Source organism: Paenarthrobacter sp. NPDC018779 (assembly GCF_044391085.1).
Taxonomy (GTDB): domain Bacteria; phylum Actinomycetota; class Actinomycetes; order Actinomycetales; family Micrococcaceae; genus Arthrobacter.
On record NZ_JBIRZS010000027.1, the window covers coordinates 1 to 48,909 of the forward strand.

Here is a 48,909-nt window from a genome sequence, read left to right on the forward strand (position 1 = left end):
ACGAACTCAACGACAGACCCCGCCAACGATTCGACTTCTGCACCCCAAATGAGATGATCAGAACCTTCCTGTTGCGATAACCGCTAGAAACCGCCGCGTCAAAACAACCACTACTGCCAGTTACTTGGGTGGGGTTAGCCGATCAAGCGGGCGTCGCCCGTGTTGATTGCGGAGGCCGGGAAGCCGTTTTTGACCACGATCTTTTCCAGGCCGCCGTCCTTGCGCAGTCCGTCCACGTACTCGTTGAGCGCCTTGAGCAATCCGGCGTTGTCCTTCGTCACGGGGAAGCAGGTCTGCGGGGGCTCAAGCGAAGCCTTGATCGCAGAATCCGGGTCCAGGACCTCCACTTTCAGGCCATTGCTGTTGTTGTGGGCCTCACCGAAGCCGTCTATGCCGACATCGAGCCGACCCGACTTCAGGTCCTGGAACAGGTCCACGGGAGCCTTGTACAGCTGGAGGTCGCCGCCCAGGTAGCTCTTGGCGTCGTCCACCCAGACGTTCCCGTTGACGGTGCCAACCTTCTTGCCCTTCAGATCGGACACTTTATTCAGGCCGTCCTTGGAGATCAGCACCATCTGGTCGGTGTAGATCGGATCCGTCAAGGACAGGATTTCGGCGCGGGCCTTGGAGCGCCACCAACCACCCGTGGCGACGTCGGCACGGCCACCCTGAACGGTGGGGATCACGGCTGCCGCGGCGGCGGACACAGCGTTGATGGTGAGGCACTGCTTCTCGGCAAAGCCCATGAGGATGTCGCCGTCGACGCCCCCAAGTTCATTGCCCTTGAAGGTGACGTAGGGCGGTGCTTCATAGACGGCAACCGTCAGCGAGCCCTTCTTCATGGTGTCGAACTGGGCTGCCGGTTTGCAGTCCGCGGACGTCTTGGATCCGGCGGCTTCGGTGTTGCCGCCGCAGCCCGTGAGCCCGGAGGCCAGCGCCAGGGCAGCCACGGCCGATGCGATGACTCGTAGTTTCATGATGGGTTCCTCTTGGTGGGGGTGCCGGCGTGTCAGCGGTGACGCGCCAGGCGATGCTCGACGAAGTTGCTGAGGGAACTCGCAGGAATGGTGATCAATGCGTACATCAAGCCCGCGAGGGTAAGGATGCTCAGGTAGCGGAAGGTGATGGAGCCGATGGAGTAGGCCTGGCTCATCAGTTCCGGCATGGCAATGGTGTAGGCCAGGGAGGTCGCCTGGAACACCATGATCGCGAACCCCATGAGCGGAGGGATGGCGATTCTGACTCCTTGCGGAATCACAACAAATCGGAGGATGTCGCGGCGCGCCATGCCCAAGGCGTGGGCGGCTTCCACTTCTCCAGAGGGCACGGCCTGCAAACCGCCACGGAGTATTTCGCTCGTGTAGGCGGCGGTGGTGAAGGCCAAAGCCAAGGATGCCGCCACGAAGGAGGTCAGCGTCATGCCAGCGCTGGGAAGTCCGAAGTAGAACAGTTGCAGGACCACCAGGGCCGGGGTTCCACGTCCGACTTCGATCACGCCGATCGAAACAGCCCTCAAGGCACGGTTCCTGGAACCTGCCCCCAATGCCAACAGCAGGCCGGCCGGCAACCCCATCAGAAGCGTCACGAGGGTCAACTGCAGGCTGACGCCAAGCCCGCCCAGCAGGTCCGGGAAGTAGTCCACCCAGTCGTTGAAGAACGTCATCGCGCAACCCTCTTTCGGAGCTTGCTGTCCAGCAAACGCGTTGCCCAGGCACAGGGAATGGTCATGGCTACATAGAGCCCCGCAGCCCACAGGAACGGCACAATCGCATCACCAGTGACAGTGGATTCGTGACCGGCCCAATAGATGGTGTCCTGCACGCCGATGACGGAAGCCACGGATGAGTCCTTCAACAGGCCGATGGCAAACGTGGCCGCTGCCGGAATCGAGACACGGAGCACCTGCGGGCCGATGATGCTGGCCAAGGTCGCAGCCCGTGAAAGTCCCAAAGCATCGCTGGCTTCCCACTGGCCGTCGTGGATGGCGGTCAGGCCACCCCGATAGATCTCGGCCATGTACGCGGAAGAGACCAGCCCAAAACCGATGACCGCGGCCGCAAACGAGCTGAGTTCGATCACACCGCTTCCCACGCCGAAGTAGATGATGAACAACCACGCCAGCGGAGGAATGCCCCGCAGCAGCTCTATAAAGGACCGTGCAATGAAGCGGACCAGCACAAACCGCGACCGCCGGGCCAACACCAGTGGAATGCCGCCAATCGAGCCGAACAAGAGCGATGAAAGCGTCAGCAGAAGGGTCATGGAGACGCCTTGTGCCACCACGCTGAGGTGTTCCATGTCAGCGCTCCAATACGGCACGCAGGAACCGGCGCGTGCGGTCCATGCTGGGAGAGGTGAAGACGTCGGCAGGGTCGCCTTGCTCAAGGATGGCGCCTTCCGCCATCACCACCACCCGGTCGGAGACATCCCGCGCAAACTGCATCTCATGGGTGACCACAACCATGGTCATGCCTTCGGAGGCCAGTTCCTTCATGACGGCGAGCACCTCCAGGCCGACTTCGGGGTCAAGCGCGGACGTGGGCTCATCGAACAGCATCACTTGTGGGTCCAACGCCAGGGCCCGGGCTATCGCGATGCGCTGCTGTTGTCCGCCGGAGCACCGGCTGGGGTATTGGCTGGCCTTGTCCGCGAGGCCCACACGTTCCAGGAGCTTCCTGGAACGGGCATCTGCCTCTGCACGGGTCCGCCCGAGCACGCGCTCCTGCGGGAGCGAGATGTTCCGCAGGACCGTCATGTGCGGGAAGAGGTTGAACGACTGGAACACCATCCCCACGTTCCGGCGCAAACGGACCAGATCCTTGTGGCTGATCTCGGTTCCTGCGTCCACTTGGTTGCCCTCAACCGTGATCCGTCCACTGTCCGGGACTTCCAACAGGTTGATGCAGCGGAGCAAAGTGCTCTTGCCGGCCCCACTGGGGCCGATAATCGCAACGACTTCCCCCTCGCGGACGGACAAGGACACATCGTTGATTACCGTGTGGTTCCCGAACCGCTTGACCACCGATTCCAGCGATATGGCGGTCCGATCCTGTGCGGGATCTTCTTGCATGGCTAACTCGTTCCTGGCTTGTGTCATTGGACTGACGCGGCTTGTGCGCCGGCGGCCGAAGACCCGTCAGCGGCGTCAGCACCGGCGTCGAACCCTGCACCGAGCGCGTTGAGCGCGAAGGACGCGACGTCCAGGATCGGCACGCTGGTGTACTTGCGGATCTCACGGCGGAATTCGGGAAGAAGTGTGCATTCGAGCACCAACACGCCAATGTTCTCGAAGCGGCCACCCGGGCCAAACTCGCGCTTCACCACGGATGCCACGCCTTCTTTCAGCATTGGCTGGTCCCAGCCGTTGCCGAGGGCGTGATCGTTGGTCAGCATGGTGGCCCACCCGGGCTCGCCTTCCATGCCCGCAATGACCATCCGGGAGGACAGCACATGATCGCCGAGGAGCTTGGTGGCGAGCGACTCCGAAACCGTGAGGACACCAATGTCCTTGTTGGTCAGCACCGAGGCGATGGGCAGGAGGTCCAATCCGCTGGTGATGACGTTGGCAGTTTGGCGCATGTCCTTGCGGGCGTAGAAGAAGAAGCCGCAGTCGGTGATGACCAAGGGGCAGTGGGCCAGCTTTTCACTGGCCGCCCAGAAGGCTTCGACCGCTTCAGGTTCGCCGTTGACCAGAGGTTCAACACGGGCGCCGCGGGCCACGGCATAGGCCACGGGAAGGCCCTGCCAGCTGGCGGGGTTCTCGAAGAAGCCCACGGGATTGTCGCTGATACCGGGCGCATCCGGGGTGAGGCACTCCACGTAGTCGACGGGGTAGGAGTCGAGGTCGCAGAGGATGACGCCAAGCAGGGGCTTGACCTCAGTCATTGCCGGCCACCCCGGCGAGCGGAACGTCGAGCGCTGCCTGCGGTCCGCCGTCGAAAGCTTCCACGCGGGTGGAGGCACTCCCGACAATGGCGACGGCGTTCACCTCAACCCGGATGCCGGGGAGGTTGAGCTCCTCGCCGATCAGGATGCCTGTGGCGGTGGGGCCGGGGGCCGGGAAGTAGCTGAAGCGGATGTCGTAGGTGCGCTGCCATTCTTCATAGCTGAGTTCGCCGGCGTAGAAGGTGTTGAACTGGACCACGTCGCCCATGGTGCCGCCCAGTTCTTCGATGACCCGCTTGAGCGATTCCATGACGGACTTGCACTGCGCCACGATGTCGCCGGGGTTGCGGACGTTGCCTTGTTCGTCGAGGTCTTCCTGGCCACCGACGTAGATCATGTCCCCCACTCGGATGCCGTGGCTGTGGTTGATCTTGAAGTGGCCAGGCACCTGCCAGTGGCCGGGAAGCTCTGCGAAACGTCGTTCGAGGGTGGTCATTTCTTCGTTCTCCTTTGTGGTGATCGTCACTGATCACTTCAAGCATGGAACGGGAAACGAGGGTTTAACCCTGCAACAGAACGAGGTTTGCTGGGGCTGCCGCAAGACTTTCTTTGGCTGCGTTTGGGTCAGCGGTTAAGGCACGACGGCGGCGCGCGCCTTAGGCGGCAGCAGTGGCCCCGAGTATTCGACCACCGAAAGCCGATTCGCAAGATCTGCCAAAAGGTGACTAAAAATAGTAACCTTTTGGCATGACAAAGGTGAGTCAGCTCCGGGAAATTGGGATGGACCACGGAGGGTTCGTGGACACAGATGCGGCCGTCGCAGTTGGCATGGACCCGAAAGCCCTATCCCGCATGGCTCATCGCGGACGCCTGACGCACGAGCTCCACGGGATCTACAGGTTTCCCGAGATCCCGGTGGACGAGACCACCGAGTACCGACTGGCTTTGCTTTGGGCCGGACCGGATTCTGCATTGGACTCAGAGAGCGTATTGCTGCTCCTCGATCTCTGCGACGTTAACCCGCGTGAAATCCATGTGGCCGTGCCCCCCGGTACACGGATTCGCCGCAAAGGCAAGGACCACTACTGCCTCCACAAGGGAAAGTTCGACGTCGAGTTCCACAAGGGACTTCCGATGCTTCCCGTTCACCGGGCCGTCGCCCGGGCGCTCGATGAGGGCATGCGCCGCGAGTTGGCCTCACAGGCTATCCGGACGGCGACCAGGAGGGAACTCATAGAGGAGTCCGAAGCGCAGGACCTTATTCATCGATACCAGCTTGGAGAGGAGGCCAGGTGAAATACGGAGATCTGCCAGCCAGGGCCAAGCCCGCAAAGACCGCCTCATCCCTTTTGGCTGCAATTCGCAACACTGAGACGGGCGAGCCGGACCAAGTAACCACCTGGACCATTGCCGCAAGCGTCCTCATGGCAGCCCTTCAACGGCCAAAAGGAAGTGATGGCAAGCCCTTCCTTAGGCTGAAAGGCGGAGCCTACCTGGAATGGTCCCTGCACCCGGCCGCCCGCGCCACGCAGGACGTCGACACATTCTTCACGGCGGAGGCCGACCGTTTTGACTCCTTCTTGCGGGAAACAGTAACCGGGCCACTCGGTGATTTCACATTCGTCCTCAAGGCCCGAACCGGAGACATCGAAGTTGCCCTCGCTGCAACGAATCCCCGGCGACATGAGATCCAGATTTTCTTCGCGAGGAAATTGTTCCGCAAGGTGGTCCTTGAGGTGTCCTTCCTGGAAGGTGCCATGGACACGTCCAATGACAGCGTGCCCGCCCCTCGCCTTGAGCCCTTCGGTATACCCACACCCGCAGTGACACTCGCCTCCATCTCACCGGAGTACCAAGTTGCCCAAAAGCTGCACGCCTGCACTGGTCCCGGCCACGAGGAAAGGGAGCGCGACGTACTGGACATCCTGCTGCTGAAACGGAATGTCTTTGACCCAGGACTGGGAACCGACCCCCTGCTGCAAGCGTGCGAAGACATCTTCCGCACCCGAGCCCGGATCGGGAGCATGAATGGGGTCCAGGCGAAGGTTTGGCCTGCCGCAATTGTCATCCATGAAAATTGGGGTCCGGAGTTCGCGACGCTGGCCGGAAGGCTGGGCATGGACATCGATCTTGCGGCCGCCGTTGAGGAACTCAACGACTGGGCGGCCGGGTTCCAGCCCTGACACAAGGTCATATCCGAGAACGACATTAGCGGCGCGCGGCTCAGGCGGCAGCGGCGCCCAACAGCCCGTGGACTTCGTCCAAGACAGCCTTGATGATGGGCCGGCGGGCATCGCTGCTCCGCGTTACCGTGAGCACCCGACGCCGGATGCGCGGCTTGTCGAACGCATGGATCCCGACGGGTGCCACGGTGTCGTCCACGGACAGCGGAGGCAGCAACGAGATTCCCCTGCCACGGGAAATTGCCTCGACCAGCAGAAGAAGATCATCCACCACCCAGCGGCTGTTCGGCTCGAATCCCTCATTCCGGCACGCGAAGCGTACGGCCTGCCCGCACGCCCCGGCTTCTGGAGTCAGCACCCAGTCCGCATTTTTGAGATCGGTCAGCTTCAGCCGCGGGGGCACCACATAGTCCGGCGGCGTGACCAGGACCAGGGGCTCATTCATGACCTCACGCGTAACCAGGTAGTCGGGGAAAGCAACAGGGACGTTGTCGTAAAGATCCACGATCGCGATATCCAGGGCGCCGTTCAGCAATTGCTCAATACTGTCCACGGGCTCCACGACGTTGACGGTAAGTTCGACGTCGGGAGCGGTCACCTCAAGCTTGTCGGCGACGGGAAGCAACACATTCCGGGCAAGGGAGGGAATGGAGCCGATCCGCACCCTGCCGGCGAGTTCCCCGCTGAGCTGATCCATTTCGGCCCGGGTGGCCTCGAGGAGCCGTACCACCGCCCGGGCGTGTTCCACCAGGATTTCACCCGCACCGGTCAGGCCCACCCCGCGCGACGAACGGTCCAGGAGCTGAACTCCGGTTTCCTTCTCCAGGATGCTGATCTGCTGCGAAACGGCCGAGGACGTGATGCCCAGGATCCGTGCCGCTCCAGCCAGCGATCCCTGCCTTGCAACCTCGTTGAGAAGGCGCAGCCTTGACACGTCCGGGAGTGGTTTTTCGGTCATGGAACATTCTTGCACGATTAGCTGTTCTTAACGCGGATCGGAATGTATCTTAAGTTAAACAACGAGCCAGCGGGAGGACGACGACGTCCGATCACTGGCCTCCTACACTTCCCCCTTCTTGAAAGGACGCCACGTGGATACCGTGGAAAAGCACCCGTCCAACCTCACTCTCACCGGCATCCTCGGAGCACCCGAATCAGTTGCCCGTAGCATCACCAGCACCATCGAGGACCTGGCCACCGATCTCCGGGAACTCAGCCACGGCATCCATGGCATTGCCGAGGTAGGTTTCGAAGAACGCCTCTCTGTTGCATTCGCCGCTGAGTTCCTGAGGTACCGGGGTTTTCCAGTACAGGTTGGCCGCTACGGCCTGCGTACCTCACTGCGCGCAGAGGCGGGTTCGGGCTCACCAAAGGTTGCAGTGCTCGCCGAATACGACGCCCTCCCCGGAGTGGGCCACGGTTGCGGCCATAACGTCATCTGCGCGGCGGCGGTTGGCGCATTCCTGGGCGTGGCGGCTCAAATTGAGGAACTCGGTGGATCAGTGGTCCTTATCGGCACCCCCGCAGAGGAAAACGGCAATGGCAAGGAACTGCTTGCCCGGGCCGGCGCCTTCGACGACATCGACGCCGTGGTCATGCTGCACCCCTTCACGGGTGAATCCGAAGCGGCGTCGTTTGCCTCGCTGGCCGTCCGCGACGTTGATGTCACCTTCCACGGGGTAGCCGCCCACGCATCATCGGCGCCGCACATGGGTCGCAACGCCCTGGACGCCGTAGTGGCCGCCCATCAGGGCATTGCAGCGCTTCGCCAGCACATCCCGGCGACGGACCGACTGCACTGCCTGATCGTCGAGGGCGGGTCTGCGGTGAACGTCGTCCCCCACCTGGCGAGCGCCGTCGTCGAAATCCGCTCATTGGACCCCGACGGCTTGGTGGACCTTTCGCAAAGAGTGCAGAACGTCCTGGAGGGCGCAGCGCTCATGACGGGCACGCGGCTCGAAACCACTTGGGATCCGTTCCCGGCGTATCTTCCCGTGCGCAGCAACCACGCCCTGAGCGCGCGGTACCACGGGCACATGTCCGCGCGCGGGCGAGCCATCACCCTGGAGACCGAGCTTGTGGGCGGTGGCTGGTCCACGGACTTGGGAAACCTCAGCCTGCGGCTCCCCTCCATCCACCCAACCATCAGCATCTCCCGCGAAACAACGCCGATGCACACGGTGGAGTTCGGGCAGCACGCCATCAGCCCCGCCGGAGACCAAGCCGTAGTGGACGGTGCCATCGGCCTCGCCTTGACCGTTGCCGACTACTTGGCGGACGAGCGGCTCCGCGAGCAGACGCAGCTGGACTTCGAAGCCGCCGGCGGAGCAGTGGACGTGGAGCAACTCCTCACCCCACCAACGGAGAAATAGCAACGCCATGTTAAATCCAGTCCATCTCCGCACGCTGTCCGTAGTCCTCCGCACAGGATCCTTCGCTGACGCCGCCCGCGAAATCGGCTACACCGGCTCGGCCGTTTCACAGCAGGTGGCCGCGCTCGAGCGTGCCGTTCAGGCTCCGCTCGTGGAACGCGATGCCCAGAGCATCCGCCCCACTGAGGCAGCAAAGTTCCTGGCCGCCAGGGCGAGCGATATCATCAACGCCCTTAACACCCTCGAAGACGAGATGAAGGGCTTCAGCAAAGGCAACTACGGGCTGATGCGGCTGGGCAGCTTCAGCACGGCGAGCCAACGACTTCTGCCCGCCGGACTGGCGTCCTACCTGCGCAGGCATCCCACCTCCACGGTGGAACTGGAGGAAGGCTGCCCCACGGACTTGGCGGCCATGGTGAGGGATTCAGTGCTGGATGTTGCTGTGGCTTTCCACTACGACCTGGTTCCGCAGCAATGGCCTTCCAACGTGGTCGCGGTCCCGCTACTGGCCGAGGAACTCCTGTTGCTGCTCCCCGAAAAGCACAGGCTTGCAGGAGCCGAGCAGATCACCCTGCAGGACCTTGCCCGGGAAAACTGGGTATCCACCAAGGAAGACTCTTCCGGCGACGCGTGCCTCAGGCATTTGTGCGCCAGCGGAGGTTTCAAGCCGCGAATCACGGTGCGGAGCAACAACTACGACGCCCTCCGCGGCATGGTCCGGTCCGGGGTGGGCATCGCCCTGGTGCCGGCGTTGGACCACGTACCAACCGAGAACATCGTGGCCACGGCCATCAGCGGGTGCACGGCCCGGCGGCACGTTTCGGCACTCCGGCACAAGTCCGAGGCCGGCGTTTCCGTCACCAGCATCCTGCAGTGCCTGGGACGCTCTGCCGACCGGCTGGCCAGCTCAGCGCACGGCATCACCCGTCAGACGAAGCAGCCCGACGCCCTGGCGCCGGTGGAGTACTTAGCCAGCCTCCGCGCGTCGTAATTCCGCCCAAGTAAGTCGCACTTTAGGTCGTTCCCAGCTCTGGGAACGACCTAAAGTGCGACTTAGTTGGGTGAGCCGGCTGTGCTTTGGCGCACCACGAGCTCCGGCGTGAAGACGACGGCGCGGTGCTTGGTTCCGCCGTTGTCCTGCTCCTCCGAAAGGAGTTCGATGGCGGTCCGGCCCAGGGCCTCGGTGGGTTGGCGGATGGAGGACAGGGGAACGACGGCGGAGATCGCAAAATCGATGTCGTCGTAACCAATCAGGGCAATATCCTCCGGGATGCGCACGGTCCGGAGCATGGTGAGCGACTGCATGACGCCGAGCGCCAGGAGGTCGTTGGAGCAGAAGACAGCTTCCGGGCGGTCCTCCGGCGAACGCTCCACCAGTTTGTTGCCCACCTGGCGTCCCGCAAGAACTGTTTGGCCCGCCGAGTCCAGGACCTCCATGGTGGCACCCTCCACGTCGGCGACGGCACGCTGCGCGCCCTTGAGTCGGTGCGCCACCTGACGGATGGTTGGGGTGCCAACAAAAGCCAGACGACGGCGGCCCGTCTCCAGCAGGTGCCGGGCGGCGAGGTAGCCGCCTTCTTCGTCATCCACGGAAACCGAACTGCAGCGGTCCGTGTCGGCCAACTGGTCCACGAGGACGGTGGGTACGCCGCGCTCACGCAGGGTATCGATCCGCTCGGCGACGTCGCCCACGGGGGAAATGAGCAGGCCCTGGACGCGCTGTTCCTGGAACAGGTCCATGTAGTGCACTTCGCGGGAGGCGTCCTGGCCGCTGTCCCCCACCAGCACCACGCTTCCCAGCACGGTAGCGGCGTCCTCCGCTGCCCGGGCTACAGAGGAGAAGAACGGGTTGCCGACATCGAGCACGATCAAGCCGATGGTGCGGCTCTGGCCGGCACGCAATTGGCGGGCGGCGTCATTGCGCACAAATCCAAGTTCAGCGATGGATTTCAGCACTCGCTCCTTGGTGCGCTGCGAGACACGGTCCGGGTAGTTGAGCACGTTGGAAACCGTGCCCACGGCAACCTTGGCATGAGTGGCAACATCTTTGATGCTCGCTGTTTGGGACATGCTTTCCGATCTCCGCTGTCTTCTCGTCTTACCTGCAGGAAACGCCTTGACACCCTCCTTTATCCGAGGGTAATTTGAATCGTAACAAATGAAACGATTCAAAGACGAGTAACCCCGGAGAACCGCAGATGAGGGTATGTTTCCGTTCCTCCGTCCACCCCGAGTTGATGGACGAGTACAGGCGCCGACACGCAGCCGTTTGGCCCGAGATGCTCCGTGCCCTCAAGGACGCGGGTTGGAACAACTACTCCCTGTTTCTCGCGTCAGACGGGCAGCTCATTGGCTACTTGGAATGTGACGACTATGCGCAAGCGCAAGCCCGCATGGCCGTCACCGAGGTCAACGCCCGCTGGCAAGCGGAAATGGCCACCCTCTTTGCCAACAGCGATGTCCCTCCGGACGAGGGCTTCGAGATCGTGGAAGAAGTTTTCAATCTGGAAGACCAACTGGCTTCAGCAAGCAAGGCCGGCAACGCCACCACCCATCAGAAGGAACAAGCATGAACACCACAGAATCGGCCCTGGGCCGCTTGGGAGAACTGGCCATTGAAGTGCCCTCCTGGGCCTACGGGAATTCGGGGACGCGGTTCAAGGTCTTCGGCACCCCGGGTACCCCGCGCACCGTGCAGGAAAAGATCGCGGATGCGGCGAAGGTCCACGAGCTCACGGGCTTGGCGCCCACTGTTGCGCTGCATATCCCGTGGGACAAGGTGGATGACTACTCGGCCTTGCGTGAATATGCAGAAGGGCTGGGCGTTGGCCTGGGCACCATCAACTCGAACACGTTCCAGGATGACGAGTACAAGTTCGGTTCCCTCACCTCGTCCAACGAATCGGTGCGTCGCCGCGCGATCGAGCACCATCTGGACTGCATCCAGATCATGCACGCTACCGGGTCCAAAGATTTGAAGATCTGGCTGGCCGATGGCACCAACTACCCGGGCCAGGACGATATGCGCGGACGTCAGGACCGCTTGGCCGAAAGCCTGCAGGAGATCTACGCCGCCCTGGGTGATGAGCAGCGACTGGTGTTGGAGTACAAGTTCTTCGAGCCAGCTTTCTACCACACCGATGTTCCGGACTGGGGCACCTCCTACGCGCAGACCCTGGCCCTGGGCGAGAAGGCGTTCGTGTGCCTGGACACCGGCCACCACGCCCCGGGCACCAACATCGAGTTCATCGTGATGCAGCTCCTGCGCCTGGGCAAGCTGGGGTCTTTCGACTTCAACTCACGCTTCTACGCCGATGATGACCTGATTGTGGGCGCGGCTGATCCGTTCCAGTTGTTCCGCATCATGCACGAGGTGATCCGTGGCGGCGGCTTCGGGAAGGATTCCGGCGTCGCACTGATGCTGGATCAGTGCCACAACCTGGAGGAGAAGATCCCGGGCCAGATCCGCTCGGTACTCAACGTCCAGGAAATGACGGCCCGCGCGCTGCTGGTGGACACCGCAGCGCTGAACGAGGCCCAGCGTGCCGGGGACGTCCTGGCCGCCAACGGCATCTTCAATGATGCCTTCTACACCGACGTCCGACCGGCCCTTGCCGAGTGGCGTGAATCCCGCGGCCTGCCCGCCGACCCGATCGCTGCCTACAAGGCCAGCGGCTACCAGAAGAAGATCAACGAGGACCGCGCAGGCGGCCAGCAAGCCGGATGGGGCGCCTGATTCCTATGAGCAACAAAACTGTTGAAGACCTGATTTCCCGTTCCAACCGCCTCGGGGCGGACAAGCGGAACACCAACTTCGCCGGCGGCAACACCTCCGCGAAGGGCACCGAGAAGGACCCGGTCACGGGCCAGGACGTCGAACTCCTCTGGGTCAAGGGTTCCGGCGGCGACCTAGGCACCCTGAAAGCGGAAAACCTTGCCGTGCTTCGGCTCGACCGGCTCCAGGCACTGAAGTCCGTGTACCCCGGCGTCGTGCGTGAAGACGAAATGGTGGCCGCGTTCGATTACTGCCTGCACGGCAAGGGCGGCGCGGCACCCTCGATCGATACGGCCATGCACGGCCTGGTGGACGCAGCCCACGTGGACCACCTGCACCCGGATTCGGGCATCGCGATCGCCACCGCCGTGGACGGCGAGGCACTGACCTCGAAGATCTTCGGCGACAAGGTGGTGTGGGTTCCGTGGCGTCGCCCCGGGTTCCAGCTTGGCCTGGACATCGCCGCGATCAAGGACGCCAACCCGCAGGCCGTCGGCACCATCCTGGGCGGCCACGGCATCACCGCCTGGGGCGCCACCAGCGAAGAAGCCGAAGCCAACTCCCTCTGGATCATCGACCAAGCCGAGAAGTACATCGCAGAGAACGGCAAGACCGAGCCTTTCGGTCCCGCCCTCCCCGGCTACGGCGCCCTGCCCGAGACCGAGCGCCGCGCCAAGGCGGCAGCCTTGGCCCCGGTGATCCGCGGCTTGGCCTCCACGGACAAACCGCAGCTGGGGCACTTCAGCGATGACGCCGTCGTCCTTGACTTCCTCGCCGCCGAAGCGCATCCGCACCTGGGCGCACTCGGCACCTCCTGCCCGGACCACTTCCTCCGCACCAAGGTCAAGCCCCTCATCCTGGACCTGCCCGCGGACGCCTCCATCGAGGACTCGGTAGCCCGTCTGAAGGAACTGCACGCCGAGTACCGGCAGGATTACCAGGCCTACTACGACCGGCACGCCGACGCCGACTCACCAGCGTTGCGCGGCGCGGACCCGGCGATCGTGCTCATCCCCGGGGTGGGCATGTTCTCCTACGGCAAGGACAAGCAAACCGCCCGCGTGGCCGGTGAGTTCTACATCAACGCGATCAACGTGATGCGCGGCGCCGAAGCGATCTCCAGCTACGCCCCGATCGAGGAATCCGAAAAGTTCCGCATCGAATACTGGGCGTTGGAAGAAGCCAAGCTCGCCCGGATGCCCAAGCCCAAGTCCCACGCCACCCGCATCGCACTGGTCACCGGTGCGGCGTCGGGCATCGGCAAGGCGATCGCTACCCGTTTGGCCTCCGACGGCGCGTGCGTAGTGATTGCCGACCTGAACCTTGAGAACGCCCAAGCCGTCGCCGAGGAACTGGGCGGTGCCGACGTCGCCATCGGCGTCCAGGCCGACGTGACCAACGAAGCCCAGATCAACGCCGCCATCGCCGAAGCCGTGCTCGCCTTCGGTGGCCTGGACCTGGTGGTCAACAACGCCGGCCTGTCCATCTCCAAGCCGCTGCTCGAAACCACCGAGAAGGACTGGGACCTGCAGCACAACGTCATGGCCAAGGGCTCCTTCCTTGTGTCCAAAGCCGCTGCGAAGATCATGATCGACCAGGGCCTGGGCGGAGACATCATCTACATCTCCTCCAAGAACTCCGTGTTCGCCGGCCCCAACAACATCGCCTACTCCGCCACCAAAGCAGACCAGGCACACCAGGTCCGGCTCCTCGCCGCGGAACTGGGCGATCACGGCATCCGCGTCAACGGCATCAACCCCGACGGCGTGGTCCGCGGTTCCGGCATCTTCGCCGGCGGCTGGGGCGCCAAACGCGCAGCGGTCTACGGCGTGGACGAGGAAAAACTGGGCGAGTACTACGCCCAGCGCACCCTCCTCAAGCGCGAAGTCCTCCCCGAACACGTAGCCAACGCCGCAGCCGTACTCACCAGCAACGAACTCTCCCACACCACCGGCCTCCACATCCCCGTGGACGCCGGCGTCGCAGCAGCGTTCCTCCGATAGGTCATCCCGTGACAAATGCAGCAACCAGCACCGCCCCGGCCAACACCGGGGCGGTGCCCGCTCCCCAGGTCTTCGCCGCCGTCGACATCGGCGCCTCCTCAGGCCGCGTCATGCTCGGCCGCGTCTCCCCCTCCACAGGGGCGACGTTGGAAACCGTGCACCGGTTCCCCAACGGCGTTGTGGAGTACGACGGCGGCCTCCGCTGGGACTTCGACGCCCTCTTCGCTGAGGTGCTCAAGGGCTTGGCGGCTGCCGCTTCGGTGACCGCTGGGAACGGTGAACGGATTACCAGCATCGGCATCGACACGTGGGCCGTGGACTACGGCCTGGTTGATGCGTCCGGGGAGCTCGTCTCGGTTCCCTACAGCTACCGGGACGAGCGCAGCCGTTCCACCGTGGCGCGAGTGCACGCGGTCATTCCGCCGGAGAAGCTCTACGCCACCACCGGTTTGCAGTTCCTCCAGTTCAACACCGTGTACCAGCTCGCCGCCGAGCCCTCCTTGGACGGTCTGCAGGCACTGCTCATTCCGGATCTGATCGCGTTCCTCCTCACCGGGCAGCGCAGGACCGAGGCCACGAATGCCTCCACAACGGGGCTCTTCGACGCCGTCACCGGGGAGTGGGCGGTTGATTTCCTGGACGCGCTCGGCCTTCCGCGGGACATCTTCCCACCCCTGATCCAACCCGGGGAAACCGTGGGTAAGCTGCTGTCCTCGGTGGCCGAACGTACGGGACTTGCTGCTGATACGCGGGTGGTGGCTGTTGGTTCGCACGACACCGCTTCCGCAGTCGCCGCAGTCCCGGCCTCGGCCGAGGACTTCGCCTACATCTCCTCCGGCACCTGGTCCCTCGTGGGCGTCGAACTTCAGCATCCCGTGCTCAGCGAAGCGAGCCGGACGGCCAACTTCACCAACGAACGCGGCGTGGACGGCACCATCCGGTATCTTCGCAACGTCGGCGGACTCTGGCTGCTCAGCGAATGCCAGCGCACCTGGGCAGCCCAAGGCTTCAACCAATCACTCCCAGCATTGCTCGACGCCGCCGCGGCACTCCCTCCCGGAGGCCCGCAAATCAACGCCGACGACCCCGCCTTCACCGCCCCGGACAACATGCCCGAACGCATCCGCGCGGCCGTGCGGCACAACGGCGAGGTACTCCCGGACCGGCCTGCCGCCGTCGTGCGTTGCATCCTGGACAGCCTCGCGGCCGGTTACGCGCGCACCCTGGCCGACGCCGAACGCCTCACCGGCCGCACCACGTCCGTGGTGCACGTGGTGGGTGGCGGCTCGCAGAACCGACTCCTGTGCCAACTCACCGCCGACGCAACAGGCAAACCCGTAGTGGCCGGACCGGTCGAGGCGACGGCGCTTGGCAATGTGTTGGTCCAGGCGCGGGCCGCTGATGTGGTGCAGGGCGGGCTTGCGGAGCTGAGGGCGCTCGTAGTCTCCGGAACGGAATTGGTGCGGTACGAGGTTGGTTCTCAGAGTCCTGTGACCGTGTAGCGGCGTTCGATTTCAGTGGTGGCCCCGCCCCATGCACTCGCGGCAACGCGCGCTTGATGCGCACGGAAGGCCGGGGCGTCGTGGAATACTTCATCGACCTGCCACACCAGAGGGTCCGCGGTTGGGTTCACGCGGAAGGAGACACAGCCGGGTTCGGCAAGCGTCAACTCGATGTGGCCTGCCAGATGCTCCACGACGATGGCCACCTCATCGAGGTCGCGGCACACGAGTTGTCCGGTGAGACTTACTTCAGTCACAGTGCTCCTTTGCGCAACCAGGCGTCCTCAAACAGCACACCAAAGGGATAGGAATGTAACCATATGGTGTCATAATAGCAATATGGATATGAGTGCGGAATCAGTAGGCCACGCCCTACGTGAACGACGGAAGGCTTGCGGCTACACCCAGCAAGCCTTGGCTGACTCCATCGGCACTTCCCGGAAGTTTATTGTCGACCTGGAATCCGGCAAGGAGCGCGCAGCCTTCGGTTTAGCTTTGAAGGCGATGGCCGTCCTCGGCCTGGGCATTACCCCGAACGATGCCCCTTCCCGTGACTTTGGTGGGGACTTTGCACGCACTATCGGCGAGAGGGACTACCACTACGCCATCCGGCTGCTGGGGGAATACACCGGGTCCTCGCTCGTGGCGGGTCGCGCCCTTATGCCCACCGCCCCCTCCGTCAATGACGATGCCTACCGGGCAGTTCTAGGCGCAGTCACCGTCTGGGTGTCGGCCAAAACCAGGACCCCTGCACCCAAGTGGGCAAGGAACGTCAAAGCGTCACCACAGCCGGTTTTCCTGGCGGAGAAACTGCACCCGGTCAGCGACCGCATGAAGGACCTCATCCGCCGTGAGACTCCCGTCGAGATCGCTGCACTGAATGTTTGGATTCGGGAGCGAGATCTGGCAACGGTATGAACGGCGTGCACGAGTTCCGACGTGATGACGTTGTTGAACTACTCCGGGAACTGGAGTCCCGTCTTGCATCTCGCGGCGTCACCTTGGACATTCAGATCGTAGGAGGCGCCGCGCTTCTGCTCCACGGCCTGCTGGACCGCGCGACCACCGATATTGACGCCCGATACACTCCCGGTGACATCGTTGACGATGTCGCTGCCGACATGGCCCATCAGTATGGGCTGCCCCTGACCTGGCTGAATAGCAAGGCAGCAGCTTTTCTGCCCGATGAAGCCAGATGGATTGCGGGTCCCGACGGGACCTCTTCAGCAATAAAACTGGCCGACCTGCCCACTCTGGCTGCGATGAAAATTGCTGCGGAGCGAGCGAAAGACATTGAGGACCTTGGCCACATTGTCCTCGCGCTTGGAATTAATAATGCCGACGAACTCGTCCAACTCGCTTTTCAGAAGTACGGCGAGCACTCTGTGGCCCTGAGTGCCCCCTACGACAATTATGAGATCGTTGCCGAAGAAGCCATGTCCGCCGCCCGGGCCCTGCCGCGGCCGCGGGCTACCCCATGAGCCAGGCCGCACCCAGCAACAGCGGCACCGCCAGGATGGACGTGGTCACGGCGGTTGATTGGGCGATTTTCTGGCCCACGCCGTACCGGAGCGCGTAGAGCACCACGTTCTGACCGGTCGGCAGGATGGCGCAGGCTGTAACCACGAACGTGCTGAACGAGTCCAGGCGGAACACGAAGACCGCCAGCACCCAGGCCAAGGCGGGCTGGATGGCCGACTTCAGGGTCACGGCGAGCGCAGTGGGAGCACGGTCCCCAATCCCCTGGCCGGCGGACAGTCCGTGGAGCGACATGCCGAAGATGATCAGCATGAGCGGCACTGCGAGTTGGGCCACGAGCCTCATGGGATCCAGCGTCCAGGCCGGCAGTTCCAATCCCACTGCGCTCACGATGACGCCAAGGATCGCCGCCACGGTGACGGGATTCCGGAAAGGCGTGGACAGGACGCGCCACACGGAAACCTTGGTGGCGGCCGGGTTGGTGAGGTCCAGGACGGTCAGGGCGATGGGAGTCACCAGCGCCAATTGGAACAACATGATGGGCACTACATACGTGGTGCTTCCCAAGATGTATTGGGACAGCGGGACGCCGAGGTTGGTGGAGTTCACGATTCCCGTAGCCAGGGCACCGATGGTGGTCCGCCGGACACCCCAGCGGAAGATGGTTCCGGACAGGGCGAACACGAGCATCACCGCCGAGGCTGTGACCACCGAGATCAAACCCGTGGGACTCAGGACGTCACTGATGTGGCGGGAGGCAATGGTGGAGAACATGAGGCTCGGCAAGCCCACCATGAACGTCAGGGTGGAGAGGACTTTGCTTCCCTGCGGACCCAGCGCGTTGGTCTTTCCCAGGACGTAGCCCACCAGCAGGACGATGCCCACCACAAAGAAACCCTTCAGTACTCCGTCCAAGCTTCGTGTCCTTCGGTTCGGCAGTTGGTGGCCCCCAGCGATGGTAACCGCTTTCACGCCACCCGGGCACCGAACGTCTGCTACGTCACAGCGCCCGCGAAGGGTCCCGCGCTAAACTGGTGGCACTATGATCCGCACAATGTTCAAGTCCAAGATCCACCGTGCCACGGTGACCCACGCCGACCTCCACTACGTCGGTTCCGTCACCGTTGACCTGGACCTCCTGGACGCTGCCGACATTCTGCCGGGTGAGCTCGTGTCCATCGTGGACATCACCAACGGAGCCCGCCTGGAGACCTACACCATCGCCGGCGAGCGCGGTTCGGGCGTCATCGGCATCAACGGCGCCGCTGCCCACCAGGTCCATGTTGGCGATCTTGTCATCCTGATCACCTACGCCCAGATGACCACCGAAGAGGCCAGGTCCTACGAGCCCAAGGTGGTCCACGTCGGTAAGGAAAACCAGATCCTGCAGCTTGGCAACGACCCCGCCGAGGCACACACCCCGGGCCTGCTGCGCCCGCCGCACGCCTTGAGCAACGCGGCACACCTCAGCTGAACCAGCCACACGCTGACTTACGACGGCGGCACTCACCAGAGTGCCGCCGTCGAGCGCGTTAAAGGGGTGTCCGGATGACGGACCGCCCGTCCGAAAACGCTTACCGGTCGAATAAAGCTGATTAGGCTGGAGGCGTGACCCACCTCCTCCCCGCCAGCACACCGCCATGATCGGCGTCCTCTCCGGGTTCTTCGTGGTGTGGGCCATCATCCTGGTGGGCATGTTCGTTGGGCGGCGCGGGTTGCTCGGCGAGAACGCCCGTTCGGTGTTGAGTTCGCTGACGTTTTTCGTAGCGAGCCCGGCTTTGTTGTTCGAAACCCTGAGCAAAGCCAAGCTCCATGATGTCTTTGCGGCGCCCCTGCTGGTTACTGCCGTTGGGGCGATCATCACGGGCCTGCTGTTCTTCCTGATCGTGAAGTTCTGGCTCAAGCGGAGCCTGCCTGAGTCCCTCATGTCCTCCATGAGTTCATCGCTGGCCAACTCGGCAAACCTCGGCATCCCCATCGCAGTGTTCGTCCTGGGTGACGCCAGCTATGTGGCTCCGCTGCTGATTTTCCAGCTCGCTTTCTTCACGCCGCTGTACCTCATGGCCCTGGATGCCAGCACCAGCACGCACCGCACTACACCGCTGCGTTTCTTCCTGATGATCGTGAAGAACCCGATGATCGTGGGCTCGGCGCTGGGGTTGATCGTGGCCGGAACAGGGATCCAGGTTCCGCAACTCATCCTGGAGCCGGTCCACCTGATCGGAGGGGCCGCGATTCCGGCCATGCTCATGGCGTTCGGGATGAGCCTGAACGGTTCGAGGCCGTTGCAGAAAGACACGGGACGCAGGCTGGACACACTCCTGGCCAGTGGTTTCAAGCTGTTGGTTCACCCCCTGATCGCCTACCTGTTTGCCCGCTTTGCCTTGAATATGGACGGGCACGCCCTGTTCGCGGTGGTGGTTACCTCAGCGCTCCCCACGGCCCAGAACGTCTTCGTTGCGGCAAACCGCTACCAGGCCGGAATCACGGTGGCCAAGGACACTGTGTTGATCACGACGGTTGTTGCCGTCCCCGCGATGATCGCCGTGGCCCTGCTGCTCACCTGACCCAAGCAGGGGACAGATAACGCACCACTGAAGCTTGGGTGGAGCGTTTGCTGTCCCCCAGTTGGGGTCACTCGACGTCCGCGTGGGCCAGGTAGTGGTCCAGGAGCTGGGCGCAACGGATGAAGCCCAGGTGCGAGTACGCCTGCGGGTGGTTGCCCAGATGGGTCTCCGTGGCGGGATCGTATTCCTCGGGCAGCAAACCCGTGGGCCCAAACAAGGCCACCAGTTGGTTGAACAGTTCCAACGCGTCGTCCAAACGGCCAACAGCAAGGTACGCCTCGATCAACCACGTGGTGCAGATGTGGAAGCCGCCCTCCAAGCCCGGCAGGCCGTCGTCGTACCTGTACCGGAAGACCGTGGGACCAACACGCAACTCGCGCTCAACTGCCGTCACAGTGTCCAGGAAGCGCTGGTCCTGGACGTCAATGAGCCCGGACAAGCCGATGTGGAGCACGGCAGCATCCAGGTCGGGGCTGTCGTAGGCAACCGTGTAGGAAGCCGCGGTGTCGTCCCACCCTTCACGGAGTACCTCCTCGCGGATGGTGTCCGCTGTGGAGGACCAGTCGGTGTGCGCAGTGCGTCCGTGAAGGGCAGCGGCTTTGAGTGCCCTGTCCAGCGTCACCCAGCACATCACCTTGCTGTACACGTGGTGACGCGGCGGCCGGCGGGCTTCCCAGATGCCATGGTCCGGCTCGTGCCAGCGCGCAATGACGGCATGGGCCATCTGTTCCATGAGGAACCAATGCTCGTCCGGGAGGAAGCCCCGGCGTTCACCGAGGTCATGGATCAGCTCTGCAATGGGACCGAAGACGTCCAGTTGGACCTGGTGGTCCGCTGCGTTGCCGATCCGGACGGGACGCGATCCGGCATAACCCGGCAGGCTCTCCACGATGGCTTCGGTGGAAAGCGGAGCACCGGTCACGGAATACAACGGGTGCAGCCATTCCGGCCCGGGTGCGTTGTCCAGGATCCGGCCCAGCCAGAGCAGGAAGCCATCAGCCTCGTCCGTGGACCCGAGCCCCACCAACGCGTTCACTGTCATGGACCCGTCCCGCAGCCAGCAGTAGCGGTAGTCCCAGTTACGGGTGCCACCGATCCCCTCCGGCAGCGACGTGGTGGGGGCGGCCAAGACGGCCCCCGTGGGCTCGTGCACCAGCGACTTCAGGACCAGGGCCGAACGCCGTACCAGGGAGGTGTTGACGGTGGGTAGCTGCAGTGACTTGACCCAGTCCCGTGAGGATTGCCCGACGGCGGCCCTCCGATCAGGCTCTCCCCCGAGGTCCGCGGGCAAGGACTCGGTATCCCCGCAGCGCAGGTTCAGGACGACGGGGCCGTACTGGAGCGGCACCTCGGCGGTGGCGGTGGCATGCCGGGCGTCGTTGGTGATGGTGAAGTCCACGCCCGGGGCGAAGAGGATGATCGGATCGGACGTTCCCACCACATGGACTTCGTGGCCGCGGATCTCCATGTTGAACGGAGCATTGGCGTAGTCAGGCCGGGGCGCGAACACCACCCGGGCCGTGCCGGTGCCGGACAGCACGCGGACCAAGCTGGTGATGCCTTCCGGAGCAGGCTCGAGGTAATCCGTCACCGTGACATCCGCCCAGCGGGTTTCCACGATCATGGTGTTGTCCACGTAGCGCTGGGCCAGCACCGGCGAGGGCTTCACGGGTTCGATGCTGAAGTGCCCGGCCGGATCCCCGCCCAGAATGTGGGCGAACAACGATCCCGAATCCGGCAGCGGGTGGCTCATCCAACAGACTTTCGCGTCCGGGGTCAGCAGGGCGGTGGAGGTTCCATTCCCGATCATCGAATGCCGTTCCAGCCCCACGGCGTCCTCGCCGAAGAGCCAGGAGCGCCGAAGTTCGAACAGCAAAGCCAGCACCCGCGCAAAGGCCTCCGGGTCCGGAAGGGTGTAGGCCGCCGTCGTCTGTCCCGGCCCGACGTGCAGGCCCAGGTCCGGACCACGCAGGGTGGCGAGTGCTTTCTCGTCGCTCGCGGCATCGCCGGCAAAGAGCGCGGCGCTGACGCCAAGCCGCTGCCGGAGCGTCTCCAGCGCCTTGCCTTTCGCGGGCTCGTCCACGGTCAGGTCCAACACGGTGCCGTCGACGATGAAATAGACCCCGAACTCGATGGCGATCTGCTGGGATTTGAAGATGACCCGCTCCACCACGTCGGGTGCCGCGGGACGGGTGTGGACTGCCACGCCTGCGGGTTTGCGCACGATGCTGACGCCCTTCTCATAGGCAACAGCTTCCGTCAGGGCTGTCGACACCTGCTGGAGCAACGTCTCGGTGGCAAGGGTCAGGTTGTAGGCAAACCCCATGTCGAACTCAACGCCGTGCGAACCCACCAAGTGGACCTCGGCAGGCAGCCTGGACACCGCGGCGAGGTCCCGCAGCGAACGTCCCGAGATGATGGCAGTGTGCGTGTTGGGCAAGGCCGCGAGCGCGCGCAGGGCCACGGCCGCACTGTCCAGGGGCAGGGTTTCGGTGGAGACGCCCTCGGCCGAGTGCAGCGTGCCGCCGTAGTTGCACGCCACCAGGAGTCCCGGCTCCCGCGAGAGGATCTTCAGGTCCGCCATGAGTTCCTCGGTGATCCCCTGGTCCTCGTGGGGACGGACGAACGAGCGCAACAGGCCAAGCGGCAGCGAGTTCATCAGCAGCGCGGAATCGGCGACTGTTTGGTTCAACGGCGTAGGCATGGCGGATCCTTCCGTAGCGGATACGTATAGTTTCCGCCCGAAATGTTTCCCTCGTATACCGCGTAATTGCAGAAGCGTTAAATTTTTTTCAACCGGCAAGCCGCCAGGTAACCGCCCCGGCGGCCTGTCCGTGGTCGCTGCGTCCTAGGCAGGAACGAGCCCAGCCACCTGGGCCACCAACTCCACTGAGCGAAGGCGTTCCTCGGTACCGGTACTCTGGTGCGCCACGATCAGCTCGTCCGCGTCGGCATGCTTGGCGAACTCGTCGAGGTACTCGCCCACAACCTCGGGGGTGCCCACGGCGGAATACTTGACCATTTGGGCAATGTGCTGGCCCTGCGGCGAGTCCAGGATGAGGTCCGCCTCATCGTCGGTGAATTGCCGGCCGCCGCCAAAGAAAAGGGAGACACGGGCGCGCTTGACGGCTTGGAAGATCGCCTGCGCTTCGGCGTTGCTGTCCGCCGCGGTGACGTTCACTCCGGCGATCACGTGGGGCTCGGAGAGCTGCTCGGATGGCTTGAAGTCGCGGCGGTAGATGGCCACGGCATCACGCAGGGCTGCGGGTGCGAAGTGCGAGGCGAACGCATACGGGAGTCCCAGTTGCGCGGCCAATTGTGCACCGAAAAGGGAGGAGCCGAGGATGTACAGCGGCACGTTGGTACCCTTGCCCGGCGTCGCCTCCACGCCTTGGATGCGGGTGGGGCCGGTGAGGTATCCCTGCAGCTCGAGGACGTCCTGCGGGAAGCTGTCCGACGAGGTGTGGTCGCGGCGCAGAGCACGCATGGTGTTTTGGTCGCTGCCAGGAGCCCTGCCCAGACCAAGATCGATGCGTCCCGGGTGCAGCGTCTCCAGCGTGCCGAACTGCTCGGCGATGGTCAGCGGCGAGTGGTTCGGGAGCATGATGCCGCCCGCACCCAGCCGGATGCTGTTGGTATGCGCGGCAACGTGGGCGATCAGGACGCTCGTCGCCGAGGACGCAATCGCGGACATGTTGTGGTGCTCCGCGTACCAAACCCGGCGGTATCCCAACTCTTCGGCCTTTTGTGCCATGGCAACGCTGCCTGCGAGGCTTTCCGCTACCGTCTGGTCCTTTCCAATGGTCGCCAGGTCGAGGATGGAAAGAGGAACAGTCACGGGATTGCCGGCCTTTCGGTGTGGTTTCGCGTGTGCGTGGCGCACTTTAGCGACAACGACGGCGGTACCCGGCTTATTTCTGTGAGTTGCGTCGCGGACCCTGCGGCAGCCATATAGGGCCGCGCTTTTGTGACCCCGTTCGACGCCCGATTAACCGCCGTGAACGCCTGTATCCCAGCGTGTCAAAGTGCTTTGACCACGCTGAGCGCCCTGCCGGATAGTTGCAGCCACAAGTAAGCATCAGACTTTAATCAAGGGGTATCCATGGCACGTTTCGCAGCCAAGACCGGCGTCACCGCGGCGCTGGCCGCCACTGCTCTTCTGGGCCTCGCGGCCTGCTCGGATCCGGGCGCGACGGCAGCAACAGGGGCGACCGCTCCGGCGTCGAACGCTTCTTCCAGCGCAACCAAAGAATTCAACCTGACGCCCGAGCAGAACCGCATCAAGGTGGAGGTTGACTCCGCAGCTGCCGCGCAGGTCCCGGACGCCATCAAGGCCGACGGCAAGCTGACGGTGGTAACCACGGGCGGCGCGGCGCCGCTGAGCCTCTTCGCCTCCGACAACAAAACCCTCATCGGCAGCGAAGTGGACATCGCCTATGCCGTGGGTGAGACCCTGGGCCTCCAGGTGGAAGTCCTGCCGGTCGCGTGGGCGGACTGGCCGCTCGGCGTCGAATCCGGAAAGTATGAGGCTGTCCTCTCCAACGTCACCGTCACCGAGGCCCGCAAGGAAAAGTTCGACTTCGCCACCTACCGAAACGACCTCCTGGGCTTCTACGCAAAGAGCGACTCGGACATCGGCGAGGTCAAGGAAGCCAAGGATGTTGCCGGCAAGCGCATCATTGTGGGCTCCGGAACCAACCAGGAAGCAATTCTTGTGCGGTGGGACGAGGAGAACAAGAAGAACGGCCTGAAGCCGGTTGACTTCCAGTACTACGACGACGACTCCGCCTCCCAGCTGGCCCTCCAGTCCGGACGTGCGGACCTCACATTCGGACCGAACGCCTCTGCCGCCTACAAGGCCGCCAAGGATGGCAAGACCAAGCAGGTGGGAACGCTTGAGGGCGGCTGGCCGTTGAAGGCAGAGATCGCTTTCACCACCAAGAAGGGCAACGGCCTGGCTCTCGCAGCCCAGACTGCCCTGAACAAGCTCATCAAGGATGGCAACTACGGCAAGATCCTGGACCGTTGGGGCCTCTCCTCCGAGGCGATCCCTGCCTCGGAACTGAACCCGGCAGGCCTGCCCAAGAAGTAGGAACCGCTCTCGGCAGGCAGACCTGCCGACGCCGAATCCCCGCCGGACACCAACCGGCGGGGATTCTTGCGTCCCGCTCCCCCAACTGGGGGACAGCAAAAGCTGCAATGGCACCTCAGAGGAGCGTTTACTGTCCCCCAGTTGGGTTCAGATGTGCGCGGGATCCGTATTCGCGCCGCAAAGTACGACGGCGACCGTCTCACCGTCGCGCGGGGCGTACGCGCCCGTGAGCAGCGCGGCATACGCTGCAGCGGCACCGTGTTCAACCAGGATCCTGTGGCCCTCCCAGAGTTTCCGCCGGGCATCGATGATGGCGTCGTCGCTGACCAGGACGCTCTGGACGCCGGTCCGCTTGGCGACGCCAAAGCCGATCTCTCCCACCCTGCGGGCGCCCAGGGAGTCCGCCGCTATGCCCGAAACCGGCACGTCCACAGGTTCGCCGTGGGCCAGCGCCGTGTGCAGGGTCGGGACGGTCTCCGGTTCTACGCCGACCACCCGCGCTTGGCCCTCGGTGGCCGCCGCTATGCCGCCCATCAACCCACCGCCGCCAACAGCAACGAGGATCGTGTCGACGTCGGGCAGGTCTTCAAGCAACTCAAGCCCCACGCCGCCGGCACCGGCCACAATTTCCGGCTGGTCGTAGGCGTGGCAGTAAACGGCGCCCTTCTCCTCGGCGAAAGCCACCGCCGCAGCGTAAGCCTCGGCGTACTCCGCGCCACCTTGAACCACGCGTGCGCCGACGGCGTAGAGCTTGTGGACCTTGTTGGCAGGCGCGGACTGGGGGACGAACACCGTGGCCGGGACACCCAGCTTGGCAGCGGCGTAGGCGTTGGCCAGGCCGGCGTTGCCGCCGGAGGCCACCACCACGCCGACCTCCGGATCTAATTCGCCGTTCTCCCGCGCCGTGAGCAGCCTGTTGAACGCGCCGCGGGCTTTGAAGGAGCCCGTGTGTTGCAGGTACTCGAGCTTGAACCATAGACTGCCGGGGCCATTACGATCCCCGGCCTCGGCCAACGGAGTGCGCCGCACCCACACCGAAGTCCGTGAGTATGCGGCTTCAACTTCTTCGCGCGTGACCATGCGATGCCCCTTTCGTCGGTTCAATCCTACGTAGAGCGCGTTTCCCTCAAACCATCCCAATATTGTCTTGCAATAATTCGCCACCGGATGGCATTCTGATCTTTCATGTCATGGAAGCGCGGAGAAAGATCTTGGACATCGCTGAAAGGGGCACAGTCAAATGAGCGAAATCAAGAACAAGAATCAAGGGACCGCAGGGGTCGAGCCCAATTACTCTGAGCTGGCTGAGTGGGCAGAGACGGCTGACGTCGGGCCTGACGCCCGTATCTCGAAGGCCGAGGGTCCGGGGGCCGGACAGTCAATCCTTGAAGCTGCGCTGGGATCGGCGGAGGCTGTGAAGCGCGCCGTGGGCAAGCCGTCCCTGAGCAACAAGGGCACTTCACCTTCCAGGTCCCTTCGCCTCTCAGCGGAGATGGAAGCCCAACTTCTGGCACGGGCAGCTTCGGAACACCGCAAGCCGTCAGCGATCATGCGGGATGCGCTTGCGGAATACTTGGCGAAGGCTTCGTAGCGCCACCTACCTCCGCCGGGCCTGGGGAGTGAGCTCGTGTGCGCCGTAGCTGTTGTCATCCGGGTTCACGGTGACGCCGGGCGCCACGAGTTGGTCGATCCGGTCCAGCACGTCAGGGGACAGCCTGACCTCGGCCGCCGGCAGGTAGGACTCAAGCTGTTCCATGGTGCGCGGGCCAACGATTGCGGCGGTAACACCCGGGTGGTTGATCACGAACGCGATCGCCAATTCGATGAGCGTGAGCCCGGACTGCTCTGCAAGCTGGGCGAGTTCTTCCACGACGTCGAGCTTGCGCTGGTTGGCCGGTTTGGTCATGTCGAAGCGGGCGCTGGGCCGTGCGCTGGAGGTGGGTGCTGAGGCCGAGTCCTTCCGCCAACGCCCGGACAACCAGCCACCGGCGAGCGGGCTGTACGTCATGCCGTGGCGCTGAACAGTCGGGAGCACGTCTTCCTCGATGCCTCGGGTCAGGATCGAGTAGGGCGGTTGTTCAGTGACGAAACGCTCCAGGTTGCGTTCCCGGGATGCCCACTGCGCTTCCACGATCTGGGAGCCCGAATAGGACGACGAACCGATGTACCGAACCTTGCCCTGCCGGACCAGGTCCGTGAGCGCGCCAAGGGTTTCCTCCACGTCGGTGTCCGGGCTCGGCCGATGGACCTGGTAGAGGTCGATGTAGTCGGTGTTGAGGCGGCGCAGGGAGTTCTCCACCTCGCGGATGATCCAGCGGCGGGAACCACCCCGCTGGTTCGGATCGTCCTCGTTCATCGGCATGAAGAACTTCGTGGCCAGGAAGACGTCTTCGCGGCGCCCTTCCAAGGCTTGGCCCACGATTTCCTCGGATGCTCCACCCGAGTAGACATCTGCGGTGTCCACGAAGTTGATGCCCGAGTCCAAGGCACGGTGGATGATGCGGATGGAGTCAGCGACGTCGTTGTTGCCCCACGGGCCAAACATCATCGCACCGAGGCACAACGGACTGACCCGCACGCCGGTGCGGCCAAGAGGACGGTATTCCATAGGGAACCTTTCGAGTTGGGAGTGGTGCTCAGGCTTCGGGGATAACCCTGGCGAAAAGCTCAGGACGGGCCACATCCGGGTCCGGTCCGTTGCGGACGCCGCGGTCCAAAGCATCGACAACACTCAGCTCTGTATCGCTGAGCTCGAAGTCAAAAACGTCAAAGTTTGCTGCAATCCGGTCCTGGTTGGTGGACTTGGAACGCCAGGCGTTTCTTCGCCGATTGGGAGCGGAGCGCTGACGACATCGTGGCCGTGCTGCGCTCCACGGCCGGTAAGAACCCCTACGACAAGGACCTGACCGACCTGATCGGCGAACTCTCGACGCGCAGCGAGGAATTCCGGACCAGATGGGCCCGGCATGATGTGAAGTACCACCGCACCGGACGCAAGCGGCTCCATCACCCGATCGTCGGGGACCTGGACCTGAGCTTCGAGGCGTTTGAACTGGCCGCCGATCCGGGTCTGCGGATCAACGTGTACACGGCGGAGCCCGGGACGCCCTCCGAGGATGCCTTGAAGATGCTGGCCAGCTGGGTTGTGACGCAGCGTGACGCCGCGGAGGTTTCGGTCAAGAAACTGAACGAAAAGGGCTGAGCCCGGCAATCGCCCTCAGCGCCTAGTGTGGAGGTATGCCTCCCGAATTCGCCCTCCGACCGTCCAACAGCAGAGATGCTTCCTGGATCGCAGAACTCCGGGCCGTGGTGATGCGGCCCGATCTTGAACGTTTGGGACGCTTCGACCCTGTCCGTGTCCGCGAGCGCTTCCTCAAGGCGTTCATCCCGGAGCACACCTTCGTGGTCCACGTTCATGGCGTGGATGCCGGCGTCATTGCCGTTCGGCCGGAGGCGGAAGACTTATGGATCGAACACTTTTACATCTCCCCCGCCTGCCAGGGACAGGGACTGGGCGGAGCCGTCCTCCGCAAGGTCATGCGGGACTTCGCGGACGGCAGGCCGTTCCGGCTCAACGTCCTGCAGGGTAGCCCGGCCCGTCGCCTCTACGAGCGCGTGGGCTTCGAGTTGGAGTCAGAGGACCCTGTTGACGTGTTCATGGTGGCGCGTTCGACCGGCTGACCCGGGCAGGTTTCTGCGGTACGCTCAGCAAAGACCCACGCACTATCAATGCTGGCTTCCGGGGGGAACAATGGGGATTTTTGGAGTGCGCAAGGCTATCTACGCAGCAACGGCGATGGTGGTAGGGGCATCATTTGTGGCTATGGCTCCGCCGGCTGTGGCAAATCCGGCTGTGCCAAGTCCGTCCGTGACTGCGTCGGCCGTGGGTCCCACGGCGATCATCGACGGCGTTCCGTATGTTGGCGCCGAGCTACGCAAGCAGTACGACTACGACTACTCGGGCTGCAAGAACCCCACAGGCACCACCCCCAACGGCTATACCCTCGAATGGCTGCGGGATGGAGTGGCCTTGCCGCCGGAACGCCAGGGCGAGGTTTTGAAGCTCGTGCCGGCGGACCTCGGCCACAGGATGTCGCTCAAGGTCCGCCCCTCCACGCCCGCTGAACCGAATTGCCCGGACGAAACCCGTATCAGTCCGGACACCGCACCTATCAAAGCCTCGTCCCGTGCCATGGGCTGGACGGACCGCGGAAACTTCGAGCCGCTCGGCAGGACACAGGACGGCAGGCTCGTTCTCTACCCACGCACATACACGTACATCCCCGGCAGTTGCGAGGGCGCGTGCCCCACATACTTCGGCGAATGGGACGAACCACGTCAGGTGGGCCAAGGATGGGACGCGATGGGCATCGTGTTCTCGCCGGGTGACTTCGACGGAGACGGCTACAACGATCTCCTGGCCACGGACGCCGCCGGCAATCTCTTCCTGTACCCGGGAGACGGTGACGGCGGCTGGCAGGAACGGCGCCAAGTGGGCCAGGGCTGGAACATCTTCGACTCGATCGTGGGCCCGGGCGATTTCGATGGCGACGGCTACAACGACGTCCTGGCACGCGACGCCGCCGGGGACCTTTACCTCTACCCGGGCGATGGCGAGGGCGGCTGGCTGCCCAGATCCAAGATTGGCCAGGGCTGGCAGGTCATGGACAAGATCATCACCGGTGGCGACATGAACGGCGACGGTCCCGTGGAAGTGTTCGCACGGGACCGCAACGGTTCGCTCTCCATTTACCGGGCCGACGGCGAGGGCGGCTGGGAATCCTCAGCCGTGATCAGCGGCGGTTGGGGAGCGTTCACGGACATCGCAGGCCTGGGGAGTTTCGCCCACCAGCGTTACAACAATCTCTTCGCAGTCAACGGGAACGGCGATCTGGTGACGTACTCCACCGGGGCATCCACCGGAGTCCTCTGGGGACCTTATGGCCCCGTGGGCAGCGGGTGGAACGTGTTCCGCGAACTCCTCTAGCTAGATCGGTTGGTTCCACACGGCGAGCTGGAGACGGACAGTCTCCGGCCCGCCGTCGAACGCCGCAGGATTCTGCTGGATCATTCGCGGGCCCTGCGCGCCGAGCCCCCGTGATTCCGCAAAGGAACGGGCGCGGCGAAGGAATGATCCAGCAGAATCCACCCACATGCGCACCATCAGACGCTCAGGGACTCACTCGAACGCACGGGCGTTTCCAACCCCAGGTTCTCGCGGAGCGTGGTGCCGCGGTACTCGGTGGGGTACACGCCCCGTTCCTGGAGCTCGGGAACAAGGTGGTTCACAATGTCGTCCAGGCCCGTGGGGATGAGCCACGGCGAAATGTTGAAGCCATCCACGGCTCCGACGCGTGCGTATTCGGCCAGGTGGTCGGCCACGGCGTTGTAGGAACCGGTGAAGGTGGCATCGATCCGGGCAGTCTTGGAGGTGACGAACTCCCGGATGGACAAGCCCTTGTCCTTGGCCTCCGCGCGCCACTGGTCGGCAAGCTGGCGGGCCTTGGCTCCGTGGAAGCCGCTGCCGCGCGTCTCGGACGTCTCCTCCACCACGGGGTCGATCTCGGGCAGGGGACCATCCGGATCATACGAGGACAGCTCACGGCCCCAGAATTGTTCCAGGTAGGCAATGGCCTGCTGCGGACCGATCTGCAGGCTCCGGACCCAGGCTTTCTTTTCCTGGGCTTCCTCGGCTGTAGCAGCGAGGATGAACTCGCTGGCCGGCATGATCTGCACCGCGTTGGCTCCACGGCCGGCAGCGACGGAGCGTGCCACGATGTCGCGGCGGAACTCCACTGCGTCGTCGAACTTGGGGTGTGCTGAGAAGATCACGTCTGCCTGGCGCGCGGCGAAGTCGCGGCCCTCGGGTGAGTCTCCGGCCTGGAAGAGCACAGGACGGTACTGCTCGCTCCGCGGCAGGCGTGGCGTGACATCCACGGTGTAGTGCTTGCCCTCGTGCAGCACGCGGCGGGCCGGGCCGGACTCGGCTTCCCACGAATCCCAGATGCGCTTGGCGGTTTCCACGAAGGCCTCGGCGTGCGTGTAGCGGTCCGCATGGTCGAGGTAGCCTCCACGGCGGAAGTTGGCACCGGTCCAGGCGTTGTCCGTGGTGACGATGTTCCACGCGGCGCGGCCACCGGAGATGAGGTCCAGCGAGGCCAGCCGGTGGGCCAGGTCCGCGGGATCGTTGTAGGTAGTGTTCTGCGTGGCCACCAGACCGATGTTCTTGGTCACAGAGGCAAGTGCTGCCAGCATGGTCTGTGCGTCCGGACGGCCCACCACGTCAAGGGCGTGCGGCCGACCCAAGTGCTCGCGGAGACGCAAGCCCTCGCCCAGGAAGAACGCTGCGAACTTGCCGCGTTCTGCCGTTTGGACAATCCTGCGGAAAGACTCGAAGTCCGTCTGCGAACCGGACTCCGCGGCTTTCCAGATGGTGCCGGAGTTGACGCCCTGGAAGAAGATGCCGAACTGGATCTGCCCGCTCGGCTGGAAAATGTCGCGTGTCATGGAGTTACCTTTACTTTCCGGCAGTCGAGTAGCGGTTTTCGGCGTGTTCCAGCCCCAGGAGCCCGCGGAAGGTGGAGTCCAGGACTGGCGGCCGCAACGATCCGCGGCGGCGCAGTTCAGGCAGGACCAACCTGGACAGCTCATCGAGTTCCAGCGCCAGGTCACCGGGGTGCAGCCGGACGCCGTCGGCCTCCTGCAAGAGGGCGTCGAGATAGTCGGTGAGCTCAGCAGCCGTGCCGACAAAACGCGCGTGGCCGCTTTCCGGGACAACGCGACGTGCGGCGGACTCACCGCGCGAGTCGAGGACGACGTCGAGCTCCGCCACCACCGCAACGGACGCGCCCAGCCGGGCACGGACGTCGCGGACTTCAGCCACCAGCAGCTCGGGGGTTGGCGCCGTGACCAGAACGGCGTCAACGGCCTCAACCGGAACAGCCCCTTCGCCCACCAACGAGGCAGAAGCCAGCACGGGAAGCTGGCCCTGCAGCGGCCTCGGAATGATGGACGGACCCTTCACGGAGTAAGCCGCGCCGGCAAAATCCGCGGGGGTTTCGAAGTCAACGTAGTGCAGCTTGTCCACGTCGATGTACCGGCCGGTGGCGACATCCCGGATCACGGCGTCGTCTTCCCAGGAGTCCCAGAGGCGGCGGCCAACCTCGATCGAGGCAGCGGCCTCCTGCCCCAGCGCGTCGCCGCTCACGAAAGAACGTCCGACGGCGGCAGCAGCCTCCGGCGATTCGGCTGCGGTAGCGATCCACCCCGCACGGCCACCGGACACGTAATCCAGGCTGGCGAGCTGCGTGGAGACGTGGAACGGCTCGGTGTAAACGGTGTCCACCTCGGGAACCAAGGCGATGGACCGGGTGACGGGACCGGCGAAGGCCGCACGCTGCAGGGCGTTGGCCCGCCCGGCGTCGGGGGCATCGGCAAAGGTTGCAATATGGAACCCGGCCGACTCGGCGGCAAGGACGGCCTGGGCGAGGCTGCCAAAAGCGCCGCCGTCCCAGCCTGCGCCGTCTAGTTCAATGGCCAGGAATCCGGCGTTGTTGTTGGGGCTCACTTCTGGTCCTGACGTTCGTAGGGAATCTTTTCGCCTGCTTCAATGGCCACCGGCAGCCGGTTTTCGGCCGGCGGGAGCGGGCAGGTGGCGAGGTCGGTGTAGGCGCAGGGCAGATTGACCGCGCGGTTGAAGTCCAGGTGCACGGTGCCGTCAGCCGCCGGGGTCACGGACAGCGAACGGTTCGCCGCATAGGTTGTCTTGCCGGAGGTCTGGTCGGTGAAGAGCACCGAGAGTGAACCCGGCGCGTAGCCGTTGAACGCGGTCAGGGTCAGTTCCTGGCCGGCGAGCTTGAACTGGATCTCGCCTGGAGCCTCGTACACGTGCTGGATACCCTCGACGGCGGCGCCCACCGTGGTGGACCGCGGTTCCTCGAACGGCACGAACGTCCCGGACACGGCGAACGCCGCGTTGGGCGTGTACGCCGGTGTGCCTAGGTAGTCCTGCAGAAGTGTATTCGCTGGGTTGCGGGGACGGACAATGTATTCGCCGCCGCGCTTGGCCACCTCAATGACGGTGTCGCCGGCGACGAGGTTGATGCCGCCGCGTTCCTCGATGGGGCCGAACTGGACGCTTCCGCCCAGTTCCGTGCCGTCCTGCAGCAGGCTTTCGCCGGGCTCCAGGACAACACGCACGACGTCGGCCTCCGCGCTCCAGGTTCCCGGCGCACCTTCCAGCCGGGTCGGCTCAGCCGTCAGCCAGTGGAGGTGGGTGACTGCGAGGAAGCCGTGCGGGTGGGCGCGGTGGCGTTCGTGGGCTGCATGCCACTCCTGCCATTCGGCGTCGAAGGTGTCGAGGGCTGATTCAGTGTGCGTAGACATGTGCGGTGTCGCTCCTGTTCAAGGCGTGGTCTGCGGTGACGGTTGCTGCGGCATCCGGTTCGGTGGCCCCGGCGAACTCCGGGCGGCCGGCGAACGGATCTCCGGACTCCCACAAGGTGGTGTGAGCTGCGGCGCGAACGGCCGGGATGACGTCCGTGGCAAAGCGCTCCAGGATCTCGAGCTGCTTTTCGAAAGGAAGCGTGGTGGGCAGGGAAATCGATTGGAGATCGTGCCCGTAGAGCGAGTGGTAGCTCAGGATCTTGTCGATCACCTGCTCCGGGCTGCCCACCAAGGCCGGTCCTTCGGCCACGGCATGGTCGATGTCGCGGAAGGGCGAGTTGTTGCCGGGCACGTTGCGGCCCGCCGTCAATCCTTCGTAAACCGGCCCGTACTGGCGCTTCGCTTCCTGCGTGGTGTCCGCGATGAACACCCCGCCCGCTCCGCTGCCGGAGCCAAGGTACTGGTGGCGGGGATCGTGGCCATGGCGTTCGTACTCTTCGCGGTAATGATCGATCAGGACCTTGTAGTTCTCCCGCGGCTGGATGGCGTTGGCCGTGAACAGCGGATCGCCCCACTTGGCAGCGAGCGCAGCGGATGTCAGGGTTGTAGCCGAGCCGTGCCAAATCCGCGGCGATCCCGCGAAGGGGCGGGGCGTCGTCGTGGTCGGTTCGGTCAGCGCGGGCCGGAACCTGCCGGACCAGGTGACGCTTTCCTTCCGCCACAGCGCGCGCAGCAGGGCGTATTTCTCGGCCAGGAGATCCCACTGGTCATCCAACGAGAGCCCGAACAAGGGGTACTGCAACACCTCGTTGCCCTTGCCGATCACCAGTTCCAAGCGGCCACGGCTGAGCTGGTCGATCGTGGCATAGTCCTCGGCTACGCGCACCGGATCCAGTACCGAGAGCACGGTGACGCCGGTTTGGAGGCGGATACGGCTGGTGACGGCCGCGATCGCGGCGAGGACCGTCGTCGGGGATGACGAGACGAACTCGCCGGCGTGCCGCTCACCGACGGAGAAGCTGTCGAAGCCGAGGTCTTCAGCGCGGCGTGCCGTCTCCACCACTTGGTTGAGCCGGTCAGCGGTGGAAACGATCTCCCCCGTCACCGGATTCTTCAGGTGGGGGATGATGTCCAGGACCTGGAACTTCATTTGCCGGTTCCAAACGTTGCTTCCGTGACGGTCTTCGATTCCGGCACGGCTTCCTCCGAGAGGCCCCAGCGTTCAAGGACCTTGGCGTAGGAGCCGTCCTTGATGGTGGAGTTCAGGGCGTCGGTGATGGCCGGGGCCAGTCCGTTGCCCTTCAGCGTGGTGGCGGCGACGAGGGTCTCGGAGGGCCAGCCCGCGTTGACCTTGCCAACCACTTTGAGGTCGTCGCGGGTGTTCTCCCGGTAGGTCACGGACGGGTAGGGAGCCAGGTTCAGGTCCGTGCGGCCGGAGGAGAGCGCCAGGATGGTGTCGGCATCGGAGGAGTAGTACTGCAGGGTGGCCGGGGCCTTGCCCTTCGCTTCCAACTCCTTGTTCCACGCCAGGAGGATCTTTTCCTGGTTGGTGCCCGAGCCCACGGAAATCTTCAGGCCGGAAATGTCGTCCGAGCCCTTGATGTCATAGGCGGAACTCTTCTTGGCTTCGAAGCCCATGAAGGCCGCACGGTACGTGGAGAAATCGAACAGCTTGACGCGCGCAGCGTTGATGCCCACGTTGGAGAATACTGCCTCGAAGTCCCCGGATTGGGTCTTGAGCGGCCAGTTCTCCCAGGACGTCACCTGCAGGTCCAGCTCGAGTCCCAGCTTGTCCGCAACCAACTGCGCGATGTCCACTTCAACCCCGATGGGGGTCTTGTCATCCGTGGCGTGGAATGACAGCGGGATGGCGCCGGCCGTGGTGGCGACGGTCAGTTTGCCGTCCTTGGAGATGGCTGCCGGAACCTTTGCGGTGGCGGCTGCGTCCTTCTCGACGCGGATGCGGTTCTGGTCCACGGAGGTGTTGTAGACAACACCGTTCTTGGCGGCTTCCGACTCGGGTTTGGCGGCCGACGCGCCAGGATCGGAGCATCCGGCGAGCGCAGGAAGTACGACGGCGGGAAGCACCGCGAGTGCCAGGAGCCTGCCTTTAACGGTGCGCAGTTTTGTTTCATTGGCGGCGAAGCCGTGGGTGATGCGAAGCATGGAGAGATTCCTAGATGTTAAAGGCTGGTTCGATGACTTTGGAGAGGAAGCTGCGGGTGCGTTCCTCGCGGGGATTGCTGAAGATGTCCTGGGGTGTGCCGGACTCCACAATCTGGCCTTGGTCCATGAACACCACGGTGTCCGCCACGTCCCGGGCAAAGCCCATCTCGTGGGTGACGATGATCAGCGTGGTTCCGGATTTCGCGAGTTCGCGGATGACGTCCAGGACTTCGTTGACGAGTTCCGGGTCCAAGGCGGAGGTGGGCTCGTCAAAGAGCAGGATCTTGGGGTCCAGTGCGAGTGCCCGGGCAATGGCCACACGCTGCTGCTGGCCGCCGGAGAGTTGGCGGGGGTAGGCGTCAGCCCGGTCCTTCAGGCCCACGCGGTCCAGCAGTTCCAGGCCGCGCTTGCGGGCCTCTGCCTTGGAACGGCCTTGGGCCACGATGGGCGCCTCGGTGACGTTCTCCAAGGCCGTGAGGTGCGGGAACAGGTTGAAGTTCTGGAACACCATGCCAATGTGCGTGCGCTGCTTGAGGATGTCCTTCTCACGCAATTCGTGGAGCTTATTGCCACGGACCTGGTAGCCCACCAGTTCGCCGTCGATGGTGATGAAGCCGCCGTCCACCTTTTCCAGGTGGTTGATGGTGCGCAGGAGCGTGGACTTGCCCGAGCCCGACGGCCCCACGATCACGGCCACGCCACCTGGCGGTACGGACAGCGAGACACCCTTGAGGACCTCGGTGGCACCAAAGGACTTGCGGACATTGGTGATATCCACCTGGCCCTTGGTGGCCACGGCGGCAGCCGGGGTGGCAGCGGCAGGCTGTTCCGGCGTCGTGCGTTCCTGCGGTTCCGGGGCCGGCGCTCCGGAACCACCCGACGCGAGGTGGGCTTCTTCGAGGTGGGCGGCCGCGGCCGCTTCGGAGGAGGAGAAGACGGTGGTCATCGTGGTTCCTTCCCGGAGTTGACGGGGGCGTGGGCGGCGAAGAACTTGCGGGCTTTTTGCAGCGGAGTGAGCGGCAGCGTGCGGAGGGCACCCTTGGAGAAGTGGCGTTCAATGTAGTACTGGAAGACGCTCAGCACCGAGGTGATCACCACGTACCAGAGCGTGGCCACCAGGAGGAGCGGGAGCACCTGCTGGGTCCGGTTGTAGATGACCTGCACCGTGTAGAACAGCTCGGAGTAGGCCAGCACGTACACAATCGAGGTGCCCTTGACCAGGCCGATGATCTCGTTGAAGGCGTTGGGCAGGATGGCCCGCATGGCCTGCGGCAGCACGATCCTGGTGGAGCGCTTCCACGCCGGGATACCCAGGGCTGCAGCGGCTTCGAGCTGTCCTTGGTCCACGGAGAGGATGCCGCCACGGATGATCTCCGCGGAGTACGCGGCCTGATTCAAGGTCAGGCCCAGGACGGCGGCAGCGAACTGGCTGATGAGGGTAGTGGTCTGCGCCTCGAAGAACCTGACGTCCGTGAAGGGGATCCCCAGGCTGATCTTCTCGTAGAGGTAACCGAGGTTGTACCAAAGGAGCAACTGGACCAGCAGCGGGGTGGAGCGGAAGATCCAGGAGAAGGTCCAGGACACCGAAACCAGCAGCGGCGATGCCGAGAGGCGCATGAGGGCCAGGATGAATCCGAGGACAAAACCGAGGACGCCGGAGATCGCGGTCAGCTTCAGGGTCTCCACCAAACCGGCCACCACGGACTGCGCGGTGAACCATTGGGCCACCACGCCCCACTCCCAGCGGGGGTTGGTCACCAGGGACCATACGATGGCCGCCACGCCGATGGCCACGATGACCGTACCCACCCAGCGCCACGGATGCTTCGCGGGAACCAGTTTGTAGTCGGAGTAGTCGGCGGTGGGCGGTGCGGATTCCGCCGTGGCAGGCGGTGCGATTGCACTCATGCGCCACCTCATTTCGGTTGGGGGTTGTCTATCGGATTTCTGCAAATCTAGGGGTGCCCGGAACGGCCAGCAAGGCGGAAATTTGCACTTCTTCACGAGCCTTCTTGCGGCTTCAAAAGGCTTCTTCCAACGTCATAAATGCAATTCACACAAGGCCATATACGTCTTTTGTTTTTCGTCATTTAACGCGCAATGACGCGCAGTGAACGGCGGTTACCAGCCCCTCGACCGGGCTTGGGGCGGCTCCCTACATTGGGCATACCAACCCCCGCAGTACAGGAGATTTCCCATGCCGTCACGAGTTCCCGCCATCGTCTTCATTGGCGGCGGTCCGCGCACGGCCGGTGTCTTGGAGAGGCTGGCCGCAAGCCGCCCCGAGCTCTTCGACGGGCCGCTGCACATCCACGTCGTGGAGCCGCACCAGCCGGGATCCGGCCGGATCTGGCGTTACGACCAGGGCCCCGGCCTGCTCATGAACTCAACTGCGGCTGACGTCACAATGTTCACGGACGCGTCAGTGGCCTGCGATGGTCCGGCACTGGACGGACCCTCCCTGGCTACCTGGGCCGCGGGCGTGCTCGACGGCAGCATCACCGACGTCCCGCTGTTCGAACCGCACATCCTGGATCAACTCCACGCCCTGACACCGGCCTCGTTTCCCACCCGGCAACTGCAGAGCAAGTACCTTGAGTGGTTCTTCCGCCGTGCCGTCGGGTCCCTCGGACCGGACGTGGCCGTGACGGTCCATCGGGATACGGCCACCGGCGTTTCCCTTTCCTCCGGTGGCGCGTCCTCCGGAGGCGACCACGACGGCGGTGCGCACCGCGTGCGGTTGGCCTCCGGCGCCGAGGTGGCTGCCGACGTCGTGGTTTACGCCCTGGGCCACACCGATTCGCAGGCGGAGCCCGAGTCAGCGCGGCTGAGCGCGTTTGCCGCCGAACACGGCGGGTTCCATGCGCCACCGTCGTACACCACGGACGTGGACTACTCCCCCATCGCTGCGGGGCAGGATGTGATCGTCTCCGGGATGGGCCTGGCGTTCGTGGACCTGATGGTGCTGCTGTTCGAGGGCCGTGGCGGCCGCTTCGAAGAACGGCCCGACGGCGGACTCGACTACGTGCCTTCCGGCGCCGAGCCCCGGCTTTGGGCCGGCTCCCGCCGCGGCGTTCCGTACCATTCCAAGATCTCCTCCGCGCTGCGCACTCCCGTGGAACGGCCGCGATATTTCACCGCCGACGCGATCGACGCCCTGCTGGCCGAGCACCAGGAACTCGACTTCCGCGCCCACCTCTGGCCGCTGATCGCCAAGGACGCCGGGTACGCGTATTACCGCGAGTTGTTCACCGGCTACCCGGAGCGGGTCCTGGGCACGTGGGCGAGCTTCGAAGCCCGCTACGACGCCTTGGACTGGTACAGCTCCGAACGGGAGGAACTCGCGGCGTTCGCCGTGCCCGACCGTGCGCTGCGGCTGGACCTGGAGGCCGTGGACCACCCACTAAGCGGTTGCGCGTTCGACTCCCACGAGGCCGTGCAGCGCTCGGTGGCCGCCTACATCCAGCGCGACCTTGACCTCCGCACCAGCGACGACCACTCGGAGACCCTGGCGCTCTTCATGGCCCTGCTGTTCGTCTACATGGACCTGGGTCGGCTGGTGCCGCAGGAACGGCTCAATGCCCGATCGCAGCAAGCCATCCATGGTTGGTGGCACGGCTTCTTCAGCTTCGTGGACTCCGGGCCGCCCGCCCACCGCCTCCGCGAGATGCTCGCGCTGCACCGCGCCGGCTTCCTCAAGTTCCTGGGCCCGGGCATGTGGGTCAGCGCCGACGATGCCACAGGCCGTTTTGTGGCGGGCTCGTTCCAGTCGCCGGTGGTGGTTGACGCCTCCGCCTACATCGAGGCCCGCTTGCCTGCCGCGTCCGTGGAACGTTCCGCGAATCCCGCCTTGCTGGACCTGCACGACGCCGGCCTGGGCACCGAACAGCGGCTGCTCACCTCCGACGGCCCGCATTCCACCGGAAAACTTCTGGTCTCCGGGAATCACGAGGTCCTTTCCCCTGTTGGTACACCACAGCACGGGTTGTTTGCCGTGGGTCCGTGGACGTCCGGATGGGGTGCGGGAGCTTTTGCCCGTCCCAACACCAACGCCGCACCGTTCCGCGAAAACGACGCCCTGGCCCGCCGGATCCTGGAGACGCTCAGGGCCTCGGTCCCAGCGCCCCAACCCAACTAGGGGACAGATAACGTCGCTACGAGCACTCATTGCGACGTTATCTGTCCCCCAGTTGTGTGACCACCTACGAAAGGCTTCACATGACCGCAACGCCAACCCTGCCGCCGTCGGGCCTGACCGTCCTCAGCCTGCCCATGGACGATCCCCGCGTCCGCCCGCTCCTGGACGAGCTCGCCGTCGAATACGACACGCGCTACGGCGACCTCTTCAGCAGCGAAGGGGCCTCCGAGGAACTCAACCGCTACCCCGCAGAGGAATTCGCCGCTCCGCACGGCGCGCTCCTGATCATCCAGGAGAATGGCCAGTCCATTGCCGGGGGCGCCTTCCGCCGCTACGACCAGGACACCGCGGAACTCAAGCGCATCTGGACCCACTCGGCCCACCGGCGGCGTGGACTGGCGCGGCGCGTCCTCGCTGAGCTCGAGGCCGAGGCCCTCCGCCGTGGCTACTCCAAGCTCTACCTGACCACCGGACCCCGCCAGCCGGAAGCCAAGAACCTTTACCTCGCCACGGGCTACACGGCACTGTTCGACCTCACGGCCGACCCCGAGGAAATCATGCATTTGGCTTTCAGCAAGGATCTTGTCCCGCGCAGCTAAGCTATGCGCATGGCCACGAAAACCACTGCTGAAAAACTCGCCACCATCCAGCAGGGGTACACCCTGCAAGGCGCCACGATTGAGCTGGGTGCCGCGATTGTGGACGGCGAAGTCCACAAGGAAGCCCAGGTGCGGCTCCCCCTTGCCATGATGAACCGGCACGGCCTGGTGGCCGGTGCAACGGGTACGGGCAAGACCGTCACGTTGCACATGATCGCCGAGCAACTCTCGACGGCGGGCGTTCCGGTGTTCCTCGCCGACATCAAGGGCGACCTCTCCGGATTGGCGACGGCGGGAACAGCCAGCGAGAAGCTGACAGCCCGCACATCGGCCCTGGGCCAGGAGTGGTCCGCCAGGAACTTTCCGGTCGAGTTCCTCTGCCTGGGCGGGGACGGCAACGGCATTCCGGTGCGTGCCACCATCACCTCGTTCGGCCCCATCCTGCTCTCGCGCATCATGGACCTCAACGACACCCAGGAATCCAGCCTCCAACTGATCTTCCACTTCGCGGACAAGAACAACCTGGAACTCATCGACCTGAAGGACCTGCGGGCCGTCATCCAGTTCCTCACCTCGGATGAAGGAAAAGCCGAACTCGCGGACCTGGGCGGCCTCTCCAAGGCCACGGCCGGCGTGATCCTCCGCGAACTTGTTGGCCTTGAAGCACAGGGCATGGAAAAGTTCTTCGGCGAGCCCGAGTTCGATACCGCCGAACTCCTCCGCACCGCTCCCGACGGCCGCGGCGTCATCAGCTGCCTGGAACTCCCCACCCTCCAGACCAAGCCCCTGCTGTTCTCTACGTTCCTTATGTGGCTCCTCGCGGATCTGTTCGAAGACCTTCCCGAAGCAGGCGACCTGGACAAGCCCAAGCTCGTGTTCTTCCTGGACGAGGCGCACCTGCTCTTCAACGGCGCTTCCAAGGCCTTCCTCGAAGCCATCACCACCACAGTGCGCCTCATCCGGTCCAAGGGCGTGGGCATCTTCTTCGTGACACAGACGCCCAAGGACGTGCCCGCGGATGTCCTGGGCCAGCTCGCCAACAGGGTGCAGCACGCCCTCCGCGCCTTCACCCCCGAGGATGCCAAGGCTTTGAAGGCCACGGTGTCCACCTTCCCGGTCAGCGACTACGACCTCGAAGAGACCCTCACTTCGGCAGGAATCGGCGAGGCCGTCATCACTGTCATGAACGAGAAGGGCGCGCCCACTCCCGTGGCCTTGACCCGGCTCCGCGCGCCCGAGTCCGTCATGGGTCCCAGCGCTGACGACCTTGTCCGGAGCACGGTGGCTGCGTCATCGCTCCTGGCCAAATACGGCACGGCGGTGGACAACGTGTCAGCCTACGAGAAGCTGAGCGGCGCGGCGCCCGTCCCCACGGGATCGGCCGCACCGGGCCAGCCACCGGTGCCCGCTTCCGCCGGTCCGTCCGGGGCTTCGTCCGGGTCCTCCCCTGCCGATATCGACGCCGAGGCCCGCCGCATCGAGGAAGAGATTCTCGGCCGGCCCAGTTCCCGTCCCGCCCCTGCGCCGTCGTCCTACCCCGCCCCTTCGGCTCCCGCGCCGGTCCCCGCGCCCGCGCCCTCAGACCCAGGCGTGTTTGGAGACCTCGCCGGAGCCCTCGGCGGTGCCTTGGGTGGCGGCCTGAAGAACATGGTCCGATCCATGGGAACCCAATTGGGCCGCGACCTGATCCGCGGCGTGTTTGGCACATCGTCACGGCGGCGGCGGTAGCTTCGCCGCTGCCTGAACCACGACGGCGGGTGCCCGGCCCGCGTGCGCCAGTCGCCTGAACCACGACGCCGGGTGCCCGGCCCGCTGGCCTCGTTCCTGCCTGAACCACGACGGCGGGTGCCCGGCCCGCGTGCGCCAGTCGCCGCCGTCGGGCGTCCTTGACGCGTTCTTGCTAAGTCACCTTGCGGTCTTCCTGCGCGGCTATTGGCGCCACGGCAGGTAACGTAAAGGGCGTGCAGGTGAGTCAAGCATTGGTCAAGACCGCAGCCGGATGGCTGCTCGGTCTGATGCTTGCTGCCGCCGGTGCGATCGTTTGCATCAACCTGGTAAGCAACTCCGTGGCCAGCCCGCAGCAGCCCGTGCGGGAGTATCTGGAGGCGCTGCAGAAGGGCGAAGGCGAGCAGGCCCTCGGCTTGTTGCGCGCCAAGGTACCCAACGCGAACGCCGCCATGCTGGACGGAACGGCCCTGCAAACCGCCGCGTCCGCCCTTTCCGACGTCAAGATCGGCAACGCCGAATCCAGGAACGGCAACCGTGTGGCAGTTCCCGTGGACTACACCCTGGACGGCAGCCGGCTCCACACCGAGTTCCTCATGGAACGCACCGGTACGCAATGGCTGTTCTTCGGAAAATGGGCCTTCGTGCCCACCACGTTGCCCACCATAGACGTCACAGTGGTCAATGCCAGCGAAGCCGCCCTGAACGGGGTTCCGGTCAACATGCCCAACGGTCGCAACACCTTCGCTGTGTTCTTTCCCGGCAAATACGAGGCGAGCCTGAACGGGACGTTCTTCGAGGCACCCGCCACTTCGGCCCTCGTCTCAACCCGCGACGGCGGGCAGGCTCCCCTGAACCTCCAGACCCGCTCCACCAAATCCATGGACGAGGCCGTCGCCGGCAAGGTCCGCGAATTCCTGGACAAGTGCGCCTCCGAAGCCACGGAGCAACAGCGGCTCCAGCCGGACTGCCCGTTCTACCACGCCAGCAACGCGCGGGTAGTGGACGGAACTATCAAATGGGAGATCACGGAATACCCCAAGATCACCATCGAACCCTTCGGCGGCAAATGGGTAGTGGCGCCACTCAACGGCAAAGCACGACTGACAGCCCGCGAGATCAACCTGTTCACCGGCGCCGTCAACGACCTCAACGTGGTGCATGATTTCAGTTTCACCACCCAACTGGACACCGACGGCACCACCGTGACCGTCACGCCGCTGCTCACGTTCTAGGGTTGGCGCGTTCCGGTTCCCCGGGCTCCGCCGGCCGTGCTGTTGGAAGCGACTGCCCGCCAAGTGACATGGACCGGCTTTGCGAAGCGCCGGCAATGGAAAAGCGTCGCCACGGAAAACAGGATGGCCCGGCTGCCTCCGGGCTGGAGGAAGCCGGGCCATCCCGTCATTGCCTGGTTTTTTAGTCCATGCCGCGCAGGTCCAGGACCAGTTCTGAATCGCCATCTGCCTGGAGGACCACCGGGATGCCCCAGTCCTGCTGGTAGAGGTGGCAGGCCGCGTGGTCCGGAATCTCGCCGTCTTCCGTCTCAGGACCGTCACAGGCCGCAGCGCGGGCGGTAATGTGAAGAATCCCCTCGGTCACATCCGGGTTCAGTTCCACGGTCCTCAACAGCCCCACGGAGGTCCCCCCGCCTGACACGATGAGTTCCGGCGGGGTGGAGGAAATCTTCAACTGCGTGGGGTCGCCCCAACGGTCGTCGAGCTTCTGGCCTGTCGGAGCCTTGAACCGGACCGTGAGATCCAGGTTTCCGGGAACCACGGGGCTCTTGGGACGCTGGGTCTGCGAGGCGCCCTCGTCAACCTGCTGCGCTTCCTTGGGAATAGGTACCAGAACCAACTGGTGCTTATTGGATTCCACCACCACCAGCAGCGGTTCCGCGTTCTGGTGGTTGACCACCACTACGTCGCTGGGCTCTGCCAATCCGCGGGCCAAGGTGGACACCGTGTTGGTCGAGGGATCGTAGCGGCGCACGGCCCCGTTGTAGGTGTCCGCGATGGCAACTGAACCATCCGGCAGGACTGTCACACCCAAGGGGTGCTGCAAACGTGCCTCAGCCGCCTCGCCATCGCGGAAGCCAAAGTCGAACAAGCCGGTGCCGACTGCGGTTTCCACTGTCACGCCGGACTCACCCACAACCAGGCGGCGCAAGGCCGAGGTTTCGGAGTCGGCCACCCAAATGTTGTCCTCTGCATCGATGGCCAGGCCGGACGACTGGGCGAACCAGGCCTCCTCTGCGGGACCGTCCAGGAGTCCTTCCAGGCCGGAGCCGGCCAGGATCGAGACGACGCCGCTGACGGGGTCCAAAGCGAAGATCTGGTGTGTCCCTGCCATGGCAACAACCACGCGCTGCAGCTTTTCGCTCCACACGAGGTCCCATGGCGAGGACAGTGACACGCCGGTACCGCGGCCGAGCACCCCAACGTCCAGGGCATCGGCAGCGAAGTCCGCCGGGCCGCTCTCGTGGTGCTCCGACCAACTGCCGGCCCCCGACTCCGTGACGCGGGCCGGGCCAGCGTCGAGGAGTCGCTGAATGCCATTGCCCGCAATGGTCCGCACTTCGCCGCTGCCCAGGTTGACGCCGCGCAGGCGGTGGTTCACGGTGTCGGCAACAACAACGTCGTAGCCGAGCTTCAAGGCGAGCTCCGCAGGCAGCACGGCGACGCCCTGGGGTTCGTTGAACTGCGCGGTCCCGGCAGCGCCGTCGGCGAAGCCCTTGGCGCCCGAGCCAATGACCCGCTCCACCGTCTCAAAGTCAGGGCGCAGCTCGACCAACCGGTGGTGTCCGGAATCGACCACCAGGTAGTTCCCGTTGTCCAACTGGGTTGCCTTCCCCGGGAAACGCAACGTGCCGGATGTCGGCTCGGGAGCCACATACGGACCGTTGCCGCGGTGCAGGGTGCCCTTGGCTTCATGTTCAGCCACCAGCTCTTCCAGCAGGACCGCGAGGCCGTCAGCGTGGCCCTCGCCGGAAAGGTGGGCCACGATGTAACCCTCCGGATCAATGACAACCAGGGTGGGCCACGCGCGGGCCGTATAGGCCTTCCAGGTGGCAAGCTCGGGGTCGTCCAGCACCGGATGGTGGATTTCATAGCGCTCAACAGCCGAGGCCAGCGCTACGGGGTCTGCCTCGTGCTCGAACTTGGGCGAGTGCACGCCCACTGTCACCAGGACGTCGGAGTACTTTTCTTCAAGTGGCCGCAACTCGTCCAGGACGTGGAGGCAGTTGATGCAGCAGAACGTCCAGAAGTCGAGCAGCACGATCTTGCCGCGGAGCGATTCGAGGTCGAGCGACTTGCCGCCGGTATTGAGCCAGCCGCGGCCCTCCAGCTCAGAGGCGCGGACCCGGAGTTGGGTGCGTACGGTTTCGCTCATCAGCGTCCTTCCAGCTTGGTGTTTCGTTCAGTCTGCCCGGTCCCGGACTCATCGCCCGCCTGGTTCCCAGCGGTGCTGCCGGGGCTGTTGGCCGCCTCGGTCCCCGGCTTGTTCCCTGCCGGTGACCCTGGACCCGTCTGGCGGCTGGACACCTTGGCGTCCCGCTCGGCCAGCCGGGCAAACATATCGTTGTAAGCACTCAGGTCGGCGTCGTTATTCCTGTCCGCCGCGCGATCGACCCTCCGGGTTTCCCGTGCATCCGAACGGGACCACATGACCGCCACTCCGATCGCCACCAGCAGGGTGGGGACCTCGCCGATGCCCCACGCAACGGCACCGCCCATTTGCTGGTCAGCGAGGGCGGACGCACCCCAGGTCCGGCCCAGGTTGCCGAAGTAGTCCGCAGCGAGGAGGCCTGTGCCACCCATGATCGATACGCCGAAGAACGCGTGGAAACCCATCGTGGCCAGCAACAGGAGCAGACGCATCGGATACGGAGCCCTCCGTGGCAAGGGATCGCTGCCGATCATGCTCAGCACGAAGATGTAGCCCGTCAACAGGAAGTGGAGGTTCATGAGCTCGTGGCCTACATGCTCACGCATGGCAAGGCCGAAGAGGTCCGAGTAGTAGAACAGCACGATGGAACCGGCGAAGTTCGCGGCCGCAAACAGCGGGTGCGTCACTACCTGTGAGAAGCGCGAGTGGACAAAGAGCAGCAACCATTCGCGCAGGCCCCTCGATCCATGGGCGCCTTCACCGCGGGCAGGGAGAGCGCGCAGGGCAAGCGTCACCGGGGCGCCAAGAACAAGGAAGATCGGCGCAACCATGGTCAGCGCCATGTGGTCCACCATGTGCGCGGAGAACAGCACACGGCCGTACACGGCGGGCGGTCCGGAGGTGATGTACGTCAGGACCACCAGGCCCACCAGCCATGGGATAGTGCGCAGCACAGGCCAGGTGTCACCGCGTTTGCGGACCTTGATGACACCCAGGATGTAGGAAACGGCGCCAAACAACGCCACGCCTACCCAGAGCCAGTCGAAGCGCCACTCCGTGAGCCAGCGTTCGGGGGTGAGTTCCGGCGGCACCTCATAGCCCGAGAGAATGAAGGCGGGCGAAGCATCCGGCGCATATGTGGTGGGTTGCGGCGGAGCCGAACGTCCCAGCGCCACGGCGAGTCCCGACGTCGCGCCCATCACCAAGAGCTCAACAAGAATCAGTTGCCACAGCACCCGGCGGGCGGACATTGAACCATTCTTGCCCAGCTGGGGTATCACCCACTGCCGGTGCATGAAGCCGATACCGCCCAGCACCAAGGTGGCCAGGGCCTTCGCAAGAATGAGCTGGCCGTAGGAGGAACCGAAAAGATCGCCGGGATTGGTTACCCGGATGGCTGCGTTGATCACGCCCGAGGCGAATACCAGGACAAACGCGAACCCTGCCAGGGACGAGAAGCGCCTGAGCGTCGGTTCGGTGATGTCAGCCGTTCCCGAAGACCGTGAGCCAGTCAGGAGACCGGACAGGACCGCAAGCATGATGATGCCGCCCACCCAGGTGGACACGCCCACCAGGTGCATGCCCAGGGAGTTGATGGCGCCCTCGTGGTCGCTGGAACTCGAAGAGTGTCCGATGAGGGCAGTCGGAACCAAGCCGATGAGGGCCAAGAGCAAGGTAAACGCCAGGCCCGTCAAGGACCGCACGCCAAACAAGGCAGTGGTGACAACGGCAGCGATGATGGTCACCGCAAGCCATGCCTTGCCCGTCTCGATGTCCGTCATGAAGTACACCAGGGACCGGGTGAACTCAGCATCCCCGGAGACTCCCTGCCCTGCAACGTCGGCGTAGGTCAGGACAAGGACGGCCACCGCTGAAAGAGTCCACGCTGCTCCCGCCGCGGCCGCAACGGCCAAGGCCCGCGAAAACGCGGGGTGCTCGGGTGCCTCGAGATCATCCTTGCCACGCGTCCTGGAGGGCTTGAGGTTCTTTGGAAGGATTCCGACGGCGAAGATCAGGCCACCAATGACGGTTGCCACAGACACATTGTGAATGGCCTTCGCGAAGGGAAGGCCCCACCGGACCAAGGCGCCGGGGTCGGAGACCTGGCGGGCTGCCGCAGCACCGGAAAAGATGAGCGCTCCGGCCAACGTCAGGAAAAGGACAGCCAGGCCCGCGAGCTGCCACGGCAAGGAAATACCCATGCCTGTGGCGCCTCCCCGCGGTCCCGGCTTGGGAACGGGCGAAGGGGCAGTTGCGGAGCTTCTGGCTAGTGGCACCTATCCATTGTCCGTTACCTGCCGCCGGGCTGCGAATCGGGAGTTCACTGGGGAGGGGAAGTGGGCAGGCTCCGGATTAAAAGCAGAAGAGGCGGCAACACCACGTTGCCGCCTCTTCCAGGCATTCGCCGAAGTATTGTTACTTCTTCTTGGCGACAGCAGCCTTCAGCTTGGAACCAGCGGTCAGCTTGACGCTGTGGCCGGCTGCGATCTGGATGGTCTCGCCGGTCTGCGGGTTGCGGCCGGTACGAGCTGCACGGTCGGTACGCTCAACTGCGAGCCAGCCCGGGATGGTGATCTTCTCGCCTGCAGCAACAGAAGTCTCGAAAACTTCGAACAGTGCATCGAGCACGGAGTTGACGGCTGCCTGGCTGGTGCCAGCCTTGCCTGCTACCTCTGCAACGAGTTCACTACGGTTCTTAGCCATTTACGTCCTCCTGGACTAATACGTTTTTGAGCCGGCAAGCGGAACGCGAGCAAGCCACTGCTCGAAAACTTACCAGCTTGCACCGGCATGGCCAGCAAATTCCGCGTGTTTCCGCGCTTTTTTGACCAAAATCACCGGATTTTCAGGGTTTTTGGGCCTCCGAGCCGGCTGTGGCGTACCCTACGGCGCGGCAGCACAGTGTCCAACCACCGTCGGGATCAGTGCAGAATGCGCTGATAGAGCACATGGTCTTGCCACTTGCCATCGATCTTCAGGTACGACGGCGCCAATCCAATCCGCTCGAACCCGCACCGCATCAGGACCGCTTGGGAAGCCGAGTTGTGCACCAACGTGGCCGCTTGGACGCGGTGCAACCCCAGTTCACCGCCGGCCATATCCAACACCGCGCCGACGGCTGCTTTAGCCAAGCCCTTGCCGGCATGAGCCGAATCAACCCAATAACCAAGGTTGGCGCTGAGAAAAGGACCACGGACGATGCCTGACAGGGTCATGGTTCCTACGATCATGCCGGATCTGAGAAGCATCCAGGGTACTTCGCCGCCGGCAGCATACTGCTCCAGCTTGCTTCGAATCGCTTTCTCCTGCCCGGGGACCGAGAAGAACGATTGCTCACGCCGAGGCTCCCACGGGGACAAGTGCTCAGCGTTCCGGACGTAGGCCGCTGCCAACTCCCCGCAATCGTCCAGGACAACCGGCCGCAAATGGACCTGTCGGTTTGTCAGGAAGGCGGGGACATCCAAGGATCGTGACAGGTTCATCCGGTGACTCTATCTTGCGCTAGCCCCTGTTAAATGTGTGGAGCCCCGACCGTCGTGGTCGGGGCTCCAACTGTAATGGTTGTCCGGCGGTGTCCTACTCTCCCACACCCTCCCGGGTGCAGTACCATCGGCGCTGTGGGTCTTAGCTTCCGGGTTCGGAATGGGACCG

General features: G+C 64.2%; 45 protein-coding genes, 1 rRNA gene and 1 pseudogene. 21 read left to right on the forward strand and 26 right to left on the reverse strand.

The window, feature by feature from the left end; genetic code table 11:
- Positions 1 to 134 precede the first annotated feature (134 nt).
- Genes ACH488_RS19650 through ACH488_RS19675 form a run of 6 tightly spaced genes read right to left on the reverse strand, consistent with a single transcriptional unit; the run spans position 135 to position 4,381 of the window.
- A complete protein-coding gene (locus tag ACH488_RS19650; RefSeq protein WP_397326241.1) occupies positions 135 to 977 on the reverse strand; it encodes a substrate-binding periplasmic protein in 843 nt (280 codons plus the stop codon).
- A gap of 32 nt (positions 978 to 1,009) precedes the next feature.
- The gene (locus tag ACH488_RS19655; protein WP_397326242.1) at positions 1,010 to 1,663 is read right to left on the reverse strand and encodes an amino acid ABC transporter permease; all 654 of its coding nucleotides are present in this window, start codon (positions 1,661 to 1,663) and stop codon (positions 1,010 to 1,012) included.
- On the reverse strand, positions 1,660 to 2,298 hold the full coding sequence (locus ACH488_RS19660) for an amino acid ABC transporter permease (RefSeq protein ID WP_397326243.1): 639 nt from the start codon (positions 2,296 to 2,298) through the stop codon (positions 1,660 to 1,662). The genes ACH488_RS19655 and ACH488_RS19660 overlap by 4 nt, the downstream gene beginning before the upstream one ends.
- Before the next feature lies 1 nt (position 2,299).
- On the reverse strand, positions 2,300 to 3,070 hold the full coding sequence (locus ACH488_RS19665; protein WP_397326244.1) for an amino acid ABC transporter ATP-binding protein: 771 nt from the start codon (positions 3,068 to 3,070) through the stop codon (positions 2,300 to 2,302).
- A 23-nt stretch (positions 3,071 to 3,093) separates the two neighbouring features.
- Positions 3,094 to 3,885, reverse strand: coding sequence for a hypothetical protein (locus tag ACH488_RS19670; RefSeq protein ID WP_397326245.1), 792 nt, complete (start codon positions 3,883 to 3,885; stop codon positions 3,094 to 3,096).
- A complete protein-coding gene (locus ACH488_RS19675) occupies positions 3,878 to 4,381 on the reverse strand; it encodes a RidA family protein (protein ID WP_397326246.1) in 504 nt (167 codons plus the stop codon). The genes ACH488_RS19670 and ACH488_RS19675 overlap by 8 nt, the downstream gene beginning before the upstream one ends.
- Positions 4,382 to 4,632: 251 nt before the next feature.
- Here ACH488_RS19675 and ACH488_RS19680 point away from each other — a divergent pair, with 251 nt between their 5' ends.
- Positions 4,633 to 5,181 (forward strand): type IV toxin-antitoxin system AbiEi family antitoxin domain-containing protein, encoded by a 549-nt coding sequence (locus tag ACH488_RS19680; protein WP_397326247.1) that lies wholly within the window; start codon positions 4,633 to 4,635, stop codon positions 5,179 to 5,181.
- Positions 5,178 to 6,068, forward strand: coding sequence for a nucleotidyl transferase AbiEii/AbiGii toxin family protein (locus tag ACH488_RS19685; protein WP_397326248.1), 891 nt, complete (start codon positions 5,178 to 5,180; stop codon positions 6,066 to 6,068). The genes ACH488_RS19680 and ACH488_RS19685 overlap by 4 nt, the downstream gene beginning before the upstream one ends.
- Before the next feature lie 40 nt (positions 6,069 to 6,108).
- Here ACH488_RS19685 and ACH488_RS19690 read toward each other — a convergent pair whose 3' ends face one another.
- Complete coding sequence (locus tag ACH488_RS19690; RefSeq protein ID WP_397326249.1) at positions 6,109 to 7,026, reverse strand: LysR family transcriptional regulator; 918 nt, start codon at positions 7,024 to 7,026, stop codon at positions 6,109 to 6,111.
- 133 nt (positions 7,027 to 7,159) lie between these two features.
- Here ACH488_RS19690 and ACH488_RS19695 point away from each other — a divergent pair, with 133 nt between their 5' ends.
- Together ACH488_RS19695 and ACH488_RS19700 are read left to right on the forward strand one after the other, a co-directional pair.
- Entirely contained in the window at positions 7,160 to 8,440 is a 1,281-nt protein-coding gene (locus ACH488_RS19695; protein WP_397326250.1) for an amidohydrolase, read from the forward strand.
- A 7-nt stretch (positions 8,441 to 8,447) separates the two neighbouring features.
- Entirely contained in the window at positions 8,448 to 9,431 is a 984-nt protein-coding gene (locus ACH488_RS19700; protein ID WP_397326251.1) for a LysR family transcriptional regulator, read from the forward strand.
- A gap of 62 nt (positions 9,432 to 9,493) precedes the next feature.
- On the opposite strand, the gene ACH488_RS19705 is transcribed toward ACH488_RS19700, so the two are convergent.
- Entirely contained in the window at positions 9,494 to 10,510 is a 1,017-nt protein-coding gene (locus ACH488_RS19705) for a LacI family DNA-binding transcriptional regulator (protein ID WP_397326252.1), read from the reverse strand.
- A gap of 128 nt (positions 10,511 to 10,638) precedes the next feature.
- On the opposite strand from ACH488_RS19705, the gene ACH488_RS19710 reads away from it, so the two are divergent.
- The 4 genes from ACH488_RS19710 to ACH488_RS19725 are packed head-to-tail and all read left to right on the forward strand — an operon-like array spanning position 10,639 to position 15,720.
- The gene (locus tag ACH488_RS19710; protein WP_397326253.1) at positions 10,639 to 11,013 is read left to right on the forward strand and encodes an L-rhamnose mutarotase; all 375 of its coding nucleotides are present in this window, start codon (positions 10,639 to 10,641) and stop codon (positions 11,011 to 11,013) included.
- The gene (gene rhaI, locus ACH488_RS19715) at positions 11,010 to 12,176 is read left to right on the forward strand and encodes an L-rhamnose isomerase (RefSeq protein ID WP_397326254.1); all 1,167 of its coding nucleotides are present in this window, start codon (positions 11,010 to 11,012) and stop codon (positions 12,174 to 12,176) included. The genes ACH488_RS19710 and rhaI overlap by 4 nt, the downstream gene beginning before the upstream one ends.
- 5 nt (positions 12,177 to 12,181) lie before the next feature.
- Positions 12,182 to 14,218, forward strand: coding sequence for a bifunctional aldolase/short-chain dehydrogenase (locus ACH488_RS19720; RefSeq protein WP_397326255.1), 2,037 nt, complete (start codon positions 12,182 to 12,184; stop codon positions 14,216 to 14,218).
- An 8-nt stretch (positions 14,219 to 14,226) separates the two neighbouring features.
- Positions 14,227 to 15,720 carry a rhamnulokinase family protein gene (locus tag ACH488_RS19725; protein WP_397326256.1) on the forward strand — a complete coding sequence of 498 codons (1,494 nt, stop codon included), beginning with the start codon at positions 14,227 to 14,229 and terminating at the stop codon, positions 15,718 to 15,720.
- Here ACH488_RS19725 and ACH488_RS19730 read toward each other — a convergent pair.
- Positions 15,699 to 15,977, reverse strand: a complete 279-nt coding sequence (locus tag ACH488_RS19730; RefSeq protein WP_397326257.1) for a putative quinol monooxygenase — start codon at positions 15,975 to 15,977, stop codon at positions 15,699 to 15,701. The two genes, ACH488_RS19725 and ACH488_RS19730, sit on opposite strands and share 22 nt — an antisense overlap.
- 88 nt (positions 15,978 to 16,065) lie before the next feature.
- Here ACH488_RS19730 and ACH488_RS19735 point away from each other — a divergent pair, with 88 nt between their 5' ends.
- Both ACH488_RS19735 and ACH488_RS19740 read left to right on the forward strand, forming a co-directional pair.
- Positions 16,066 to 16,638, forward strand: coding sequence for a helix-turn-helix domain-containing protein (locus ACH488_RS19735; RefSeq protein ID WP_397326258.1), 573 nt, complete (start codon positions 16,066 to 16,068; stop codon positions 16,636 to 16,638).
- Positions 16,635 to 17,201, forward strand: a complete 567-nt coding sequence (locus tag ACH488_RS19740) for a DUF6036 family nucleotidyltransferase (protein WP_397326259.1) — start codon at positions 16,635 to 16,637, stop codon at positions 17,199 to 17,201. Before ACH488_RS19735 ends, ACH488_RS19740 begins: the two co-directional genes overlap by 4 nt.
- Here ACH488_RS19740 and ACH488_RS19745 read toward each other — a convergent pair.
- Complete coding sequence (locus ACH488_RS19745) at positions 17,191 to 18,114, reverse strand: AEC family transporter (RefSeq protein WP_397326260.1); 924 nt, start codon at positions 18,112 to 18,114, stop codon at positions 17,191 to 17,193. The two genes, ACH488_RS19740 and ACH488_RS19745, sit on opposite strands and share 11 nt — an antisense overlap.
- A gap of 127 nt (positions 18,115 to 18,241) precedes the next feature.
- On the opposite strand from ACH488_RS19745, the gene panD reads away from it, so the two are divergent.
- Together panD and ACH488_RS19755 are read left to right on the forward strand one after the other, a co-directional pair.
- Positions 18,242 to 18,673 carry an aspartate 1-decarboxylase gene (panD, locus tag ACH488_RS19750; protein ID WP_397326261.1) on the forward strand — a complete coding sequence of 144 codons (432 nt, stop codon included), beginning with the start codon at positions 18,242 to 18,244 and terminating at the stop codon, positions 18,671 to 18,673.
- A gap of 166 nt (positions 18,674 to 18,839) precedes the next feature.
- Positions 18,840 to 19,766 (forward strand): AEC family transporter, encoded by a 927-nt coding sequence (locus ACH488_RS19755; RefSeq protein WP_397326262.1) that lies wholly within the window; start codon positions 18,840 to 18,842, stop codon positions 19,764 to 19,766.
- A 67-nt stretch (positions 19,767 to 19,833) separates the two neighbouring features.
- Here the strand turns inward: ACH488_RS19755 and ACH488_RS19760 are convergent, their stop codons facing one another.
- Together ACH488_RS19760 and ACH488_RS19765 are read right to left on the reverse strand one after the other, a co-directional pair.
- Positions 19,834 to 22,470, reverse strand: a complete 2,637-nt coding sequence (locus ACH488_RS19760) for a trehalase-like domain-containing protein (protein ID WP_397326263.1) — start codon at positions 22,468 to 22,470, stop codon at positions 19,834 to 19,836.
- Positions 22,471 to 22,614: 144 nt separating this feature from the next.
- On the reverse strand, positions 22,615 to 23,604 hold the full coding sequence (locus tag ACH488_RS19765; RefSeq protein ID WP_397326264.1) for an LLM class flavin-dependent oxidoreductase: 990 nt from the start codon (positions 23,602 to 23,604) through the stop codon (positions 22,615 to 22,617).
- Positions 23,605 to 23,868: 264 nt separating this feature from the next.
- On the opposite strand from ACH488_RS19765, the gene ACH488_RS19770 reads away from it, so the two are divergent.
- Positions 23,869 to 24,858 carry an ABC transporter substrate-binding protein gene (locus ACH488_RS19770; protein ID WP_397326265.1) on the forward strand — a complete coding sequence of 330 codons (990 nt, stop codon included), beginning with the start codon at positions 23,869 to 23,871 and terminating at the stop codon, positions 24,856 to 24,858.
- Between the two features lie 147 nt (positions 24,859 to 25,005).
- Here the strand turns inward: ACH488_RS19770 and ACH488_RS19775 are convergent, their stop codons facing one another.
- A complete protein-coding gene (locus ACH488_RS19775) occupies positions 25,006 to 25,938 on the reverse strand; it encodes a threonine/serine dehydratase (protein ID WP_397326266.1) in 933 nt (310 codons plus the stop codon).
- Between the two features lie 160 nt (positions 25,939 to 26,098).
- Between ACH488_RS19775 and ACH488_RS19780 the strand changes: the two genes are divergently transcribed.
- The gene (locus ACH488_RS19780) at positions 26,099 to 26,449 is read left to right on the forward strand and encodes a hypothetical protein (RefSeq protein ID WP_397326267.1); all 351 of its coding nucleotides are present in this window, start codon (positions 26,099 to 26,101) and stop codon (positions 26,447 to 26,449) included.
- Between the two features lie 6 nt (positions 26,450 to 26,455).
- Here ACH488_RS19780 and ACH488_RS19785 read toward each other — a convergent pair whose 3' ends face one another.
- Positions 26,456 to 27,466 (reverse strand): aldo/keto reductase, encoded by a 1,011-nt coding sequence (locus tag ACH488_RS19785; RefSeq protein ID WP_397326268.1) that lies wholly within the window; start codon positions 27,464 to 27,466, stop codon positions 26,456 to 26,458.
- 201 nt (positions 27,467 to 27,667) lie between these two features.
- Here ACH488_RS19785 and ACH488_RS19790 point away from each other — a divergent pair.
- From ACH488_RS19790 to ACH488_RS19800, 3 genes and pseudogenes are all read left to right on the forward strand, one after another.
- Positions 27,668 to 28,060: pseudogene (locus ACH488_RS19790) on the forward strand (transcriptional regulator); the annotation flags it as partial.
- A 35-nt stretch (positions 28,061 to 28,095) separates the two neighbouring features.
- The gene (locus ACH488_RS19795) at positions 28,096 to 28,539 is read left to right on the forward strand and encodes a GNAT family N-acetyltransferase (protein WP_397326270.1); all 444 of its coding nucleotides are present in this window, start codon (positions 28,096 to 28,098) and stop codon (positions 28,537 to 28,539) included.
- 70 nt (positions 28,540 to 28,609) lie between these two features.
- On the forward strand, positions 28,610 to 29,845 hold the full coding sequence (locus tag ACH488_RS19800) for an FG-GAP repeat domain-containing protein (RefSeq protein WP_397326272.1): 1,236 nt from the start codon (positions 28,610 to 28,612) through the stop codon (positions 29,843 to 29,845).
- A 176-nt stretch (positions 29,846 to 30,021) separates the two neighbouring features.
- Here ACH488_RS19800 and ACH488_RS19805 read toward each other — a convergent pair whose 3' ends face one another.
- From ACH488_RS19805 to ACH488_RS19835, 7 genes are read right to left on the reverse strand one after another with little or no spacing between them, the layout of a single operon-like run.
- Positions 30,022 to 31,365 (reverse strand): NtaA/DmoA family FMN-dependent monooxygenase, encoded by a 1,344-nt coding sequence (locus ACH488_RS19805; protein WP_397326274.1) that lies wholly within the window; start codon positions 31,363 to 31,365, stop codon positions 30,022 to 30,024.
- Between the two features lie 10 nt (positions 31,366 to 31,375).
- Entirely contained in the window at positions 31,376 to 32,425 is a 1,050-nt protein-coding gene (locus ACH488_RS19810) for an LLM class flavin-dependent oxidoreductase (protein ID WP_397326275.1), read from the reverse strand.
- Positions 32,422 to 33,243 carry a DUF1684 domain-containing protein gene (locus tag ACH488_RS19815; protein WP_397326276.1) on the reverse strand — a complete coding sequence of 274 codons (822 nt, stop codon included), beginning with the start codon at positions 33,241 to 33,243 and terminating at the stop codon, positions 32,422 to 32,424. Before ACH488_RS19815 ends, ACH488_RS19810 begins: the two co-directional genes overlap by 4 nt.
- Positions 33,227 to 34,393, reverse strand: coding sequence for an LLM class flavin-dependent oxidoreductase (locus tag ACH488_RS19820; RefSeq protein WP_397326277.1), 1,167 nt, complete (start codon positions 34,391 to 34,393; stop codon positions 33,227 to 33,229). The genes ACH488_RS19815 and ACH488_RS19820 overlap by 17 nt, the downstream gene beginning before the upstream one ends.
- Positions 34,390 to 35,409, reverse strand: a complete 1,020-nt coding sequence (locus tag ACH488_RS19825) for an ABC transporter substrate-binding protein (RefSeq protein WP_397326278.1) — start codon at positions 35,407 to 35,409, stop codon at positions 34,390 to 34,392. The genes ACH488_RS19820 and ACH488_RS19825 overlap by 4 nt, the downstream gene beginning before the upstream one ends.
- 10 nt (positions 35,410 to 35,419) lie before the next feature.
- Entirely contained in the window at positions 35,420 to 36,355 is a 936-nt protein-coding gene (locus tag ACH488_RS19830; RefSeq protein ID WP_397326279.1) for an amino acid ABC transporter ATP-binding protein, read from the reverse strand.
- Positions 36,352 to 37,317 (reverse strand): amino acid ABC transporter permease, encoded by a 966-nt coding sequence (locus ACH488_RS19835; RefSeq protein WP_397326280.1) that lies wholly within the window; start codon positions 37,315 to 37,317, stop codon positions 36,352 to 36,354. Before ACH488_RS19835 ends, ACH488_RS19830 begins: the two co-directional genes overlap by 4 nt.
- A 289-nt stretch (positions 37,318 to 37,606) precedes the next feature.
- On the opposite strand from ACH488_RS19835, the gene ACH488_RS19840 reads away from it, so the two are divergent.
- From ACH488_RS19840 to ACH488_RS19855, 4 genes are all read left to right on the forward strand, one after another.
- Entirely contained in the window at positions 37,607 to 39,547 is a 1,941-nt protein-coding gene (locus ACH488_RS19840; RefSeq protein ID WP_397326281.1) for an FAD/NAD(P)-binding protein, read from the forward strand.
- Between the two features lie 80 nt (positions 39,548 to 39,627).
- Positions 39,628 to 40,146 carry a GNAT family N-acetyltransferase gene (locus tag ACH488_RS19845; protein ID WP_397326282.1) on the forward strand — a complete coding sequence of 173 codons (519 nt, stop codon included), beginning with the start codon at positions 39,628 to 39,630 and terminating at the stop codon, positions 40,144 to 40,146.
- A 9-nt stretch (positions 40,147 to 40,155) separates the two neighbouring features.
- Positions 40,156 to 41,874: a helicase HerA-like domain-containing protein gene (locus tag ACH488_RS19850; RefSeq protein ID WP_397326284.1), complete on the forward strand. Its 1,719-nt coding sequence runs from the start codon at positions 40,156 to 40,158 to the stop codon at positions 41,872 to 41,874.
- A 203-nt stretch (positions 41,875 to 42,077) separates the two neighbouring features.
- A complete protein-coding gene (locus ACH488_RS19855) occupies positions 42,078 to 43,106 on the forward strand; it encodes a hypothetical protein (protein WP_397326288.1) in 1,029 nt (342 codons plus the stop codon).
- A gap of 181 nt (positions 43,107 to 43,287) precedes the next feature.
- Here ACH488_RS19855 and ACH488_RS19860 read toward each other — a convergent pair whose 3' ends face one another.
- The 5 genes from ACH488_RS19860 to rrf all read right to left on the reverse strand — a co-directional run.
- Positions 43,288 to 45,261 (reverse strand): NHL domain-containing thioredoxin family protein, encoded by a 1,974-nt coding sequence (locus ACH488_RS19860; protein ID WP_397326285.1) that lies wholly within the window; start codon positions 45,259 to 45,261, stop codon positions 43,288 to 43,290.
- Positions 45,261 to 47,459 carry a cytochrome c oxidase assembly protein gene (locus ACH488_RS19865; protein ID WP_397326286.1) on the reverse strand — a complete coding sequence of 733 codons (2,199 nt, stop codon included), beginning with the start codon at positions 47,457 to 47,459 and terminating at the stop codon, positions 45,261 to 45,263. The genes ACH488_RS19860 and ACH488_RS19865 overlap by 1 nt, the downstream gene beginning before the upstream one ends.
- 214 nt (positions 47,460 to 47,673) lie before the next feature.
- Positions 47,674 to 47,961, reverse strand: a complete 288-nt coding sequence (locus ACH488_RS19870; protein ID WP_011776355.1) for an HU family DNA-binding protein — start codon at positions 47,959 to 47,961, stop codon at positions 47,674 to 47,676.
- Positions 47,962 to 48,179: 218 nt separating this feature from the next.
- On the reverse strand, positions 48,180 to 48,740 hold the full coding sequence (locus ACH488_RS19875; RefSeq protein WP_397326287.1) for a GNAT family N-acetyltransferase: 561 nt from the start codon (positions 48,738 to 48,740) through the stop codon (positions 48,180 to 48,182).
- A gap of 81 nt (positions 48,741 to 48,821) precedes the next feature.
- Positions 48,822 to 48,909, reverse strand: a 5S ribosomal RNA gene (gene rrf, locus ACH488_RS19880); the annotation flags it as partial.

Excerpts from the sequence above, each read along its gene's own strand:
- ACH488_RS19850 (WP_397326284.1), top strand. The coding sequence starts at position 40,156 with ATGGCCACGAAAACCACTGCTGAAAAACTCGCCACCATCCAGCAGGGG.
- ACH488_RS19845 (WP_397326282.1), top strand. The coding sequence starts at position 39,628 with ATGACCGCAACGCCAACCCTGCCGCCGTCGGGCCTGACCGTCCTCAGC.
- ACH488_RS19720 (WP_397326255.1), top strand. The coding sequence starts at position 12,182 with ATGAGCAACAAAACTGTTGAAGACCTGATTTCCCGTTCCAACCGCCTC.
- ACH488_RS19775 (WP_397326266.1), bottom strand. The coding sequence starts at position 25,938 with ATGGTCACGCGCGAAGAAGTTGAAGCCGCATACTCACGGACTTCGGTG.
- panD (WP_397326261.1), top strand. The coding sequence starts at position 18,242 with ATGATCCGCACAATGTTCAAGTCCAAGATCCACCGTGCCACGGTGACC.
- ACH488_RS19770 (WP_397326265.1), top strand. The coding sequence starts at position 23,869 with ATGGCACGTTTCGCAGCCAAGACCGGCGTCACCGCGGCGCTGGCCGCC.
- ACH488_RS19700 (WP_397326251.1), top strand. The coding sequence starts at position 8,448 with ATGTTAAATCCAGTCCATCTCCGCACGCTGTCCGTAGTCCTCCGCACA.
- ACH488_RS19830 (WP_397326279.1), bottom strand. The coding sequence starts at position 36,355 with ATGACCACCGTCTTCTCCTCCTCCGAAGCGGCCGCGGCCGCCCACCTC.
- rhaI (WP_397326254.1), top strand. The coding sequence starts at position 11,010 with ATGAACACCACAGAATCGGCCCTGGGCCGCTTGGGAGAACTGGCCATT.
- ACH488_RS19670 (WP_397326245.1), bottom strand. The coding sequence starts at position 3,885 with ATGACTGAGGTCAAGCCCCTGCTTGGCGTCATCCTCTGCGACCTCGAC.
- ACH488_RS19760 (WP_397326263.1), bottom strand. The coding sequence starts at position 22,470 with ATGCCTACGCCGTTGAACCAAACAGTCGCCGATTCCGCGCTGCTGATG.
- ACH488_RS19825 (WP_397326278.1), bottom strand. The coding sequence starts at position 35,409 with ATGCTTCGCATCACCCACGGCTTCGCCGCCAATGAAACAAAACTGCGC.
- ACH488_RS19660 (WP_397326243.1), bottom strand. The coding sequence starts at position 2,298 with ATGGAACACCTCAGCGTGGTGGCACAAGGCGTCTCCATGACCCTTCTG.
- ACH488_RS19735 (WP_397326258.1), top strand. The coding sequence starts at position 16,066 with ATGAGTGCGGAATCAGTAGGCCACGCCCTACGTGAACGACGGAAGGCT.
- ACH488_RS19650 (WP_397326241.1), bottom strand. The coding sequence starts at position 977 with ATGAAACTACGAGTCATCGCATCGGCCGTGGCTGCCCTGGCGCTGGCC.
- ACH488_RS19710 (WP_397326253.1), top strand. The coding sequence starts at position 10,639 with ATGAGGGTATGTTTCCGTTCCTCCGTCCACCCCGAGTTGATGGACGAG.
- ACH488_RS19820 (WP_397326277.1), bottom strand. The coding sequence starts at position 34,393 with ATGAAGTTCCAGGTCCTGGACATCATCCCCCACCTGAAGAATCCGGTG.
- ACH488_RS19840 (WP_397326281.1), top strand. The coding sequence starts at position 37,607 with ATGCCGTCACGAGTTCCCGCCATCGTCTTCATTGGCGGCGGTCCGCGC.
- ACH488_RS19865 (WP_397326286.1), bottom strand. The coding sequence starts at position 47,459 with ATGGGTATTTCCTTGCCGTGGCAGCTCGCGGGCCTGGCTGTCCTTTTC.
- ACH488_RS19655 (WP_397326242.1), bottom strand. The coding sequence starts at position 1,663 with ATGACGTTCTTCAACGACTGGGTGGACTACTTCCCGGACCTGCTGGGC.
- ACH488_RS19705 (WP_397326252.1), bottom strand. The coding sequence starts at position 10,510 with ATGTCCCAAACAGCGAGCATCAAAGATGTTGCCACTCATGCCAAGGTT.
- ACH488_RS19875 (WP_397326287.1), bottom strand. The coding sequence starts at position 48,740 with ATGAACCTGTCACGATCCTTGGATGTCCCCGCCTTCCTGACAAACCGA.
- ACH488_RS19665 (WP_397326244.1), bottom strand. The coding sequence starts at position 3,070 with ATGCAAGAAGATCCCGCACAGGATCGGACCGCCATATCGCTGGAATCG.
- ACH488_RS19815 (WP_397326276.1), bottom strand. The coding sequence starts at position 33,243 with ATGTCTACGCACACTGAATCAGCCCTCGACACCTTCGACGCCGAATGG.
- ACH488_RS19800 (WP_397326272.1), top strand. The coding sequence starts at position 28,610 with ATGGGGATTTTTGGAGTGCGCAAGGCTATCTACGCAGCAACGGCGATG.
- ACH488_RS19740 (WP_397326259.1), top strand. The coding sequence starts at position 16,635 with ATGAACGGCGTGCACGAGTTCCGACGTGATGACGTTGTTGAACTACTC.
- ACH488_RS19805 (WP_397326274.1), bottom strand. The coding sequence starts at position 31,365 with ATGACACGCGACATTTTCCAGCCGAGCGGGCAGATCCAGTTCGGCATC.
- ACH488_RS19690 (WP_397326249.1), bottom strand. The coding sequence starts at position 7,026 with ATGACCGAAAAACCACTCCCGGACGTGTCAAGGCTGCGCCTTCTCAAC.
- ACH488_RS19755 (WP_397326262.1), top strand. The coding sequence starts at position 18,840 with ATGATCGGCGTCCTCTCCGGGTTCTTCGTGGTGTGGGCCATCATCCTG.
- ACH488_RS19870 (WP_011776355.1), bottom strand. The coding sequence starts at position 47,961 with ATGGCTAAGAACCGTAGTGAACTCGTTGCAGAGGTAGCAGGCAAGGCT.
- ACH488_RS19835 (WP_397326280.1), bottom strand. The coding sequence starts at position 37,317 with ATGAGTGCAATCGCACCGCCTGCCACGGCGGAATCCGCACCGCCCACC.
- ACH488_RS19860 (WP_397326285.1), bottom strand. The coding sequence starts at position 45,261 with ATGAGCGAAACCGTACGCACCCAACTCCGGGTCCGCGCCTCTGAGCTG.
- ACH488_RS19785 (WP_397326268.1), bottom strand. The coding sequence starts at position 27,466 with ATGGAATACCGTCCTCTTGGCCGCACCGGCGTGCGGGTCAGTCCGTTG.
- ACH488_RS19675 (WP_397326246.1), bottom strand. The coding sequence starts at position 4,381 with ATGACCACCCTCGAACGACGTTTCGCAGAGCTTCCCGGCCACTGGCAG.
- ACH488_RS19680 (WP_397326247.1), top strand. The coding sequence starts at position 4,633 with ATGACAAAGGTGAGTCAGCTCCGGGAAATTGGGATGGACCACGGAGGG.
- ACH488_RS19780 (WP_397326267.1), top strand. The coding sequence starts at position 26,099 with ATGAGCGAAATCAAGAACAAGAATCAAGGGACCGCAGGGGTCGAGCCC.
- ACH488_RS19795 (WP_397326270.1), top strand. The coding sequence starts at position 28,096 with ATGCCTCCCGAATTCGCCCTCCGACCGTCCAACAGCAGAGATGCTTCC.